This is a genomic window from Roseovarius autotrophicus, assembly GCF_018069895.1.
GTDB classification, from domain to species: Bacteria; Pseudomonadota; Alphaproteobacteria; order Rhodobacterales; family Rhodobacteraceae; genus Roseovarius; species Roseovarius autotrophicus.
Genome location: NZ_JAGQDH010000001.1, coordinates 56,401 through 111,203, shown reverse-complemented (window position 1 = coordinate 111,203; position 54,803 = coordinate 56,401). Strand labels below are relative to the sequence as shown.

Below are 54,803 nucleotides of genomic sequence, written 5' to 3'. Positions count from 1 at the left end.
CCTGATAGACGCCCTGTTCCTTGAGCGCGTCGATGACCTCGCGGGGCATGTAGGTCTCGTCATGCTTGGCAAGGATTTCGGTGGCGACGAACACCCCGTCGCGGTAGCTGCCGGTGCCGACCATCCCCTCGTTCTCGGAGAAGAGATCAGGCAGGATGCCGCGATACACGACCGGCACCGAAGCCCCGCCATCGGTCACCATGAAGCGCACCTCCTCGCCCTGCCCGCGCACAATGCTGCCCGTCTCGACCAGCCCGCCGATACGGAACACCTCGGTGGGTGCGGGCGGCTCTGCCATGATCTGCGAGGGCGAGCGGAAGAAGTTGATCCCGTCGCGCATTCCGTAGCCGATCAGCGCGGTCGCCGAGATGAGCGCAATGGCGGCGATGGCGATGATCTGAACGCGGCGTTTTTTCTTGAGAGTTTTCATTGGTCTGCCTCGCAAAGCTCAGGGAAAGACGGGTGCGAGCATCAGCCCCGTCACCTCTGGTTCAGATAACATCAGATTGGCGTTTTGCAACGCCTGCCCGCTGCTGCCTTTTGTCAGGTTGTCGAGGGCTGCGATAACGATGGCGCGGCCCTCGCGCCGGTCGGCCACCACGCCGATATGACAAAAATTGCTGCCGCGAATGTGGCGCGTGCTCGGGGTCTCGCCCATGGGCAAGGTGATCAGGAACGGCTCATCGGCATAGGCCGCAACAAGCGTGTCGTGGATCCGGCCCGCGTCCCCCCGCACATAGGCGGTGGCAAGGATGCCGCGATTGGCCGGAAGCAGATGGGGGGTGAACTGGATTTCCACCTTGCGACCCGCCACACGCGACAGTTCCTGATCGAACTCGCCCAGATGGCGATGCGTGCCGCCCACCGAATAGGCGTGATAGCCCTCGGACAATTCCGCATGGAGCAGGTTTTCCTTCAGGCTGCGCCCGGCGCCCGACACGCCGCATTTCAGGTCAAGGATGATCTCGTCAAGTTCGATCACCCCCGCCGCAATCAGCGGCCGCAGGATATATTGGCCGGTCGCCGCGTTGCAGCCCGTCCCCGCCACCAGTCGCGCCCCCGCGATCTCGGCGCGGTAGAACTCGGTCAACCCATAGACCGCCTCTTTCTGCAACTCGGGCGCGGCATGGGGGTTGCCATACCATTTCTGGTAATCGCCCGGATCGCGCAGGCGGAAATCGGCGGACAGGTCCACGATGCGCAGATCGCGCGGCAGGCGCGCGATCACCTCCTGGCTGGTCTTGTGCGGCAGGGCGCAGAAACACAGATCAATGCCCGAGAAATCAATATCTTCGATCGTCACCAGATCGGGCAGGTCGAGATGGCGCAGATGCGGGAACACCTGCCCCATGGATTGACCTGCCTTGGAATTGGCGGCCAGCGCCACGATGTCCAGCGATGGATGGGTGGCAATGAGGCGGGCAAGCTCGGCTCCGGTATAGCCGGAGGCCCCGAGAATGGCGATTTTATGGGTCATGCTATCCTCATGGCGGAGGGTCAGTCGGGATCAGGCAGAGCGGAACGTGATCTCTCGTCGGAGAAACTGCGTCGCGCGGGAGGAGACGCGCTTGGGATCGCCGGTAGTGAGAAACATCGCCTCGCCGCCCGTCCCCACCTTCTCAGGGCGGCGCCTGAGGTAATCGGCAAGGCTCGCCGCCACCAGCGACGGTTGCGAATAGACCGTCACATCGGGCCCGAGCGCGTCACGGAACACCTCTTCCACCAGCGGATAATGCGTGCAGCCCAGCACCGCCGCCTGCGGATGCGGCATCTTGCGCTTGAGCGCATCGACATGAGAGCGCACCAGCGCCTCGGCCAGGATCATGTCGCCCTCCTCGATGGCATCGACCACGCCGCCGCAGGCCTGCGCCTCGACATCCACGCCGATGGCGCGGAACGCCAGTTCGCGCTGGAACGCGCGGCTTGCCACGGTGGCAGGGGTGGCAAAGAGTGCCACGTTCTTGACCTCAACCTCGCGCGGGGGGGAATTGTCGCCCCATTGCCGCTCGGTCAGCGCCTCGATCAACGGCACGAACACGCCCAGAACACGCTTGTCGGCGGGCACCCACCGTTCCTGCATCCGGCGCAGCGCGGCGGCGCTCGCGGTGTTGCAGGCAAGAATCACCAGATCGCAGCCCGCCTCGAACAGCCGCGCCACCGAGGCCGTGGTCAGGGCGTAGATGTCATCGGCATCGCGCACGCCATAAGGCGTATGCGCATTGTCGCCCAGATAGACGAACGGCACCTCGGGCAGGCGCTTGTGCACCGCGTCCCAGACCGTCAGGCCGCCCAGCCCGCTATCGAAAATCCCTACCGCCATGAGGCCACCCGCGAGAAATCAGTCGAACTCGAACCCGATCTCGGAGGCCGCGACCGGATTTGGCGACAATTCATAGGTCTTTTGGCGCAGGAACGCCATGAGCGATTTGGTATCGCCCGCATAGGGCGCAAGGACGGCGCGCGGGATCGGCGCACCGATGACGACGCCAACGGGCGTATCCACCCGCTTGCGGAATTCCTTGATCAAAAGCCCCATGCGCAGCGTCATATGCAAGTGGCTGGCAAGCTGAAACAGGCGGCTCGTGTGCCCGTCGAAATAGACAGGCACCACCGTGGCATCGGACTTGGCGATCATGCGCGCGGTAAAGCCGCGCCAGCCGGGATCGAGCGGGCGCGAGAACGGTCGCGCCGCCGTGCTGACCGTGCCGCCGGGAAAGATGCCGATGGCCCCGCCCTGCCCGAGATACGACAGCGCCACCTTGCGCGTTTCCAGATTGAGCGCGACGGCCTCCTTGGTCTCGTCGAAACTGATCGGCAGGACGATGCGTTCGAGATCGGGCGCCTTGCGGAATATCTGATGGGCGAGAATGCGGAAATCACCCCGCGCGCGGCTCAGGATCAATCCCATCATCAGCCCGTCCAGAATGCCGTAGGGGTGATTGGCAATCAGCACCAGAGGCCCCTCGCGCGGGATGAGGTCAAGACTGCCGCCCAGCACCTCCAGGCCGATGCCGTAACGCTCCGAGATCACCTCCCAGAAATCACGGCCCCGCGCCACCTCGTGCTCATAGCCCGCCGCGCGCTTGATCAGGCCGATCCGTCCAGTGAGGTTCTCCATGGTGCGAATCAAGGCCCGCCCGCCCCTGGTCTGGGCAGACCAGGAATAGCTGATGTCGCGAGCGATCTGGCGTTCGGGGCGCATAGGCCGTCCCTGGATTGAGTCTCTGACCCCTCAGATCTATGCGACAGGCGCGACCAGATCACATGACATTTTGATGACGGTCATTCTGCCGCACGCGCAATCTCCGGTCCGCCTGCGCGGATCACGGCCAGCAACTCCTCGCGCCGTTTCGCGGCCTTTTGCTCATTGGCCTGTTTCACCGGACCGAAACCCTTGATCTGCATGGGCAGTTCCGCCAGCGCAATCACCGCGTCGCGGGTGCGCGCATCGAGTTTGGGCAGCACTTCGGCCATGTCGGCCTCGTATTGCTTGATCAATGCGCGCTCCATCCGGCGCTCGGGATTGCGAGCGAACGGATCGAGCGGCGTGTCGCGCAAGGCTTTCAGCCGCGCCAGAAGGCGGAAACCGCGCACCATGCCGGGGCCGTATTCGCGCTTTTGCGGGCGACCATCGGGGCCGGTTTTCGACAGAACCGGCGGGGCGAGGTGGAATTTCATCTTGAAATCGCCCCCGAACTCGGCGCGCGCCTTCGCTTCCGTCGCCAGATGCAGACGCGCCACCTCGTATTCGTCCTTGTAGGCAAGCAGCTTGTGATAGCCCTTGGCTACCGCCTCCTTCACGTCCCCATCGGCCACGCTGTCCACCAGCTTGCGATAGCGCCGCGCCAGCCGCTTGCCCTGATAGGCGACAAGGTGATCGGCACGGAAGGCGATCCGTTCCTCCAGCGTCCTCGGTTTCTCCACCAGTCTGGGCGTCGCCAGGCGCGCCGCCGCCTCCGGGTCATGCGCCGCCCATCGGCCCACCTCGAAGGCGCGCAGATTGGCCTCCACCGCCGCGCCGTTGAGGCGGATCGCCTCTACGATTGCCTCTTGGCTGAGCGGCACAAGTCCCCGCTGCCAGGCCGCGCCGAACACCATCATGTTGGAATAGATCGAATCACCCATGGCGACGCGCGCCAGTTCCGAGGCATCGAGAAGCTGCACATCCTCGCGCAGCCGCGCCTGAAGCGCCAGCGCCAGCCGCTCGGCAGGCAGGCGGAACTCGGTGTCGCGGGTAAATTCGCCGGTGATGATCTCGTGGCTGTTGACCACCGCGCCCGTGCGCCCCGCCCGCGTGAGGCCAAGCGTCTTGGCCCCCGCGCTCACCACCAGATCGCCGCCGATCAGCGCGTCCGCCTCTCCGGTGGCCACGCGGATGGCGCTGATATCCTCGGGGCGATTGGCCAGGCGGCAATGAATATGCACCGCGCCGCCCTTCTGCGCGAGGCCCGCCATTTCCATCATGCCTGCGCCCTTGCCGTCGATCTGCGCCGCCTGTGCAAGGATCGCGCCGATGGTGACAACGCCGGTGCCGCCCACCCCGGTGATGACCACGTTATGCGTGCCCCGGATCTCGGGCAGGTTTGGCAGGGGCAGGTCCGGCAGCGCCAGATCGGCGCTTGCTTCCTTGCGGATCTTCGCCCCTTCCAGCGTCACGAAAGAGGGGCAGAACCCCTTGAGGCACGAAAAGTCCTTGTTGCAGCTCGATTGGTCGATCGCGCGCTTGCGACCAAGCTCCGTCTCAACCGGCACGATCGAGACGCAATTCGACTGCACCCCGCAATCGCCGCAGCCCTCGCACACGTCCGTGTTGATGAATACGCGGCGGTCGGGGTCAGGGAACTTGCCCCGCTTACGGCGGCGGCGCTTCTCGGCGGCGCAGGTCTGGACATAGAGGATGACGCTCACGCCCTCGATTTCGGTGCAGCGGTCCTGTACACGCGGCAGATCGGCGCGCAGGTGAAATTCGAGGCCCGAGGGAAAGCCCTCGCGCGCCACCTGCTCCTTTTCATCCTGTACCACGAAAATGGTCTTCACCCCCATGGCGCGCAATTCCTGCGCGATGCGCTGCGGGCTCAGGCCACCCTCGTTGGGCTGCCCGCCGGTCATGGCGACGGCATCGTTATAGAGGATCTTGTAGGTGATCGTCGTGTTCGCCGCGAGGGCGGCACGAATCGCAAGGATACCCGAGTGGTTGTAGGTTCCGTCGCCGAGGTTCTGGAACACATGCTTGCGTTTGGAAAACGGTGCCTCGCCGATCCAGTTGGCGCCCTCGCCACCCATGTGGGTGTAACCGCTGGTACCTCGATCCATCCACAGCGCCATGATATGACAGCCGATGCCCGCGTAGGCGCGGCTGCCCTCGGGCAGTTTGGTGGAGGTGTTGTGCGGACAGCCCGAGCAGAAATAGGGCAGACGGCTGGCGATTTCCTCGGCATTGTCGCCCTTCTTGGCCTCCGCGATCTCGGCCATCCCGGCCTTGATCCGGTCGGTGCCGCGCCCCTCCTCGATCAGGATTTCCCCCAGCTTTTCCGCGATCCACACCGGATCGAGCGCAAAGCGCGTCGGAAAAAGCTCCTCGCGGTGCATCCCGCCGGCCCCGCCTTTATACCAGCCATAGACGCGCCTGCCCCGCCGGTCGTCGAAAATCGCCTCCTTGATCTGCACCTCGATGAGCTTGCGCTTTTCTTCCACCACCACAATCAGGTCGAGTCCCTCGGCCCAGTCGTGAAACCCCTTCATGTCCATGGGGAAGGTCTGGCCCACCTTGTAGGTGGTGATCCCCAGCCGCGCACATTCCGCCTCGTCGATGCCCAGAAGCGACATCGCATGGACGAGGTCCAGCCAGTTCTTGCCCGCCGCCACGAACCCTATCTTCGCCCCCGCCTTGCCGTGCATCCGCCGGTCCATCCGGTTGGCGTGGGAAAACGCCTCTGCGGCAAAACGCTTGTGGTCGATCATCCGCGCCTCTTGCGCGATCCAGTGATCGTTGAGCCGGATATTGAGGCCCCCCTCGGGCATGTCGATCTGTGGCATGACAAACTGCATCCGGTCCGGGCGGCCATCGACAACGCTTGTCACCTCCACCGTGTCCTTCATCGTCTTGAGACCGGCCCAGACCCCCGCGAACCGGCTGAGCGCAAAACCATAGAGCCCGAAATCAAGGATCTCCTGCACACCCGCAGGCGACAGCACCGGCATATAGGCATCGACCAACGCCCAGTCGGATTGGTGGCACACGGTCGAGGATTCGCCAGTGTGGTCATCCCCCATGGCCATCAGAACCCCGCCATGGGGCGAGGTGCCCGCCATGTTGGCATGGCGCATCACATCGCCCGAGCGGTCCACCCCCGGCCCCTTGCCATACCAAAGACCAAAGACGCCGTCATGCGTGCCCTCGCCGCGCAACTCCGCCTGCTGCGTGCCCCAGAGCGCTGTGGCGGCCAGATCCTCGTTCAGCCCCTCCTGAAACCGGATGTCGGACGCTGTGAGCACCTTTTCGGCGCGGCGCATCTGCAAATCCACCGCCCCCAGAGGCGAGCCGCGATAGCCGGTGACATAGCCTGCGGTATTGAGCCCCGCGGCACAGTCGCGCGCCTTCTGCATCAGCATCAGCCGCACCAGCGCCTGCGTGCCGTTAAGCAGCACCGGCGATTTCTCCAGATCAAACCGATCGTTCAGCGAAACCTTCTGCGTTCCCATGTCGTGCCTCCCTGTTCTGAGACCCACGCCTCAATATAGGACGATAATAGGTCATAATTTGTGACCTACAAAGCGCATTTTCATAAAAACATCGTGCTCTTGCTATCGCTTTGGGTGTCTTTCCTGCTATTGCGTCCCCGGTGGCGACGCTTTTCAGGTATTAGGCTCATGGACTGGGACAAGCTCAGAATCTTTCACGCGGTCGCGGATGCAGGTAGTCTTACCCATGCCGGTGATGCGCTGCACCTCTCGCAATCGGCGGTCTCGCGCCAGATTCGCGCGCTCGAGGAATCGCTCAACACCACGCTGTTTCATCGCCATGCGCGGGGGCTGATTCTCACCGAACAGGGCGAATTGCTGTTTGACGCCACCCGCGCCATGGTCAAACGCCTCGACGCCGCCACCGCGCGTATCCGAGACAGCGAAGAAGAAGTGTTCGGCGAATTGCGCGTGACCACCACCACCGGATTCGGCACGCTGTGGCTGGTGCCGCGCCTGCCAAAACTCTACGCGAAATATCCCGATCTCAAGATAGACCTGATGCTTGAGGAACGCGTGCTTGATCTGCCCATGCGCGAGGCGGATGTGGCCATCCGCATGAAGGAGCCGTCGCAGGCCGACCTCATCCGCAAACGGTTGATGAGCGTGCACATGTGCCTCTTCGCGAGCCAGACCTATATCGAGAAATACGGCGCGCCAGAAACTGCCGAGGCGCTCTCGGCGCATCGCCTGATCTGCCAGAACCCACGCTCGGCCCAGGTCGGCGCGGGGGCCATGCTTGTAAGCGAGTTGATGACCAACGACATTTCCTCGCTGCTGACCGTCAACAACTATTTTGGTGTGCTTCAGGGCGCTCTGCACGATCTCGGCATCGGTGTGCTGCCCAATTATCTCAGCAACGATTTCCCGCAGCTTGTGCGCGTGCTGCCCGATGTCGCCTCGACCGAGGTGCCGGTATTTCTCGCCTATCCCGAGGAATTGCGCCAATCCAAGCGCGTTTCGGTTTTCCGCGACTTCGTGCAGGAAGAAATCGTGGCCTATCGCCGGACCTCGCGGCACTGACCCACCACCACAGGGTGGTTCATGCCCGCCATGCCTCGGCGCGTGCTGCGCACGGTCAGGCCTGGGACAGGTATCTCCAGTTCAACGCGACACGCGCTAGCCTTGCCCGCCCTCGCCGCGCGTGAAAAGCCCGGTGAGAGCACGCCGCACCACCCCTGTGACCGAAGGTGTCCGGGTGGCAATGCGTGGCATGGGGCGGCACAACTCGATCGCCGCAAGCCCCACCCGGGCCGTCAGGGCGCCGTTCACCACCCCCTCGCCAAAGCGGCGCGACAGCTTGGACACAAGCCCGCCCCCCGCCACGCTGCCAATGAGGTCATCCCCCACGGCCACAGCACCCGTGGCCACCAGATGAGCCATCACCGCCCGCGCCAGCCGCCAGTTGCCAAGCGTGCCGGTGCGCCCGCCATAGATCGTGGCCACCGCCCGGATCATCCGCAGATTGACCACAAGTGCGCCCACTACATCGGCAAGCGCAAGCGGCACCAATGCCGTGATCGCGGCCACCTGCCGCGCCGCGCCCTCCACCTCGCGCAGCGCGACGGCATCAAGCGGGGCAAGCAATTCGGCCTCTGCCAGCGCCAGAGCCGCATCGGCGTCAAAGACATCGCCCGTCCGCTCGTCCAGCCGCGCCAGCCCCCAGGCCGCTTCCGCACGCCCCTTGTAGAGCGCGCGCAGCCGCGCCAGCACCGCGCGCGCCGCCCCCAGATCGCCCGCCTCGCGCGCCGCCTCGGCCTGCGTGCGCAGCGCGTCAAGCCGCCCAAGGCGCGCAAACCCCGCCACCTCGCGCAAGCCGATGAGCAGCGCCACCACCAACAGCGCCGCGCCGATCAGCGCAACCGCCCAGCCCAGCACAGGCGCACGCGCCAGAAGGTCCGCCACAAAATCCCAGGCCGCCACCGAGACCGCCGCACCCAGAAGCGCCAGCGCCAGGCCCCAGAAGGCACGCCCCAGCATCGACGGTCGCCGCGCCATGCCCGCCATCGCCGCACGCATGGCCTGGCCCTCGGGCGCGGCCTCGGGCACCGGCGGCGCGCGGTCAGGCGCCGCCGCGGGCGCCTCGTCAAGATCGATCAGCACCGGGCCCCGGGTCATGCCGCCTTCCTTTCACGCCAGATCATCAGGATATCCGGCAGCCCCTCGTCATTACCGCCACCTTTTGCATAGGTGGCTTCGACGAAACCCTGCGCGATGTAGAACCCGCGCGCGGGTGCATTCGCCACCAGCACCCAGAGATCGAGCGCCTCCGCCGCCTTGGCCTCGGCCAGAAGGGCGCGGCCTACCCCCTGCCCGCGCGTGCGCGGCGCGACATAGAGCGCGTGAATGCGACTGCCGTCGCGCACCAGAAACCCCGCCACCCGGCCCCGTACATGCGCCACCCGCACCCAGCCACGCCGCACCACGGTCGCAAGCACCCAAAGGTCCGCGCCCCGGCTTCGCGCGCGCGGCAGCCACGGCGTCTCGCGCGTGAACGCCCAGAGGATCGCCGCCAACCGAGGCACCTGCCAGATATGCGCGCGCGCAAGCCTCACAGCCGGTCACCGATCAGAAACTCCGCCGCGCGATCAAGCCGGATATGCGGCGGCCCTTCGCCGGGGCGCAGGCTGAGTCGCGCGGGCGCAAACCGCATCGCGCCAAAGCCCTCGCCCAGCCACGCCTCGGCCCCAGACCGCGCGGGCGACAGTAGCACGGCAGGATCCTCGGGCAACTCGCCGGGGTGAAACGCCGCCTGTCGCCCGGTTTCCAGAAGCTGCCCGCGCACCATGTTGAACACCTTGCCGCCATGGGCGCGTTCCTCCTCTACCGTGGCGCGCAGCGCGGCGATGGCCATGGCACGGGTCTCTGCCCCGGCAAAGGCCGCCCGGTCGCGCGCCTCGCGCAAGAGCGCCTCCATGATCGCGGCAAGCCGCGCGTGCTGCACATGGTGCAGGTGATCGGCCTTGGTGGCGGCAAACAGCAGGCGCTCCACCCTCCGGCCGCGCAACAACTGCGTCAGCAACGCGTTGCGCCCCGGTCGGAACGCCCCAAGGATCGCGGCCATGGCACGGCGCGTCTCGTCCAGCGCCTGCGGTCCCTTGTGGATCGCTTCAAGCGCATCCACCAGCACGACCTGCCGGTCAATCTGCGCAAAATGGGCGCGAAAGAACGGGCGCACCACCTCGCGCTTGTAGCCATCGAACCGGCGCGTCATTTCGGCGGCAAGGCTCTTGCGCCCCGCCCCCGGCGCCTCGGGCAGCGGCGCGAATGTCACCACCGGCGCACCCGCCAGATCCCCCGGCAAAAGAAATCGCCCCGGCGTGCAATCGGCCAGCCCCGCCGTTCGTGCGGCCCCCAGCCAGGCGGTATAGGCCCGCGCCAGCCGTTGTGCCTCGGCCTCGTCATGGGGGGCAGCGGGATCAGTGGCGGCCAGCGCCGCGCGCCATTCGGCGGCCTCCGCCCGCCCTCTGGCGCGGGCAAGTGCCGCGCGTGACCACTGCGCATAGCTTAGGTCCAGCAGCGCCAGATCAAGCAGCCATTCGCCCGGATAATCGACGATATCGAGATGCACCGTGCGCGGCCCCGCCAGCCCTGAAAGCATCCCCGAGGGCCGCACCCGAAGCGAAATCCGCAATTCCGACACCGCCCGCGTGCTTTCGGGCCAATGCGGTTCGGGTCCGGTCAGCGCCGCCAGATGCGTCTCGAACTCGAAGCGCGGCAAGGTCACGTCGGGCTGCGGTTGCAGATAGGCGGCAAGGATGCGCCCCTCACCCGCCGCGCGCAGCCCCCCCATCCGCGCGCGGTCGAGCAGGTTGGCCACCAGCGCGGTGATGAACACGGTCTTGCCCGCCCGCGCAAGACCGGTGACGCCCAGCCGGATCACCGGCTCGAACAAGGCACCCGAAACCCGGTCGCCCAGATCCTCGATGCCCCGTGTCAGCCCCTCGGCCAATCCCGCAATCGCCACGTCCCGCCCCTTTTTCGGTTGCTCCCAAGATAGAGAGCGGTACCGCACCTTGCCAGAGGCCATTTCCCGCGATGAGTGGTCAAGCCCCATTTTCCCCGCTAAGAGAACGGCGACATTCCAAGGAGTTCGCGCCATGGCCGAGACGGAACAGCCGCAGATCTACCTCATCACCCCGCCCGCTTTCGAGGCAGAGGTCTTTGCAGAGCGCCTTGCCGCCGTGCTCGACGCGCATGAGGTGGCTTGCGTGCGCCTCGCGCTGGCCGGCACGGACGAGGACGCCGTGGCGCGCGCGGCGGATGCCTGCCGTGAGGTGACGCACGCACGCGACGTGGCGCTGGTGATCGAGCGTCACGTCGGGATGGTGGAACGGCTCGGTCTGGACGGGGTCCACCTGAGCGACGGCGCGCGCTCGGTGCGCGCCGCGCGCAAGGCGCTTGGCCCCGATGCCATTGTCGGCGCGTTCTGTGGCACGTCACGCCATGACGGGATGAGCGCCGGAGAGGCAGGGGCGGATTACATCGCCTTCGGACCGGCAGGCGCCACGGGGCTTGGCAGCGGCGAGCGCGCGGAGCGCGAACTGTTCGAATGGTGGTCCGAGATGATCGAGCTTCCGGTCGTCGCCGAGGGGACGCTCGATGCCGCCACCGTGGCCAGCCTCTCCCCCGTCACGGATTTCCTTGCCTTCGGCGAGGAAATCTGGCGCGAGCCTGATGCCGGCGCGGCGCTCGGGCGGCTTCTAGCGGCAATCGCATAACTCAGAAGATCCCGAGCCATTGCGCCGCAAGATCAGCGCGGGGGAGGGCGTTGCCGCCAGGATCACACCACCCCTGACGCAGGCTGCGCGCCCATCCCTGCCCGCACCGCGCGCTCGCAGGCCAGGGCCAGGGCCTTGCGGTCGGGGAAATCGGATACGGCAAGAGGTGCGTGGCAGACGACCCTTACCCGTCCCTGCCGCCGGGCACCCAGCACCTGGCTCAGATGCGCGCCAAGCTCCATGTCGCCCCACCAGCCGTAGAACCGTGCGTCCTGGCCCTCGGGTGCCTCATAGAGCAGTGTTACCGGCTGCACACGCACCCCCCCCTCACCCAGCCCGTGCAGCGCCTGAAACAGCGTTGTCTTGAATGGCAGAACGCGCAGGCCGTCGGTGCTGCTGCCCTCGGGAAAGAACAGCAGCCGATGCCCCACCCCGAGCCGCCCCGCCAGCATCGCGGTCTGCGCGCGTGCCTCGCGCGGGTCGCGCCGGATAAAGACCGTGCCGACGAGACGCGCCAGCAACCCGATCCCAGGCCAGCCCGCCACCTCTGCCTTGGCCACGAAATACACCCGTTTGCGCGCATTGAGCGCGAAGATGTCAAGCCAGGAGACATGATTGGCGACCACCGCGCCGGGACCATCGAGGGGCGTGCCCTCCAGATCATACGCGATGCCGAGTATCGCGAATACGCGACCGCAGGCCCAGACGGTTATGGGCTGGGTCCAGGGCCGCGCCAACCCGTGCAGGCGCCGCTCGACCGGTCGCACGAAAAGCGTCGCGAACACACCCGCACCGATCACCGCCACGATGCGCCCGCCGCGCCAGAGCACGCGCACCCAATGGCCTGGCGCCCGCGTCACGACCGGCGGCGGCGCGTCCGAGTGCCAGGTCATGCTCACCGCGTGCCCTCGCCCGAATAAATCGCCTTGTGCCGGTCGCTGAGGCGCTCTGTATCCATGATCAGGCACACGTCGATGGTGTTGAAGGCGTGATCGACAAAGGCCCCCTCGCCCACATATCCGCCAAGACGCAGATACGCCTTGATGAGCGCGGGCACGGCACGCATGGCCGCCACGCGGTCGATTTCCGCCTCGGGAATCAGGTCCATCGGCTGAAAATGCGCCTCGCGCGCGCGCACCCGCAGCTCTGGCGGCGCAAGGTGGCGGTGATGCAGAAGCGACAGCGGTTGCGCCAGCGCCTGCGCGTCCGTGCCGTGAAAGCTGGCCACGCCGAAAAGCACCTCGATGCCATGCGCCTCGACATAACGCGCAAGCCCTTGCCAGAGATGGTAAAGCCCCGGACCGCCGCGATAGTCCCGCGCCACACAAGAGCGCCCCAGTTCCAGCAACGGTCGCCCGCTCGCCTTGAGCGGCGCAAGGTCGTATTCATCCTCGGAATAGAACTGCCCTGCACGCGCCGCCGCCTCTTGCCGCAAGAGGCGATAGACCCCCACCACCCTGCCGCCCCGCGTCTCGTCGCGCAGAAGCAGGTGTTCGAAGAACGGATCGAAGCGGTCGCGTTCCAGCCGGGCCTCATGATCGACCAGCGGACCGTCGCCGCCGAGTTCCTCGACGAACACCTCGTAACGCAGGTGCTGCGCGGCGCGGATATCCGCCTCGGTGCGGGCAAGGTCTACATGGAATCTGGGCGCTGCGGTCATCGGCCTCGTCTTTCTGCGATCCTGCGGCTTTTACGCAGGACCGGGGGGGCATGCAACGCGGCGTTGGCGCATGGCACCGGCGCGTGTTAACCTCTCGCTAACCAGTTTCAGCCATCAAGGACAGGCACAAGGTCCACATGGCTGCCGTGAATGACCACCTTGCCCTCCTCGCGAAAGTTTACCGTGATGCGTCCGGCCACGTTCGATTGCACCTGCCCCACGCCCCAATCGGGGCGTGCGGGGTTGGTAACCAGCATCCCCGGCTCCAGCAGCGCGTTCATCTCGCTCACATCTTTTCCCCGCACCCGGTCCCGTCATGCCCGAAGATAGTCACGCTCTCGCGCCCCTCCTAGGCTCGCGCATCTGTCATGATCTCGCAAGCCCTCTTGGTGCGCTCATGGCCGGGCTTGACCTGATGGACCTGGCCGGCAAGCCGACACCGGAAATGACGCTCATGCGCGAGAGTGTCGAGGGGGCATGCGCCATGCTCGAGTTCATGCGGCTTGCCTTCGGGCACGCGGGCGCGGGAGAGACGTGCGACGGCGCGCGCCTGCACGCCCTGCTTGGCGCCCATATCGCCACGCGCCCGCGTCTCGCGCTCGACTGGGCGGTTGAGGGCGCTCTGACCCGCGTTGCGGCGCAACAGCTTGCGCTCGCGCTGCTCTGCGCGCTCCACGCCCTGCCGCGCGGCGGCACGCTGCGGGTGGCGCGAGAGGGACCGCTGCTCAGGCTTGCCGCGACGGGCCAGATCGCCACCGATCCCGCGCTCTGGGACGGGCTCGCGGGCCGCGCGCCACCGCCGGCGCCAGACCCGCGCCGGATCGAGTTTGCGCTGCTGTCCCGCGCGCTTGCCGGGCACGACTGCCCGATCTCTGTCACACTCGGACCAGACATGCTCTTGCTCACTTTGCCACAGGGCAAGGACGATTGATCTTTGACGAGATTCCCCGATAGTTAGGACATGACCCGTCCCGAACGCCCCCCGCACGCTCCCGTGCCCACGCCGGACCCCGCGCCCGATTTCCGGCGCATCCGCACCGCCGCGCAGGTGATCATCGCCTTCGCCGTGGTGCTTTTCCTGCTGGTTCAGGCGCGATTCATGCTGATTTCGCTGGCTACGGCGATCATCCTGTTCAGCCTGACGGCGGATGCGATCAATTCCATCGCGCGCGTGCGGATCGGCCCGGCGGGAATTCCCAACTGGCTGGCCAGCATCGTTGCGCTCGCGCTGATCTCGACGGTGCTGCTCAGCCTGTCGGCGGTGATTCTGTCACAGGCCAACACGGTGCTTTCGACCACGCTCGCCTATACCGACCGCGCGCCCGAGGCGATCGCCGCCACCGTCGCCTGGCTCGGCCCCGATGCCGAGACGGCGGTGCGCAACGCGGTCGCCACTTTCGATGTGGCGGGGTGGCTGCGCACGCTGGCGGGACAGGCGGGCAGCCTGATGCAGGGCGCCGTTCTGGTGATTCTCTTCGTGGGCTTTCTCTTTGCCGAGCGGGTCTGGTTCGACACCAAACTCGAAAGCCTTCTTGGCGACGCCACGCAAGCCGCCAAGGCGGGACGCATCATCTCCTCGATCATCCACCGGGTGAACTATTACCTGCTGGTCAAGACAGCGGTCAGCGCGATCACCGGCCTCATGGTCTATGGCGTGGCGCGCGCCTTCGGGCTCGATCTGGCGGGGCCTCTGGGGATTCTCACCTTTGTGCTCAACTACATTCCCGCCATAGGCTCGATCATCGCGACGGTGCTGGTGGCGCTGGTGGCCTTCGTGCAACTGGCCGACGGGCCGCTGACACTGGCCATATTCGCCATCACCGGCGCGATCCAGTTTCTCAACGGCAACATCATCGACCCGATGCTGATGGGGCGCGCACTGCGCGTGTCCTCCTTCGGCATCATGATCAGCCTTGCCTTCTGGGGCGCGGTCTGGGGCATACCGGGAATGTTTCTTGCGGTGCCGATCATGGTGGGGATCATGATCGTATGCAGCCATGTGCCGGGACTCCGCTCGGTCGCGGTGCTGCTCTCGCGCGAGGGCCTGCCGGAGAGCGAATCGGATCTTGACCGTCGACGCTGACGGTCAGTCGTCCAGATGCAGATAGACCCGCCGATTCTGACGACCCTTCTTCTCGACCTTGCCAAGCCGAAGCGCACCGATCTCGCCGGTGCGTGCCACATGGGTGCCGCCACATGGTTGCAGATCGACCTGATCTTCACCCTCTCCGATACGGATCAGACGCACCCGCCCCGACCCACGCGGCGGCGCGACGGACATGGTCTTGACCAACCCCGGATTGGCCGCAAGCGCGTCATCGGTGATCCACTCCTCACGCACGGGCAGGTCGCGCTCCACCAACATGTCGAGATGTGTCTGGAGCGTCGCGAGATCGTCGGGGGCCTCGGGCATGTCGAAATCAAGCCGCGAGCGCGTCTCGCCCACCTGTCCGCCGGTCACGGGCAGAGGGATCACCACGGACAGAAGATGCAGCGCCGTATGCATCCGCATGTGACGGTGACGGCGTGTCCAGTCGATATGCTGCGTGACCGGTGTGCCCACGGGTGGCAGCGGATGCGGCGCGGCCGGCACAAGCGCGACGCCCGTCTCTGTCTTGATCGCCGTCGCGACCTCCATCGCGCCGCCCGGCCACACAAGCCGCCCGCAATCGCCTGGTTGCCCGCCCCCTGTCGCATAGAACAGGCATTGGTCAAGAACCACACCGCCTTCGGGCGTATGCGCGATCACCCTCGAGAACGCCTCGGCCAGATAGGGATCCCTCAGGTAAAGCAGCGCGCTCACCGACCGTCCCCGTCGCCATCCGGCCCGTCGAAATCGGACTCGACCAGTTCCGTTGGCTCCTGTGACGTGCTTGCCTCGGGCGGCTCCGCGCCATCGTTACCGGCCTCTGCCACGGCCATGGCACGGGCCCCGGTCAGGGTTTCGGGATTGCGCAGCCAGATATCCTGCTGCGGGAACGGAATTTCGATCCCCTCCTCGACAAAGCGCCGCGCGATTTCGTGGTTCATGTCGGACTTGACCGACATCACCCAGTTCACATCACGCAGGATGGCACGGATCTCGAAATCAAGCGAGCTTGCCCCGAACCCGTGGAAGACAACGTTCGGCTTGGGGTTCATCAACACCATCGGATGCGCCTCGGCCACCTCGCGCAGGATCGCCTCGACGCGGCGCGTGTCGGTGCCATAGGCCACACCCACCGGCACGATCACCCGGCCTACGGTGTTGCCGCGCGTATAGTTCGTCACGGTGCCGCTGACGAAATCGGCATTGGGCACGATCACATCTGTCCGGTCGAAGGTTTCGATCCGGGTCGAGCGCACCGAGATCGCGCGCACATAGCCGTGCTGCCCGCCGACTTCGATCCAGTCGCCTTCGGAAATCGGCCGCTCGATCAGCAGGATGATGCCTGCGACAAAGTTTGAGACGATGTTCTGAAGGCCAAAACCGATGCCAACGGAAAGTGCGCCCGCGACGATGGCAAGCGAACTGAGGTCGATACCCGCACTCGTGATCGCGATAAGCGCGGCGAGGAAGATCCCGACATAGCCCACGCCCGAAACGACGGCATTGCGCCCGCCGGCATCCATCCTGGTCTTGGGCAGGATCGTGTTCTTGAGAGCGCCCTGCAACAACCGCGTCGCCACATAGCCCGCGCCGAACACCACCACGAAGGTGAAGAACACCATAGGCGACAGCTTTATGCCGCCAAGGCTGACGCCCTCGGTCAGTCGAATCCAGAATTCCTCGAGTTGTGCCGGGCGCGCGCCCCAGATCAGTGCGAAAAACGGCAGCGACACGATGATCAGGGAAAACCCCGCCATCACCGGCACCAGAGATTCATTGGCTCCGGCCCGGTTGCCGGTGATCATCACGTAAAGCTCGGTGATGAAGCGTTGCAAGATCAGCAACGCCGCAAGCAGCAACAGCGACATCGCCATGGGCAGCATGAGCGCCTGCGCCGCCTTGACATACCCGACCGCCGCCAGAAGCGGCCCGATGAAGGCCACCGCCACGATGATCTGCGACACCGCCCGTGTGATCCGGTCAGCAAAGCCCGTCTCGCTCTCGGGGTCTTCCTCGCAGGCGCGATGATGCAAGCGCAACAGCGCCGCCAGACGCCACAGAAGCAACCCGGTCAGCACCTGAATCGGGAAGATCATGACATTGTTGGCGGCTTCGCTCCAATTCGCCTCTTGCGCCACCGCCTGCACGAAATAGAAGGCCGCCACCACAAGGCCCAGAAGCGCGCCGTAAAGCCGCCCCAGATAGCGGCAGCGCTCGTCAAGCCGCAGCACCGGACCACGCGGCTCGTGTCGTGGAAAGACACGCTGCGACAACCAGCGCGCGAGAAGGAAGATGAAGGCCGCAGGCAGAACCTCATCGAGAACGATCTGTCCCGTCGGCCCGATCATCCCCGAGGCCGAGATCGCCTGCACCAGCGCGTAAACGCCTGCATAGGGCAGGAACCATTCCCCGAGCGACACACCAAAACTCGAGATCCAGCGTCCCGCGCTCGGCTCGTCCTGGGACAGCTGCCGCATGAGCCGCACCGACCACAACCGCCCCCGCGCGATCAGCACCAGCCCGAACATGGTCCAGACGAAGATCACCGGCAGGTTGTCGTTGAGGATGACGCGCCCCAGCGGGCTGCGCCAGGCTTGCACCAACTCGCCCCGTATCCCGTCGAGCAGGCCAAACACGCTCTTGGCCGCCTCGGGCCAGTGCAACGGATTGACCGGCATCGGCCCCAAGCGAAGGAGTTCAGCGGTCTGGCGGTCGCGGATCGTCTCGTCGATGCCGGAGATCAGCCCGTCGGCGCGGCTGCGCGCAAGATCTGCGGTGCGCACCGGCCCTTCCAGCCGCGTCAGCCGCCGGTTCAACTCCTCGCGCTGCGCGGCGATGTCGTCGGGTTCCAGCCCATCCTCGGGCTTCGGGCCGATCGCTTCGATCTGCTCGCGCACGGTGCGGATGGTGGTGGCGTTGGTGCTTTGCGCCTCGACAAATTGCTGGCGGAACTCAACAAGCTTGCGGCGCAACCGCTCAAGTTCGAAGGTTTCGGCCTCGTCCGTTTCCAGCGCCGTCTCGACCTCGGTAGCCAGGGTCTCCCATTCGGCATAGTCCGGCCCGTTCAACACCTGCTGTGCCTGCGCGACCGAGATCAGAGGCACCTGCCCCGCGACGCCGATCAGAGCCGTAGCCAAAGCAAGCCAGAGTGCGGCCAACAGATATCTCAAGATTCAAACACTCCGGGGATCGAGCGTGGGGCCGCGTCAAGCCACGAAGGCGTCGGCAGGCCCTTTTCGCGCAGGAAGTCGGGATTGTAGAGCTTGGACTGATAGCGGTTGCCGAAATCGCACAGGATCGTGACGATGGTGTGCCCCGGCCCCATCTCGCGCGCCATGCGGATCGCGCCCGCGATGTTGATGCCGGTCGAGCCGCCCATGCACAGCCCTTCCTCGGTCAGAAGGTCGAATACGATCGGCAGTGCCTCGGCGTCGGGGATGTTGTAGCTGAAATCCGGGGTGAAGCCTTCGAGATTGGCGGTGACACGCCCCTGCCCGATGCCTTCGGTGATGGATGAGCCCTCGGCCTTCAACTCCCCGGTGGTGTAATAGCTGTGCAGTGCCGCGCCATCAGGGTCGGCCAGCCCGATCTTGACCCCCTTGTCCTGAAGCGCCATCGCCACGCCCGCCAGCGTGCCGCCCGACCCGACCGCGCAGATGAAACCATCGACCTTGCCGCCAGTCTGCTCCCATATCTCGGGGCCGGTCGATTCCACATGCGCCTGACGGTTGGCGACGTTGTCGAACTGATTGGCCCAGACTGCGCCGTTGGGCTCGGTGCGTGCCAGTTCCTCGGCCAGACGCCCCGAATAGCGCACATAGTTGTTGGGGTTCTTGTAGGGCGCGGCGGGCACCTGCACGAGATCGGCCCCCGCCAGCCGCAGCATGTCCTTCTTTTCCTGACTCTGCGTCTCGGGAATGACGATCACCGTCTTGAACCCCATCGACGCACCCACAAGCGCAAGACCGATGCCGGTATTACCCGCTGTGCCCTCGACGATCGTGCCACCCGGGGCAAGCAGCCCCTTTTCCACCGCGTCACGGATGATGTAGAGCGCGGCACGGTCCTTGACCGATTGACCGGGGTTGAGAAACTCGGCCTTGCCGAGGATCTCGCAGCCGGTCTCTTCGCTCGCGCGCCGCAGCCGGATAAGGGGCGTGTTGCCCACGGCCTCGGCCAGATCCCGTGCAATGCGCATGTTCGTCGCTCCTGTCCTGTCTCGGGTCTCAGGTTTATGGCTTGCGCGCGCGGAACTCAACCCGCCGCCCGGAGCCGCGCGCGCTCGCGCTCAAGCCACAGAAGGCTGAGGACCAGCGGCCCGTTATTGGCCTCGCCCGAGCGCAAAAGCTCCATGGCGCGCGCGAAACCGACTACATGGGTGCGGATGTCCTCGTGCTCGGTTTTCAGCCCGCCGCGCCCCTGCGTCATCTCGGGCAGATCGCAAATTCCCACGAAAAGATGAAAAAACTCCGTCGAATAACCGGGCGTGCAATAATGGCTGGAAATCTTCTCCAGCCAGCGCAAGTCAAGCCCCGCCTCTTCGCGGCATTCGCGCCGCGCGGTCTCCTCCGGCGTCTCGTCACCATCGACGCGCCCTGCCACCGGCTCGAGCATGAAGGGGCGCGGATCGCCGCGCCCATAGGGGCCCATGCGAAACTGTTCCACCAGCAGCAGGCGGTCGCGCACCGGATCGTAAGGCAAAACCAGCGCGGCATCAGTGGCCACGAAGACCTCGCGCGCCAGCACCTCACTGCGCCCGCCATCGAAAAGAGGCGCGCGCAGGTGATACCGACGGGTGAGAAAAAACCCGTCATGGGTGATTTCGACGGCGGCTTCCGTCACCGATTCACGCGGGGCGCTGCTGCGCATTTTCGCCGGCACGGGATGCGCCCGCGCAGCCAGCCTTGACGCGGCGCGCGACAGGATCATCTGCCGCCGAGCGGCCATCTCTGCGACGTTCACACCCTGTTCATATCCGCGCAGCACTTCTGCCAAGGCCTCGTCGCGCAGCGCCTCGCTCACCCCCTCACCCAGAACCGCCTCGAGATAGGCCGCCTCGCCCGCGTTCAGGACCACCGCCGCGCCACCCATTCGCTGATCACACCCACCAGAAAGCCACCGGCGAGAAGCACGCCAATCAGCGTGCCGTCGAGCATGGTCACTACATAATCGGCACCCAGTTCGAACATCTTGGTCAGGCCGGTCATAAGCCCTGTGATCCGCCGGTCAAGCGCAAGGCGCAGCATCTCGTTCAGGCTCTGAAAGAACAGCGCCCAGAACACCAGCGCCGCCACCCCCGTCAGTCCCGCGCTGATCCCCGTCGCATAACCATGGCCCAGCCGCCGCCCGGTCACCCGCCAGCCACAGAGGGCCCCGAGACCGAGATTCACATAATTGAACCAGCCGAAATTCGTGTCAGGGGGCATGAGCGGGCGAAACAGTTCCGATCCGATCCAGCCCACGATCCCGAGACCGATTGCCGCGGCAATCTTGCCGGCGGTTGGCATCTCATCGGTAAGTGGCATCTATCCGGGCCTTGCGATGGTGATCTGCGTCACATCGCAACTACCCCCTTTGAACGCCGCCGCGCAAGAGGTGAGGTAGAAATTCCACATCCGCCGGAACCGCGCGTCAAAGCCCATGGCCGCGATTTCGGGCCATGTCTCGTTGAACGTGGCGTGCCAGCGGCGGAGCGTTTCCGAATAGCTCTGGCCGAACTCGACCGAACCAACCTCCTGCAAACCCGCCCGCGCCACCTGTTGCCGCAGCACCGAAGGCCCCGGCAGCATCCCGCCCGGAAATATGTATTTCTGAATGAAGTCAATATCCTTGCGATAGCTCTTGAAGCGGCGGTCCTCGACCGTGATGATCTGTAGCGTGGCGCGCGCCCCCGGTTTGAGCCGCGCGCGCAAGGTGTCAAAAAACACCGGCCAATATTGCTCGCCCACCGCCTCGAACATCTCGATACTGGCCACGCCGTCGTATTGGCCGGTCTCGTCACGGTAATCCTGCAACTTCAGGGTGACTTGATCCGTCAGGCCCGCAACCGACATGCGTTTTTGAGCATACTCCAACTGCGACGGGCTGATCGTCAGACCCGTGACACGCAGCCCCCGCTCCCTGGCGGCATATTCGGCAAAGCCCCCCCAGCCACAGCCGATCTCAAGCACATGATCGCCGGGGCGCACGCCCATCGCATCGACCATGCGGCGGTATTTCTCGCGCTGCGCGTCCTCGAAGCGTTCGGTTCCGGTCTCGAAGATCGCGCTCGAATAGGTCATCGTGTCATCGAGCCAGAGCGCGTAGAACTCGTTACCAAGGTCGTAATGGTGTTCGATGTTGCGCCGCGCCTGCTCTTTGGAATTGCGCTTGAACCAGAAGCGCAGCCGCTCATAGAGCTGCGCGATCTTCTGCCCCGGATAACCGCAATAGATGGCGTCATTGTCGTCGCTCAGCAGATCGAGAAAGGCTTGCAGGTCCGGCGTGGACCACCCGCCGTCAAGATAGGCCTCGCAGAATCCCAGGTAGCCCTCGCGCACCAGCCGCGCGAAGACCTCCGTGTCATGGATATGCAATTCGGCCTCGATGCCCGCCTCGCGCCCTTCGGCGCGGAACACCCGGCCATCGGGCAGCCGGATATCAAGCCGCCCCGCCCGCATTTCCCCCGCCACCGCAAAGCAGCGTGCAAAATAACGCGGCAGACGTGGCGCGCCCTGCGTTGACGTCAGCACCGCACCTCTGGCGGCCATATCCACTGCCGTGTCTTTCATGCCCGGACCTCCCTTTGTTCATAGGCCGCAAGGGCCCGCTTGCGCCCTTCGGTCAGCCCGATCAGCGGCGCAGGGTATGGATCTTCGGGGCGTAGCCCCCAACTCTCTGGAATGGCGTCAAAATAGCTCAGTGCCGTTTTGGATGGCCACGCCTGCCCCTCTGCGATCCACGCCCGCGCATAGGCCCCTTCGGGGTCGAATTTCGCAAGCTGCGTCTCGGGGTTGAAGATGCGGAAATAGGGCGCAGCATCCGGGCCCGATCCGGCGGCCCATTGCCAGCCCATCGCGTTCGACGCCGGATCCCAGTCGGTCAGGCAGTCGGCAAACCAGTCAAGCCCCACCTTCCAATGCACCATCATGTGCTTGGTCAGATAAGACGCCACGTTCATCCGCGCCCGGTTGTGCATCTTTCCCGTCACATACATCTCGCGCATGGCCGCATCGACAAACACAATCCCCGTGCGCCCCTGCTTCCAGCGCAAAACCTCCGCCTCGTGCCCCTGCGTCCATGCAAACGCGTCCCACTCCCGCCGCCAGTTCCGCGTCAGGATCTCGGGTGTGTGATACATCAGGTGATAGGCGAACTCGCGCCAGACCAGCTCTTTCAACCAATGCTCGGCCCCTTGCGCCCCCTCGTGCAGCGCGCGGCGGCCCGCGTGCCAGCACTGGCGCGGCGAAATCTCGCCATAGGTCAGATTTTCCGACAGGCCCGAGGTGCCGTTGATGCCGGGATTGTTGCGCGCGTCCTTGTAGGGGCCGATGGCTCCGCCGACGAATTCGTCAAGCCGGTCCTGCGCCGCCGCCTCGCCCACGCATTGATGCACCAGACAGACCGCAGCACCCCGCCGCATTGCAGCCCCCATCTGCCAGTCATCCAGACGCGCGCTCTCGGGCCAGACCTCCGGCGCGGGGATGCGCGAGGGCGCGGCCATCGGCGCGGGCACGTCGCGGTCCTTCACCGCGCGCCACATCGGGCTGTAGACGCGGTAGAACCCGCCCGTGCCGGTCTTGACCGTCCATGGCTCGAACAGCAGATGCGAATTGTGGCTTTCGGCCCCGATGGCGTGCGCCTTCAGCGCCGCCTTGACCTCGGTATCGCGCGCAATGGATTCCGGGTCATAGAGCCGCGACCAATGCACCGCCCCCGCGCCCACCTCCCCGGCCAGCGCCGGAATTACCTCGCGCGCCGCGCCGCGCCGCAGGATCAGACGGCTGCCCCGAGCCTCAAGATCGCGCGCAAGTGATGCCAGCGAGAGGCCGAGCCGCCATTTCGCCGCCGCGCCAAGCGCGCTGACGCTTTCATCATGGATAAACACCGGGATCAGCGGGCCGCCGCCCGCACAGGCCGCCAGCAGCGCCGGGTGATCGCTCAGCCGCAGATCGCGCCGCAACCAAAGTATCGCCGGTTTGCCCTGTGCCATGCCCGCCCCTTATCTACCTTTTGTTACGCAAGGCGCGCCGGGACGGATCAAAGAATGTCGTCAAGCGCAGCCATCAGTTGCTCGATTTCGGCGGGGCTGGTGTAATGCACGAAACTCAGGCGCAGCACGCCGCGGCCCGGGTCCACCCCCATCGCCTCAAGCGGGCGCACCGCGTAGAAATCGCCACCCCCCGCCATGATGCCATGCGCCGCCAGCGCCGCCGCCGCCTCGGCCCCCGGTCGGCTCAGCGCCACGGCGACCGTTGGCGCCTTCTGTGCGGCCTCGGCCGGCCCGATCAGGCGCACGGAATTGCGAGCCTTCAGGTAATCCAGCAGCGGTTGCAAAAGCGCGGTTTCGTGCGCGCGCTTCAGGTCATGCACACCCGCATTTCGCGTGGCGGCATCACCCTTGATGCCGTGATGCGCGGCCAGCGCGTCGATATAATCCGCCATGCCCGCGCAGGCCGCCACCTGCGCATGATCCGGGCCCGCAGGGGTAAAGCGTTTATAGAGCGTATCGGCGTTGAAATAATGCGCCTGATTGGGCAGGAGATGGCCCAGTTCGCGCCGGATCACCATGATGCCCTGATGCGGGCCATAGGTCTTGTAGGCCGAGAAAAGGTAGATATCCGGCCCCATCCCGCCCACATCGGGCAGGCCATGGGGCGCATAGCTGACCCCATCGACACAGACAAAGGCCCCGGCGGCATGGGCCAGCGCCGTAATCTCGACCACCGGGTTGATCGCGCCCACCACGTTCGAGCAATGCGGGAAACACACCAGCCGCACCCGCTCGTCCAGAAGGTTTTCCAGATCCGCCGGATCGAGCAAGCCGCTCTCGGGGTTTATCTTCCACTCGCGCACATCAAAGCCTTCGTCGGCCAGCCGCCGCCATGGCCCGGAATTGGCCTCGTGATCCTGATTGGTGACGACGATGGCATCGCCCGGGTCCATCCACCGCCGGAAGGCCTGTGCCAGAACATAGGTGTTCTGCGTCGTCGAGGGACCGAAACTCAGCTCATCGGCAGCCACGCCCATCAGCGCGGCCAGACGCGCGCGCGCCTCGTCCATCTCCTCGCCCGCAAGGCGGCTTGCCTCGTAAGGCCCGTAGGGCTGCACCTTGCGTTGCCGGTAATAGCGCTCCAGCCGCGTGATCACCGGCGCACAGGTATACGACCCCCCGGCATTCTCGAAGAACGCCTGTCCCGCCAGCGACGGCTCGGCGAAAGCCGGAAACTGCGCACGCACGAAGTCCAGATCAAGCCCCATCCCCATTCCCCCTTTGTTTTTCGTCAAAAGACACCAAAGCCCCCCGGCGCGCAAGCACCGGAGGACCAGGTCAAGACTCCGACCGGACGCAGGCCCACTTTTCCGACATCAGCCCTTGGCGATGCGGCGGCAGACGATGAGCGTGATCGCCGCGAACGCCAGGCCCCGGCATGGCGAAAGGCGACATGGGCGCGATCAGGTCGAATCGTTCGCGCCTGCCCGCGCGCGGTAATATGCAAGCACATGGAGCCGGATGGCGGAGGCAAGCCCGGTTTCGGGATCGCGCGCGGCGTCGATCTCGGCAGCGAGCGCGTTGAGCGCACGTCCCTCTTCGCGGGCGATCTCGCGGAACGCCAGCCAGAACGCGTCCTCAAGCGACACGCTGGTGCGGTGCCCTTGCAGCGTCAGCGAGCGTTTGACGGGCCGTGCGCTCATGGCTGGCCGTTCAGGGGGGCGCTGCCCCCATCGCCGCAAGCGGCGATTCCCCCGGGATATTTGAAGCCAGAAGAAGCCCGCATCACTCTTCCTCGCGGCGATGTGCGTCCAGATAGGCGCGAGCGCGGGCGCGGGCGGCCTCCTCTTCGACCTTCTGCGCCTTCGTGCGCCCGAACCGCGCCGCGTTCTCATCGGCGCGGGATTTCCTGGCATCCCGCGCCTTTTGCTTGCGCACCCGGTTCAGGTTGACCGGGACATCGTTCATTTCGGGCCGATCATGTCTTCGGGGCGCACGACGCGGTCAAAGGTCTCGCCATCGACAAGGCCAAGCGCGATCGCCTCTTCCCGCAGGGTGGTGCCGTTCTTGTGCGCGGTCTTGGCGACCTTGGTGGCATTGTCATAACCGATGGTGGGCGCAAGCGCCGTCACCAGCATCAGGCTTTCCTTCATCAGCTTGTCGATGCGCGGGCCGTTGGCCTCGATGCCCAACAGCATCCGCTCGGTGAAGCTGTCGGCGGCGTCTCCCAAAAGCTGCACGGATTGCAAGAGGTTATAGGCCATCATCGGGTTGTAAACATTCAATTCGAAATGCCCTTGAGAGCCTGCGAATTTGATGGCCGCATCATTACCCATCACATGCGCCGCGACCTGCGTCAGCGCCTCGGCCTGGGTCGGGTTGACCTTGCCGGGCATGATCGACGATCCCGGCTCGTTCTCGGGCAGGATCAACTCGCCAAGGCCAGAGCGCGGGCCGGAGCCGAGGAAACGGATGTCATTGGCAATCTTGTAGCAAGAGCCCGCCACGGTCGCGAGCGCGCCCGACATGAACACCATCGCATCATGCGCCGCCAGCGCCTCGAACTTGTTCGGCGCGGTGACAAAGGGCAGGCCGGTGATCGCCGCCATATGCGCCGCCACGGTCGTATCCCAGCCCTTGGCGGTGTTGAGGCCGGTGCCCACGGCGGTGCCGCCCTGCGCCAGCTCGTAAATGCCGGGCAGGCAGAGATTTACCCGCGCAATGCCCTGCCGGATCTGATGGGCATAGCCGGAAAACTCCTGTCCCAACGTGAGCGGTGTTGCGTCCTGCGTATGGGTGCGGCCGATCTTGATGATGTCCTTGAACGCGTCCGCCTTGGCCTCGAGCCCCGCCAAGAGCTTGTGCAGCCCCGGCAAGAGCACGTCGCGCGCTGTCATGGCCGCGGCGATATGCATGGCCGTGGGGAAGGTGTCGTTCGAGGATTGCCCCATGTTCACATGGTCATTGGGATGCACCGGATCCTTGGACCCGATCACGCCACCCAGAATTTCAATCGCCCGATTGGCGATGACCTCATTGGCGTTCATGTTGGATTGCGTGCCCGATCCGGTCTGCCAGACCACGAGCGGGAAATTGTCATCGAACTTGCCCGCGATCACCTCACCGGCCGCCTGGATGATCGCATCCGCGCGGCGCGCATCGAGCGCGCCACTGGCCTTGTTGGCCTGCGCGCAGGCCTGCTTGATCACACCAAGCGCGCGCACGATGGCCACGGGCTGTTTCTCCCAGCCGATGGGGAAATTCAGGATCGAGCGTTGCGTCTGCGCCCCCCAATATTTATGGCTGGGCACCTCAAGGGGGCCAAAACTGTCGGTTTCGGTGCGGGTGGCGGTCATTGCGGGATCTCCTTGACGGTTTGCCCGTTCATACCGCAGCCGCGGAAAAGATCAATGCTGTATACGATGGCATACCAAACCCTATTTGCGGAACTTGTCGAGGCTCACCACCTCGCCGCCGTCATGCGGGTCGGGATCGGGCAGGTCGCCGTCTTCGTCTTCGTCCCCGTCACCGTCCTCGTCGTCGCTTTCCTGCGTCTCGAAGCGCAGACCGAATTCCACCGAGGGGTCCACAAAGGTGCGGATCGCGTCATAGGGGATATAGAGCCGCTCTGGCGCGTCGCCGAAATTGAGCGTGATACCAAAACCGTCGCTTCCCACCTCAAGCCCCTCATACCAGTGCTGCATGACCACCGTCATCTCCGCAGGATACCGGTCGCGCAACCAGCCCGCCAGTTCCGCGCCAGGATGGGTAGTTTCGAAGGTGATGAAGAAATGATGCGCCCCCGGAAGCCCGTTCTCGGCCACATCGGCCAGCACCTCCTGAATGAGGCCGCGCATTGCGCGATGCATCAGGTTTCCGTAATCGATGGAGCGCGTCATTCCTTACCTCAAGGCAATTGCAGGATCAGCATAGGGGATTCGGATCAAAACAAAAGTCCAACACGCATCCCTCACAGCACAAGATGCCACCCCCCCGCAAGCCCTGCCATGACCGTCAGAACCCACCCCATCGACAGCCGTGCCCCGACCAGCAACGCCACCGCCAGCGCGGTAAAGCCGGCACCCGGCCATGAAAACGACGCCCAGACAGGCACCGGCAAGAGCGCGTCGTCACGGATCTCGATGAAGACCACATGAAGCGCAAACCAGACCGAAAGGTTGAGGATCACCCCCACCACCGCCGCCGACACGCCCGCCAGCGCCCCCTTGAGGCGGGGTCGCGCAAGAATGTGCTCGACATAGGGCGCACCGGTGAAGATCCACAGGAAACAGGGCACGAAGGTCACCCAGAGCGTCAGCAGCGCCGCCGTGATACCAAGCACCACACCACCCTGAACATAGCCCGCCAGAAGTCCCACGAACTGCGTGACAAGGATGAGCGGACCCGGCGTCGTCTCGGCCAGCCCGAGCGCGTCGATCATCTGCGCGGTCGTGAGCCAGCCCTTCGTGCCCACCACCGTGTCGGTCATGTAGGCCAGCACGGCATAGGCGCCGCCAAAGGTCACGACCGCCAGCTTCGAGAAAAAGAGCGCCAGATCGATAAGGAAGCTGGCCCCCATGGCCCAGGCAACGACGACGGGCGCGGCCCAGAGCGCGGCCCAGATCAGCGCGGTGCGCAGCGTCTCGGCAGGCCGCACGGTGAGCGCGTCTGGCATCGGCCCTGCCTCTGCCCACCGGCTTTGCCACCAGCCCCAAAGCGCGGCGGTGGCAATGATCGCCGGGAATGGCACGGAAAACACGAACATCGCCACGAAAGCCAGACCTGCCAGAACCCAATGTGCCGGACTTGACAGCGCCTTTTTCGCCAGCTTCAGGAGCGCCTGGATAACGATGGCCACCACCGCGGCCTTGATGCCCAGAAACACCGCCTGCACCAGCGGCACCCCGCCCCAGACAGCATAGCCAAGCCCCAGTCCGAGAATCACCGAGGCCCCCGGCACCACAAAGAGAAGCCCCGCCACAATCCCCCCCGCGACTCCCCGCAGCCTCCAGCCCGCATAGGTGGCAAGCTGCATCGCCTCGGGCCCCGGCAGAAGCATGCAGAACGACAGCGCGCCCAGGAATTTCGGCTCGCTCAGCCAGCCGCGCCGCGTCACCAACTCGTCGTGCATGACCGATATCTGGGCCGCCGGCCCGCCAAAACTCAGCAGGCCGATTCGCGCGAAGCTGCGGAAAAAATCGGAAAAGGCGGGCGCGTCCATATCTCCTTGTGGCGCGCGAATACGCGCGGGACAAGCGGCTTGATGCACTGCGTTACCGGCCCCGGACCCGGCGAAAGCACAGGATGCGCCCGCGCGACGGCCCCGGATCATAGGTCAGGCCGGAGTCGGACATGCAATCGACGATGCGCTTGATCACCGCGTCGGGATAGCGGCCCGGATGCAGTTCCATCATGACGTGCAACACATGTTCGGGCCATGGGGCGTTGAAAAGATGTGCCTCGGCGCCCTCGATATCCATGATCACCACATGCGGGCGCATGCGTGCCATGAGAGCGCCAAGGCCCAGATGCGGCACCTCGACAAGCGTCTCCGGGCTGGCCCCCTCCTCGACGATGCGCGCGGCCCAGAAGCTTCGCGCGGCATCAAAGGCAAGCGGCGCGTCACCCCCCGCCATGCCGCCAACCGCGCCATGCACAAGCGTCACTGCGCCAAATCCGTTGTGCGCCAGATTGGCGCGAATGACGGGCAGCAGTGCGGGGTTTGCCTCGACCGTGGTGACGTTCTCGGGGCCCACGATGCGCGCGCAGACCGAGGCGACATAGCCGATCCCCGCGCCCAGTTCGAGCACCCTGTGGCCCGGCTTCAGCCGCATGGCGGCGGCCTGCGCCTCATGCGCCTCATATTCGCCCGAACAAAGCTTGGCGCGGATGCGGTCGTTGAGCAGCGCCTCGGGCACCTCAAGGCGCAGCCCGTCGATCTGGTATTCCGCCATGCCCTGCCCCTTGCCGTTGATTCCGCGCGGCCAAACCCCTAGACCATCCACATCAAAGAACGGGGACGCGGGCAATGCAACTCTTTGTCGGGCTTGGCAATCCGGGCGCGAAATATGCGGGCAACCGCCACAATATCGGCTTCATGGCGGTGGACCGGATCGCCGGGGCGCATGGCTTTGGCCCGTGGCGGGCAAAGTTTCAGGGGCGTGTTTGCGAGGGCACATTGGGCGGGGAAAAGGTGATCCTGCTCAAACCCGAGACCTTCATGAACCTTTCCGGACAATCGGTGGGCGAGGCTGTGCGTTTTTACAAGATCGCGCCCGAGGCGGTGACCGTCTTTCACGACGAGATTGACCTCGGCCCCGGCAAGCTGCGCGTCAAGCGCGGCGGCGGGCACGCGGGCCATAACGGGCTGCGCTCGATCACCGCCCATATCGGGGCCGAGTTCCAGCGCGTGCGCCTTGGCATCGGCCATCCGGGCCACAAGGACCGGGTGGCGAGCTATGTGTTGCAGGACTTCGCCAAGGCGGATACGGACTGGCTCGACGACCTGATGCGCGGCATCGCCGACGGCGCGCCATGGCTGGCCGAGGGCAAGCCCGACCGTTTTCAGACCGCCGTGGCACAGCGCATGGCCCCCGCACGGCCCGCGCCCGACAAGACGGCTGCGAAACCGGCGGCCCCGCCGGAAGATCCAGCCGCGCCGGACACCCGCAACCCACTGCAGAAACTGGTGGACCGGTTTCGCTAGGCGGCTTGGCGATCCGAAAGCGTTTGGCTGGCCCATCGACGCATCGGAGCGCGCATCGCTGGGCCCATCCCGACGCCCGCCCGAACCCAGCCGCGCCCCTCTCTCGGGCTTGATCTCCGGGGCAGTATCGGCTGCGCTTGCGGCGCGCGCCATGGCGAAATCCGGATCGCTGCAGCGCCCCGGGACCGCGCTTGCCCCGGCCACGCGCCGCCTTATAGTGTTTTCGGACATCAGGGAGGCCAGAGCCATGAGCGTGAGGATGGAGCCATCGGAAAACGTGCTGGGTGGCACGCTTGCAGCCTGCTCAGCCGACCCGCTCACCGGGTTCTTCCGCGACGGGCAGTGCAACACCTGCACCGAAGATCACGGAAGCCACACCATCTGCGCGGTGATGACCGCCGAATTCCTCGCCTATTCCAAATATGTCGGCAATGACCTGAGCACGCCGCGCCCTGACTTCCACTTTCCCGGGCTGAAACCGGGGGATCGCTGGTGCCTCTGTGCGGGTCGCTTTCTTCAGGCGCATGACGAGGGATGCGCGCCGCGCGTCGATCTTGCGGCCACCCATGTGCGCGCTCTCGACATCGTGCCTCTGGCGGTCTTGCGCGCGCACGCGGCGGAGGGCTGAGAAATGGCCACGCTGCCGCTTCTGTCGGACGAGGAAATGAACCCTGAGGCGCGCGCCGTGCTAGACGATATCCGCGCCACGCGCGGCTCGGATTTCATCAACAATTTCTGGCGTGCGCTGGCCCATGATCCGGCGCTTCTGCGCGCCACATGGGAGCGGCTGAAGGTCGTGATGGCCCCCGGCACGCTCGACCCGCTGACCAAGGAGATGCTTTATATCGCCGTCTCTGTGGCCAATGGCTGCGAATACTGCGTCCATTCCCACACGGCAGCGGCGCGCGCCAAGGGCATGACTCCCGCTCAGCATGGCGAGCTTTTGGCCGTGATCGGCATGGCCGCGCAGACCAACGCGCTTGCCAGCGCCCTTCAGGTGCCGGTGGACGAGGTGTTCACGGCCTGATCCCGGCTCAGCTTCCGGTATTGATCTCGACGCCAAGATGTTTTGCGACGGTGAAGATGTCCTTGTCGCCGCGCCCGCACATGTTCATGACAAGCAGGTGATCGCGCGGCAGGTCGGGCGCGATCTTGGCGACATGGGCAAGCGCGTGGGATGGCTCAAGCGCGGGAATGATGCCTTCCGTCTCGCAGCACAACTGGAACGCCGCCAGCGCCTCCTTGTCGGTGATCGAGACATATTTCGCGCGGCCCGTCTCGTGCAGCCAGCTATGCTCGGGGCCAATGCCGGGATAGTCGAGACCGGCGGAAATCGAATGACCTTCGAGGATCTGCCCGTCATCGTCCTGAAGCAGGTAGGTGCGATTGCCATGGAGCACGCCAGGCCGCCCGCCGGTCAGCGAGGCGCAATGCTCCATCCGCTCGTCAACTCCGTGGCCGCCCGCCTCGACGCCGATGATCCCCACCTCCTTGTCATCAAGGAAGGGATAGAAAAGACCCATCGCATTCGACCCGCCGCCGATGGCCGCCACCAGCGTATCTGGCAGGCGGCCCTCCGCCTCCATCATCTGTTCGCGCGTCTCGCGGCCGATGATCGACTGAAAATCGCGCACCATCGCCGGATAGGGGTGCGGCCCCGCCACCGTGCCGATGCAATAGAACGTGTCGCGCACATTGGTCACCCAGTCGCGCAGCGCGTCGTTCATCGCATCCTTGAGCGTGCCCCGCCCCGATGTGACCGGCACCACCTCCGCCCCCAGAAGGCGCATCCGGAACACGTTGGGCGCCTGCCGCTCGACATCATGCGCGCCCATATAGACCACGCATTGCAGCCCGAACTTGGCACAGACCGTGGCCGTGGCTACGCCATGCTGGCCCGCGCCGGTCTCGGCGATGATGCGCTTCTTGCCCATGCGGCGGGCCAGGATGATCTGACCCAGCACGTTGTTGATCTTGTGCGCGCCGGTATGATTCAGTTCGTCGCGCTTCATGTAGACCCTGGCACCGCCCAGCCGCTCGGTCAGCCGCTCGGCGAAATAGAGCGGCGAGGGACGGCCCACATAATGCTTCCAAAGATAATCCATCTCGGCCCAGAACGCAGGATCGGTCTTGGCGTGCTCGTATCGCTCTTCCAGTTCAAGGATAAGTGGCATCAGCGTTTCCGATACGAAGCGCCCGCCGAAATCACCGAAACGCCCCTTTTCGTCGGGGCCGGTCATGAAGGAGTTGAAAAGATCGTTGGCCATGGAACGCGCCCCCTGCTTGGTTCTCTCCGTCCTAGTGCGCGATCCGCCCGAGGGCAAGGCGGCCCGGATGGCGAAAGCGGTGGAAGCGGCGCGAAAATCGGCTAGGGTCGCGCCATGGCCACGCCGCTTCTGATTGTCGAGGACGACCCCGAGATCACCTCTGCCCTCGTGCGGGGGCTGCGGCTGCACGGTTATGAGGCCGAGGCCGAGAACCGCGCGGCGCGCGCGCTCGACCGGCTCTGTTCGGGCAGGTTCGCCTGCGCCATCGTCGATGTGATGCTGGGGGCCGACAGCGGGCTTGATCTGGTGCGCGCCGCGCGTGCGCGTGGCGTCGCCCTGCCGATTCTCATGCTTTCGGCGCTTGCCGATGTGGAGCATCGCGCGGCAGGGCTGGAGGCGGGGGCGGATGATTATGTGGTCAAGCCCTTCTCGCTTGACGAACTGGTGGCGCGGCTTCGTGTGCAGGAGAAGCGCGCCGATCGGCAGCGCCCCGCGCATCTCTCGCCTCACCGAACGCTCATGCGCGGCGGCGCGGCGGTGGTGCTGACCGAGCGCGAATACGCGCTCTTGCGGCTGCTCCTGGCGCACCGTGAGGCCCCCCTGCCCCGCCATGCGATCTTTGACGCGCTCTGGGCGACAGAAGGTTCGGCCAGCGAGAACGTCGTCGATGTCTATATCGGCTATCTACGCAAGAAACTGGCCGAGGGTGATTTCGGCTTTGAAATACGCACCATCCGCAATCAGGGCTTTGTCATCGAGGGGTTGGCCCCACAGCCCGCCGCATCCTGATCCCGACCAAAGTCTGTGTCCGTCTTATAAATTAAGAGTCGCCCAATCGAATTTGATGTGGCAGTTTTGACTTGTCCGACAAGCACATCTTGAGGAGGGATATTGTCATGGCATGGACCAAACCGACCATCCGCGAACTGGAATGCGGCATGGAAATCAACATGTATGGGCCCGGCGCGGAAGACGACGGCGTCCTGTTCTGAGACCTTGAGCGCGCGGGGTGACAAATGACAGTCCGCGCGCGCATACTCGGGGCGGCCGCCGGGGGCGGTTTGCCGCAATGGAACTGCGGTTGCAACAATTGCAATCTCGCGCGTTCCGGTGTTATTCCTAGATTGACACAGTCGTCGCTCGCCATTTCGGGCGCGGATGGGTCATGGGCAATTCTCAATGCCTCTCCCGACATAAGGGAGCAACTCACGCAGGCCCGGTCTCTCCATCCTTCGGGGCTGCGTGAGTTGCCTTTGTCGGCAGTGGTGGTGACCAATGGCGATATCGACCATGTGGCTGGGTTGCTCACGCTGCGGGAATCGCAGCCCTTCACTCTTTTTGCCACGCCCGGCATTCACGCGGTGCTCGATGCCAACCCGATCTTTGACGCGGTCAACCGCGATCTGGTGCCACGCCGCGCGATCGCGCTGGAAGAGGCGTTCGATCTGGTGCCCGGCATCGCGGCGAGGCTTTTTGCCGTGCCGGGCAAGGTGCCGCTCTACATGGAGGCGGGCGAGGTGGTGACGGACCTCATGGGCGAACAGACCGTGGGGGTAGAGATCGAGGCCGCAGGCAAGCGCATCTATTACATCCCCGGCTGCGCGCGCCTCAGCGACGATCTGGCCGCGCGTATCCGCGGCGCGAACCTTCTGTTTTTCGACGGCACGCTCTGGCGCGATGACGAGATGATCCGCGAAGGCCTGGGACACAAGACCGGCGCGCGCATGGGCCATATGTCGATGAGCGGCCCCGACGGCTCCATCGCCGCCATGGCGGGTTTGGGCATCGCGCAAAAGGTTTTCGTGCACATGAACAATACCAACCCGGTGCACCGCCCCGACGCGCCCGAGCGCGCCCTGGCAGAGGCCGCGGGCTGGACCATCGGACAGGACGGAATGGAGATCACACCATGACCGCATCACGCGAGGCCTTCGAGGCACGACTGCGCCAGATCGGGGCGGATCGCTATCACGATCGCCACCCGTTCCACAAGCTTTTGCACGGTGGCGGCTGCACCCCTGATCAGGTACGCGCCTGGGTGATCAACCGCTATTACTATCAGCACACGATCCCCATGAAGGACGCGGCCTTCATGAGCCGGGTGGAAGACCCAGAGTTGCGCCGCATCTGGCGCTCGCGGATCGAGGATCACGACGGCACCGCCGAGAACGAGGGCGGCATCCGCCGCTGGCTGCGGCTGGCAGAGGCAGTGGGGCTGGACCCGGATTATGTCGCCTCGCGCCGGGGCGTGCTGCCCGCCACGCGCTTTGCCTGTGACGCCTATCTGCGCTTCGTGCGCGAGCGCCCCCTGCTCGAGGCCGTCGCCGCCTCGCTCACTGAGCTTTTCGCGCCGAAAATCCATGCCGAGCGGATCGAGGGTCTGCTGGCCAATTACGCCTTCGCCGATGACGCGGCGCTGTCCTATTTCCGCAAGCGGCTGACCGAGGCCCCCAAGGACGTGGCCTTTGGCCTTGCCTGGGTTCTCGACCATGCCGACAGTGCCGAGAAACAGGACGCCGCCGCCGCCGCGCTTGAATTCAAGACCGATGTGCTCTGGGCGCAGCTTGACGCGCTGCATCACGCCTATGTCACCCCCGCCGAAATCCCGCCCGGTGCCTGGCAGCCGGATGAGGGGCTATTGGCCGGGAGGGCCGCGTGATGACCCCCGAGGATATCCCCACCCTGCCGCGCGGCGTGCGGCTGCATTTCGACCGTGTGCGCGAGGCCTGGGTGCTGCTCGCGCCCGAACGCGCGATCACGCTTGACGCCACCGGCCACGCGATCCTGAGCGAGGTGGACGGCGCGCGCAGTTTCGGCGAGATCACGCAAACGCTGGCCGAACGCTACAACACGCCGCCCGAACAGATCGCCACCGACAGCGCGGGCTTTCTTGACGCGCTGCGCGCGCGCCGCTTTCTCGACGTGCGCCCATGAGCACGGTGCGCCCCCCCATCGCCATGCTCGCCGAGGTCACGCATCGTTGCCCGCTGGCCTGTCCCTATTGCTCGAACCCGCTGGAACTGACCCGTCAGGAGCGCGAGCTTGACACCGCCACCTGGGCCGACATCTTCCGGCAGGCCGCCGATCTGGGAGTGTTGCAACTGCATCTTTCCGGGGGCGAGCCTGCCTCGCGCCGCGATCTGGTCGAACTGGTGGCGGCGGCGCGGGAGGCGGGGCTTTATGTCAACCTGATCACCTCCGGGATCGGCCTGACCGAGCGGCGCCTGCGCGAGTTGGACGCGGCCGGTCTCGATCATGTGCAACTGTCGCTTCAGGGCACCGATCCGGCCACCGCCGACGAAATCGGCGGCTATCGCGGCGGCTTTGCGCGCAAGATGCAGGTGGCGGGCTGGGTGGCCGAGGTGGGCTTTCCGCTGACGCTCAACGCCGTGCTGCACCGGCGCAACCTGCACCAGTTGCCCCGTGCCATCGACATGGCGCTGGAGATGGGCGCGCGGCGAATGGAGGTGGCCACGGTGCAATTCCACGGCTGGGCGATCGAGAACCGTGCCGCGCTCATGCCGACGCTCGATCAGGCGCGCGAAGCGACGCGGATCGTCGCCGAGGCCCGCGCGCGCCTCAAGGGGCGGCTGGTGATCGACTATGTGCCTGCGGACTATCACGAAGACCTGCCCAAGCGTTGCATGGGCGGATGGGGCACGACCGGGCTGAACATCACGCCCGAAGGTTTGGTGCTGCCCTGCCACGCGGCGCAGACCATCCCGCATCTCACGTTCGACCGCGTGACCGAGCGGCCCCTGCGCGAGATCTGGTATGACGGCGCGGCCTTCAACGCCTATCGCGGCACGGAATGGATGCAGGAGCCGTGCCAGAGTTGCGACCGCCGCGAGGTGGATTTCGGCGGCTGCCGCTGTCAGGCGATGGCGCTTGTGGGCGATGCGGCGGCGACCGATCCGGTCTGTGGCAAATCTCCCCATCATGCGCGCATCCGCGCGCAGGCGGTGGACTATGCCGCCGATGTGGAGGCGCCTCTGGTCTATCGCCGGATGCCCGAGCGCGAAGGTGTAGAGTAGCGTCACCCCTCCGGCCAAAGTACCGTAATGCACAGCCCCGGCGCATCCCCGAGCGCGTCATCCTTCGGCACGGGGCTTGTCAGCCGCATCTCGCCGCCCTCCGCCTCGACCACCCAACGCGCCAGCGCCAGCCCGATGCCAAATCCCTCGGCGCGCCCACGTTCCCCCCGCGCGAACCGCTCAAGAACGCGCGCCTGATCCTGCGCCGCGATGCCGGGGCCATTGTCGATCACGGACAGCCCCGCCCTGCCCTCCGAGACGACCGCGCGCAGCGCCAGACGCCCGCCGCTGCGCGCATGGGTAATGGCGTTGCGCATCAGCCCCGCAACCACCTGTCGCGCCCAGTTCGGATCACAGATCACCGCGCCCTCGGGCACCGCGCCTGTCTCCAGCACCAGCCCCGCCGTGTCGATTTCGGCGCGCATTTCGGCCACCGCCTCCTTGGCGATCCGCGCAAGCGGCATCCTGACCGGATCAAGCGCCAACTGCCCGCTGTCAGAGCGCGCAACGCGCAGCAGATCGTCGATCCGCCGGTTGAGCCGTGCCGCGCGCCCCTCGATGGTGGCAAAGGCGGTGCGCGTGTCCCCCGTGCTTGCCTGCTGGCCGATCTGCGCCTCGGTCAGGATCACGGTGAGCGGCGTGCGCAATTCATGGCTGATATCGGCAAAGAAACGACGGCGGTTGTCGTCCACCTCTTCGAGCCGCGTGTTGGCGGCGCGCAGATCCTCGGTGCGCGCGGCGATGGTCTCGTTGAGGCGCGCCCATTCGGCGCGCACCTCCTCGCGCCTTTGGGCCAGCGCGCGCGCCATGCGGCCCGTTTCGGTATAGAGCCGCCCGATCTCGTCATCCTCGCCTTCGGGCAGGACCACGGCGAAATTCTCCTGCCCGATCTCGCGCGCGGCCTCGTGCAGACGGTCGAGGCGGCGGAATTGCGGGTGGATGACCAGGAGATAAAAGCCCGCGACCAGCGGCAGGCTCAACCCGCCGATGATCACCGCCGTCAGGCTCAGCCCGCGCCGAAGCGCGTCGATGCCCGCCAGCGCCTCGTTGCGGAAAAGCACCTCGGTCTGCACCGCCTGATTGAGCAGCGGATCGAAGCGGCCCGCGAAAGTGTCGAGATGGGCGCGCAGGACCGCAGGGTCGTCCTCGTCCGAGCGCAGCGCGCCAAGCGTGCTATGCAAAAGCGCCTCCATCCGCGCAAGGCCCAGCGATTGCGTCGCCTGTCGCGATTGCGCGTCCAGCCCGTCGGCGGCGGCCACTCCCCGCTCCAGATCGCCGCGCAGGCGGGTAAAGGTCTGCGCGAGCGCGCCCGCCACCGGCTCTAGCCGCTCGGCGCGCACTGGTGGCGGCTGCCCCGATTGCACCGTCTCGGTCGCGATCACGAGCAAGGTCGAGACCTCGCGCGAGAGGGTCGAGTAACGCGCCAGCCGCGCCTCGGTGCCGAGCGCCGCGTCGAGCCGATCAGCCACGCGCATGAGGCCGATATAGAAGATCGCGGCGGCCAGAAGCGTCAGCCCCCCGAGGATCGCCGCCCCGATCCCGAGCCGCGCCTTGAGCGAGGTGGCGCGCCCCCTCATGACCGCCTGCGACATTGGCGCGCAGGGGGTGACAAGGACCGCGAACGCGATAAACTCAACGCAGTTTTTAACGGATTTACACCAATGGTCGAATTACTCTTTCTCACCTGCCTTATCGCCACACCCACCGACTGCCAGGAACGCCGTCTGGTCCTCGGCCACATGACCCCCGCGCGCTGCATAGCCGCGGCGCAGCCCGAATTGGCGCGGTGGAGCGAGTTGCACCCGCAGTTACGCATCACCCACTGGCACTGCCGGATAATGTCCTGAGCCACCGCCCCTACCCCTTGCGCCGCATGAGCGCACGGCCCGGATCATAGGCCCAGATCGCCAGCACGCCGAGTGCTGCGGCCCAGACTAGGACCCAGAAAAACGCGCCCCAATTGAGTTGCAGATGGGCCGCGAAGCGGATGAGTTCTACCGCGTGGGTGAACGGGTTGGCGGCGCTTATGTCGTGCAGAAGCCTGGAACTTTCTGCCATGCGCCAGAGCGGATAGAGCGCCGAGGAGAGAAAGAACATCGGGAAGATGACGAAATTCATGACGCCCGCGAAATTCTCCAACTGCTTGATGAAACTTGACAGAACCAGCCCAAGCGCCCCCAGCATCAGCCCTGCGGGAATGAGCGCGGGCAAGACCGCGACATAGCCCCATCCCGGCAGCACCACGCCGAAAAGCGCTGCTGCGCCCAGAAACGCATAGACCTGCAAGACCGAAATCAGTGTCGCCCCGAGCAGGCGGCAAAACAGCAGCCAGCCGCGCGGGAAGGGACTCGTGAGCAGCAGGCGCATGGACCCCATCTCGCGGTCATAGACCAGGCTGAGCGAGCTTTGCATTCCGTTGAACAAAAGCACCATCGCGCAAAGCCCCGGCACGATATAGGTCTCGTAGGTGATATAGGTCTGGTAGGGCGGGATGATCGACAGGCCGAGCGCCGCGCGAAACCCGGCGGCAAAGACCACAAGCCAGACCAGCGGGCGCACGAGCGCCGCCAGAAACCGCTCACGCTGATGCACGAAGCGCAGGAATTCGCGCGCCATGATGGCGCGCATGACGCCCAGATATGCGCTCATGCGACCGCCTCCGTATGGGCAAGGAACCACTCGGCCAGCGGCTGCGCGCCGCGCACCTCCCGCGTGATTCCATCGGCCAGGATGCGCCCCTGATGCAGCACCAAAAGGCGGTCGCTGTCGCGCACCTCGTCGGTCAGATGCGTGGTCCAGAGCACCGACAGCCCCTCATCGGCCAGATCGTGCACCTGCGCCACGATCGAGGCGCGCGCGGCGGCGTCAAGCCCCACGGTCGGTTCATCCAGAAGCAACACGCGCGGCTCGTGCAGAAGCGCACGCGCCAGTTCCATCCGCCGCCGGTGCCCGCCATTGAGCGCGCCCACCTTCTCGCCCGCGCGTTCGGCCATCGACAGCCGCGCAAGCGCCGCGTCGATGCGCGCAGCCAGCCCCTTGCGCGGCAGGCCGTGAAGGGCGGCGAAATAGGCCATGTTCTGCCGCACGGTCAGGCTCAGATCGAGGGTCGGCTGCTGAAACACCACGCCGAGCGCGCCAAGCGCGCGGCGCGGCGCGGATCGCAGATCGTGCCCGGCAAGGACAATCCGCCCCTCGGGTGCCACCAGAAGCCGCGTGAGCAGCGAAACCAGCGTCGATTTGCCCGCGCCATTAGGGCCGAGAAGCGCGCAGAACGTCCCGCGCGGAATGGCAAAGGACACCTCCTCCAGCGCGCGTTTCGCGCCGTAGCGATAGCTCAGCCCGCTGACCTCAAGCTCGGCCATGCCCCTCTCCCTTATCATCCGCCCCACCCTGCCCCGGCGCGGCGTCCTCGGCAAGGGTCGCAGGCCGCCCCGTGAGGCGCAAGATGCGCGTGGCCAGCCGCGCGGCCTCGGCCTCTGCATGGGTGACGAGAAGCGTGGCAGGCCGCGCCTCGGCAATCAGGCTCTCGGTGAGCATCAACATGGTCTCGGCGGTTTCGGGATCGAGCGAGACGAACGGCTCGTCGAGGATCAGCAACTCGGGCCGCCCCGCAAAGGCGCGCGCCAGAGCCAGCCGCCGTTGCTGCCCAAGCGAGAGCTGCCCCGGAAAGGCCGCACCCTTATCCCCGAGGCCCACGCGGTCAAGTGCGGCGCGCGCAGCACTCTGGCTCAATCCGGGATGCACCAGACGCAGGTTGTCGAGCGCCGAGCGCCAGGGCAACAGCACCGGCTCCTGAAACACCATGGCAAGGCGGTCGGGGCGGGTCACGCGCCCCTCAAAGTCCCGGTCGATCCCGGCCACAATCCGCAAAAGTGTGGATTTGCCGATACCGGAGGGGCCGAGAATGGCCAGCACATCCCCCGCCGCGATGGAAAACGCCACCGGCCCCAGCACAGGGGTGCCGCCAAACGCCTTGGCGCGGATCGCCACCTCGGTCATGCCGCCCGCCAGCGCCGCACGCGCCGCTCCCAGGGTTGCAGGATGCGCCATTCCACCACCAGCATCACCGCGATGAACGACAGCGCATAGACCAGCACCATCGCCACATCGAACAACTGGAAATACATGTGGATCTGAAAGCCGATGCCGTTGGAGCGGCCCAGAAACTCCACCACCAGAACGATCTTCCAGATCAGCGCCACGCCCGAGCGCGCAGCACCTGCGATATAGGGCGCAAGCTGCGGCAGGATGACATGGCGCAGCCGGGTGCGCGCGGGCATCGCGTAAACCCGCGCCATGGCGTCAAGATCGGGGCTGAGCGCGCGCGCGCCCTCACGCAGGACCGTGGCGACATTGGGGATCTTGTTGAGGCTGACGGCGAGGATGGCCGCCACCTCGGTCAGGCCGATCCAGAGATAACACAGCACAATCACCACCAGCGCAGGCAGATTGAGAAACACCACCAGCCACGGATCGAGCCAGCGATCGGCCCGCGCCGAGCGGCCCATGACAAGGCCAAGCGCCACCCCGATGCTCATGGCCAGCAGGAAAGCCGCGATGACCCGCCCCAGCGTCGCGCCAAGATGGCGGGGCAATTCGCCGCTGCGCACCTCTTGCAGGAGGGGCGCAACCAATTCCCAGGGCGCGGGCAGGATCATCGCATCGCCGGTCAGAAGCGCCGCGACGGCCCACAGACCCAGAAGCGCCGCGAGCGAGAGCGCCCCCGTGCCGCGCGCCTCAGGTGACATCGGCGAAAAGCCCCTCGGGCAGGTCGCGCACCGGCCCCATCAGCGCCTCACCACCCAAATCCGCCATGAGCGCCAGCATCGCGCGCGCGCCTGCGGGATCGACCGGGCCGCGCCGCGGGACACCATCGAGCCAGCCTTCGCGCAGGGCGGCAAATTCGGCGTCATCCGTGGCGCCCATCAGCGGGCGCAGCGCCTCCCAGGCAGCCTCCGAGCGGGCCATGATCTCCTTGGCCTCGCGGCTCGCATTATAGAACGCCTGCGCCAGACCGGGATGGGCGGCAAGGAACCTTTTCTTGAGGTAATAACCGATCAGCGGCGTCTCCGGGTCAAGACCAAGCACGCCCGCCGCCTGCGCCACGGAAACCAGATCGCGCATTCCGCCCGCGCGCATCCGCGCAAGGAAATGCCAGAAATTCACCACCCCCCCATAGCCGCCGCGCAGGGCGGATTTGTAGATCAGCGGCGGCGCGCCATAGACTTGGCTTGTCTCGGCGGCCAGATCCATGCCGTGTTGCGCCCGCGCATAGGCCCGCAGGATCAGCCAGGATTTGTCAAGCGGCCCGCCCGCAATCCCGATCTTGCCGCCGCGCAGGTCCGCCAGCGTCCGCGCCGTGCTCTCGCCCGGCACGACCACGCCCCCCACCGCGCGCGAATAGGGGATCATCACATAATCGCGCCCCGCCATCCGCTGCCGCGCGAGCCAGATCATGTCGCTCACCGCCAGATCCGCCGTGCCCCCTTCGACCGCCAGATGCGCGGCGGTGCCATCGGCATAGCCCTGCACCGTCAGGCGAAAGCCGTGCTTTTCGTCCAGCCCCTCGCGCAGGATGGTCTGCAATTCCCAGTTCACCGTGCCGATGCGCAAGACGGCGGCGCGGATCACCGGAACGCCCTGCGCCAGCGCGGGCCAGCCCAGGATCAGCGGCAGGCCCAGAAACAGGCGGCGGGAGGGCAGCGCCCCCCCGGCCCGCACAGCTATGGCGTCATTCCTCACGCTGTTCGATCACCTCGAAATTGACGTTGAGTTTGATGTCATACTGCTTGCCGCCCTTGCAGATCACATCGTCAAGATCATAGACGCCGTCCTCAAACTCGATATCGTCGGGGTCCATCTGACAGTCCATATCGGCCAGCAGCGCCTCGACCCTGGCGATGGTTTCGGCGTCTGGGTGGTCGTCATCATGGGCCGCGAACGCGGGCATGGCCAGAAGCCCGGCAAGGGCAAGCGACATCAGGTGCTTCATGGGAACTCCTTATGGTTACTGAATGGTAAAGGTGACTTGCTGGCTCTCGCCGGTGGAGCCGGGAATGCGCAGCACATGACGGCCCGGCTTGATGGCGATGAAGGACAGTTCCACCGTGCCCGCCCGGTCGAACTCGATCGAATCGATCGCCATCGGGCGGATTTCGATATCGTTGATGACGATCTCGTTCATCCAGATCGCACGAAAGAAATCGGGCCCGGAAATGGCCAGCTCCGCCGAGCCGTCGGCGGTGATCTCCAGCTTGTAATAGGCCCCCGATTCAAGCGTGTGATCCTCGCCCAGAGGCTGCCCAGAGGCCAGCGTCAGATGGATCGTCTCGCCCCGGTTGCACTTGGCCAAAAGCCCGGCAAAGCCCAGGTTGTCGCAAAGCGGCGCGGCATGGGCGGGCGCGGGGACCAGGGTGGTCACGGGTGCGGCCAGCAGGGCCAGCGCGCAGGCGGTCAGAACTTTCTTCATCTTTCGTCTCCCTGTCTTCGGTTGGCGGTCAGTCGATGGTCACGACGCCCCAGGGCGCCTGACCCACGGCGATCGAACGGACGGCCTTTTCAGCGGCCACGTCGATCACGGTGATGTCGTTGGAATTGCCGTTGGTGCTGAGCAGGTATTTCTGGTCGGGGGTGAAATCGAGCTGCCAGACGCGCTGCCCCACGAGGATGTAATCAAGCACCTCAAGGCTTTGGCCATCGACCACCGCGACGCGGTTGGCGGGCCCGAGCGCGACAAAGACGCGGCTGCCGTCCTCTGTCACCTTCACCCCCACCGGCTGCAGCCATTCTGGCTGCACGCCGGGCACCTCGAATGTGATCTTGTGCACGACCGTGGGCGCGCCGTCCTCGGCGATGTCCATCACCGTCACCGTGCCGCCGATCTCGGACGAGACATAGAGCCGCGTGCCATCGGCAGTGTATTGCGCATAGCGCGGGCGCTGATCCACCAGCACGTTGTATTTGATCTCGTAATCCTCGGTCGAGATGAAATGCGCCATGTTCGTCGTCTCAGAGGTGTTGACGACGAATTTGCCATCGGGGCTGATGCCCATGCCCTCGGGTTCTACCCCCACGGGAATTTCGGCAAGTATGGTGCGCGTTTCGGTATCTGTTACGGTCACGAGGTTGTCGTCCTCATTGGCGATGAAAAGCCGCTTGCCGCTTTGCTCGAGCACGAAAAGCTCCGGATCGGGCCCCGAGGGCAGGCTCGGCAATTCCTCATAGGTTTCGGTATCGAATACCCGCACGAGATCGTCATCAGAGGCGCAGACATAAAGTTTCTTGCCATCGGGACTCACGGTGATGCCGCGCGGACGGTTACCACCCGCAAACTCGGTGATGACCTCCCATGTGTCGGTGTCGATCACGGTAATGGTGTTGCCGCGCTCGTTCGACACAAACGCCTTGCCGGCCAGCGCCGGGGAAAGGCCAAGCGCCACGAGGGCGGTGCTGAGAAGCAGGGTTTTCATGCGCATCTCCGTCAGTTGAAAGCGGTGCAGGCGGATTCGGGACGATCAAGCCCCAGCGTGTCGAGCGGCGAGATCTGGTGCAGAAAGCCCTCCTGCGGGCTGACGCTGACCGTGGTCCAGCCGTCATAGAGAAGGACCGGCTGGCGCAACTGGCCGTTCCAGTCGCGGAACGTGACCTTCTGCCCCTTGAAGGCGGCCAGATCGAAGCTGTCCGACAGCGCATAGGCGCGGATCGCGTCCGGCTCTGCCGACCCGGTGCGCGTCACCGTCTCGCCGATCACCCGCAGCGCCAGCCAGACGTTGTAATCCTCGGGTGCCACGCGGCGTTGCGTCAGCTTCTCGAAGCGGGTCTGGAACTGCGTCGCGCCCCAGGCTTCGTGCGTGGCGTTCATGGTCACGGGACGCAGCCCGCCCGAGCCCATCACCGGGCGCGGCGTCCACAGGTGATAAGGCAGGTAGCCGGCGAAATAATCGGTGGCATCGGCGGCGATCACCACATCATGTGCGCGCGCACCCTGCATGAACACGGGCAATTGCCGCTGAATGAGTACATGGCCGGAATCAGTGCGCCGACTGCCGCCGGTATCCTCGAAGATGCGCGTCTCCACCAGCTTCGCGCCGAACTTGGCCGCTGCGCGGCGAAATGCCTGGCCGAGGGCCTGGTCAGCGGGATTGGAGCCTTCGACAAGGAACCAGTTGCGCCATTGCTTCCACACCGCGAACTGCGCCACGGCATCGGCCAGCATCTGGTTGGACGGCGCGACATGCAGCAGGTTGGCGCGGCACTCGGCATCGCGCAATTCGATGTCGGGCGCGGATGCGTTGAAGACAAGCGCACCCGCTGCCCCCGCCCGATCGGTGAGGCGCAAGAGATCCTCGGCCTCGGCCTGCACCACGATCAGGCGCACGCCATCGGCAAGGATCGCGTCTAGCGCAGCATCGGCCTCTTCGGGCGTGGCGGCGTGTGTCGTGGTCTGATAGGTGTGACCCAGAAACCGGCCCGTTGTGCCGTTGTCCTCATCCGCCAGCGCCGCGCCCGCGAATCCGATATCCCCGGCGCGCAGATCGTGGCGCGAGACCGGCAGCAGGCGCGGGTAATCCACCCGCAGCACCGCCGCGCGCACCTCCACCGCCTGGGCCACTTGCCCCGAGAAAAAGATCATCGTCAGCGCGCAAAGCGCCTGTCGCCAGCCTGACATTCTTCCCTCCCTTGCCCGAGTCACGAGCCTCCCCGGACCATAGGCCGCGCGCCCTTCACAAGGCACCCGCTACCTTTGGCCGGGTTGTCAGACTCACCTTATCAAGCCGACACTGAAGCTCGATTCTTATTTTATAAGAGTGCGTCAAGAGACTGATAAAAATGGTCTTTTCGGCGCCCCTTTGAGTTGTTCGCACCTTTGTGAGCAAGGCATATTCGGAGGATCAAATCGGCGGCATCGCCGGGAAAGGGAGGACAGATGAAAAGACGCACACTCATGCTTGCCGGGGCATTGATGCTCTTACCGGGGCTGGCGCTCGCCCATGGACCGACACGGCAGAAGGTGACGGTGACAACCGAGCTGGCCGCCGAACCGGCCGAGGTCTGGGCCGCGATCGGCAATTTTCAGGACATGGGCTGGCACCCGGCGGTGCATTCCTCGACCGGAGAACGTGGCAACGAGATAGACGCCACGCGGCGGCTGGTTCTGGGCGGTGAGGACGGCCCGACCATCGACGAAGAGCTGTACAAATACGACGCCGATCAGATGACCTATTCCTACCGCATCACCGATGTGGATGTGGCGGTGCTGCCGGTGACGAATTATTCCTCGCATCTCACGGTGAAGCCGCGCGAGGGCGGTGGCTCTGTCGTGGAGTGGCGCGGCGCGTTCTATCGCGGCTATCCCAACAACGACCCACCGGCCGAGTTGAACGACGAGGCCGCCATCGCCGCCGTCACCGGTGTCTATGAGGCCGGGATGCAGGCGTTGGTGGCGCGGTTCGGTGCGCCGGGGATCTGAGGCGCTCGCGCTTGCGCTGCTCGCCGCCCCGGCGGTGGCAGACTTGGCCTATGTCACCTGCCAGAGTGGCGAGGAGGTCTCGGTGATCGACCTCGCCACGCTCAGCGAGGTGGCCCGTTGGCCGCTGCCGGGCAAGCCTGCGGGCGTGGCGGTGGTGGCGGGCGCAGTCTATACCGTCGCCGCAGAGACCAAGACCGTGCGCCGTCACGCGCCCTCGGGCGCGCTGATGGCCGAGGCCGTGCTTGACGGTGGCCCCATCGGCATTGCGGTGGACGCGGTGCGCGGGCGGGTCTTTGTCTCGGACTGGTATGAGGCGCGGGTGCGGGTGCTCGATGCCGCGACACTCATGCCGCTTGCCGATCTCGCCACCGCCGCCGCCCCGGCGGGCCTCGATCTGTCGCCCGACGGTCGGTTTCTGGCCGCTGCCGAACGCGATGCCGACCGGGTCTCGGTGTTTGACGCAGCCACGCTTGCGCCGCTCTGGCAGGCCCCGGTCGGCATCCGGCCTTTCGGGCTGCGCTTTGCCCCCGACGGACGGCTTTTCGTGGCAAATGTGGGCAGCGACGACGTAACCGTTCTGGACACCGGGACCGGCGCGGCCCTCGCAACCATCAAGGTCGGCGCGCGGCCCTATGGGGTGGGCTTCGCGGGGGGGCGGGCCTTTGTCACCAACCAGTATGCCGAGACGATCAGCGTCATCGCGCTCAACACGCTGGCGGTGGTGGCTACGCTCGACGTGGGCGAGTATCCCGAGGGGGTGGACAGCACCAGAGATGGCCTTATCGCCGTTGCCAACTGGTTCTCCAACACACTGAGTGTGATCGACGCCGAAACCCTTGAGACCATAGCCGAGATCGAGACCTGCGACGGGCCGCGCGCCTTTGGTGCCTTTGTCGCGCCCGCTCAGTAGCCCGGTTCGGCGGCCACCATCCCGAGCGGATAGCCCGCCCTGGCCCAACCGTCGGTGCCCTCGGGCAGCCAATGCACAGCCGTATACCCATATTCCAAAGCGCGTTTGGCGGCGTTCCAGGACATCCAGCACTCGGCAAGGCAGAAGATCACGAGCGGTTTTGCCATGTTGCCACCGGTCGCCTGTTCCAGCCCGGCCTTGAAATACGCCTCCGTCACCTCGGCAATCGCGCCATAACCCACATTCGGCAGCCAGCGCGCGCCAGGGATCGAGGCCCGCGGCTGTTCGCGCCAGATCGTGCCGGCGGGCAGGTTGGCGGGCCTGGGCGGGCGTGGCAGCACGTCGACAAAGGCCGCACCCGCGCCCCAAAGCGCATGCGCCTCTTCGACCGACAGAACCCGTGCGCCCGGTAGAGTGTCGGGCACCGGCGCGCGGTAATTGTCCATCCGGTAGCCCTCGGGCCCTCGCACACCCTGCGCCACAGCCGTCACCGAGAGCGCGAGAAGCGCGGCGAGAAAGGCCGCGTGTCTCATGGACCCGGCACGACAAGCGCCGTGCCCATGTCATTGGCCAAGGGTACGCCCGCCTCGTGCAACAGCGCGTCGATCTCGCCCTGGTGGCGGCGGATGAGGGAATTGAGCTTGCGCTGCCAGACCTTCTCACCCTGCCGCACGCCCATCGTGATGCGGTAGAATAGGCGCGGCGCGCCCTCTTCGCGCACCATCGGAATGACCTTGAGGCCGGGATGCGCGCGCTTGACCAACGGCCCGCCCAAAGGCCCCCACAGGATCGCCGCGTCGATCTCGCCCGCCTCCAGATCGGCCAGCATGTCCTGCGCCGGGCTTTGATGGCGGCGGTCCACGATGAGCGGGTAGCCTCTGGAGCGCGCGATCAGCCCGTGCCGCGCCAGATGGGCACCGGGCGGCGTGCCCGCGACAATGCCGATGCGCCGCCCCTTGAGGCGCGGATCGGCGAGTGTTTCCACCTCCGCCAGATCGCCACCCGCAGGCACGATCAGCGTATAGACCGAGGTCATGTAATGATTGGTGTTGAGCACCAGTTCGTGCCCCTGCGCGTAACCGATCACGACATCGCATTTCTTGTCGCGCAGCGTGTTGCGGATAAAGCCGGTGGACATCGGATACCACTCGTAAGTGACCGACACGCCCAGCTTTTCGGCGATCAGTTCGGCAAGCACGTTCTCATATCCGCTGCCATCCTCCGACGACATGGGCGCATTCGCGGGGTCGGCGCAGACGCGCAGCGCATCCACCGCCACCAGATCCGAGGTCTGCGCCAGAGCGCCCGCCGCAAGCCCCGCGCCAAGCGCGAGACCTGCCGCCGCACGGCGCAATCCCTCAGCCCATGCAGGCAAGTTCGGCCTCCGCGATCTCATCGGATTTGGCATCCTTCTTCGCGGGGCGGCCCCGCGCCACGCCTTCGACACCGCGCGCCTTGAGATAGACGTAGATATCGTCAAGGTAGCACATGACGTTCAGGTTATCGCCGAAATGCGGCATGACCGAAGTGCCGTTCACACGGCCGTTCACGACGACATCGACGAAATCGTAGTAATCCATGTTCAGCGCCGATTTCTTCAGCGCCGGCGCATAGGTCGAGCCTTCGCCGTCGGGGCCGTGGCAGACATGGCATTCCGAATGGTAGCGGCGGAAACCCGAGAAGGTCAGCCAGTCGACCGTGCCATCCTCGGCCACATTGAAGGTCGGGATGTCGTCCTCAGTGTAGTAGCGCCCGCCCTCGTCATAGGCGGCGGTGATGTTGTCTTGCGCGGCGGCGGCGGTGGCGAGACCGGCGGCCAGCCCGGTGGCGAGAAGCCGTGGAATGAAGGTCATGCTGTCCTCTGTCTGGTCTTGGGGGACCGGCACGGGGGCATCCTGGCCCGCGCGCCGGTCCGGTGTCAGGCCCGATCAGTCAGGCAAGGCAAAAACGGTGAGTTGGCCGCCCAGTGCGGTATAGTCGCTGAGCGCGGCATAGCCGCCCACAGCACCCAGACCGTCATTGGGATTGGTCAGACCCGCCGCAAGGCCGATCCCGGCCCAGCCGCCCACACCCGACAGGATGCCGACATACTGCTTGCCGTCTTGCTCGTAGGTCATCACGTTGCCGATGATGCCCGAGGGGGTCTTGAAGCGGTAAAGCTCGTCTCCCGTCTCGGCGTGCACAGCCTTGAGATGGCCTTCGAGCGTGCCGTAGAACACCACGTCGCCCGCGGTGGCCAGAGCACCCGACCAGACCGAGAACTTCTCGGAGATCGACCACTTGATCTTGCCCTCGATATTGTCCCAGGCGATGAAGTTGCCCATGCCGCCATGGCTGTCGGGCGCAGGATACATCGCCAGCGTCGCGCCCACATAGGGCTGACCGGCGGTATAGCTCACGCGGAACGGCTCGTAATCCATGCAGACATGATTGGTCGGGACATAGAAGATCCCCGTCTTGGGCGAATAGGCTGCTGGCTGCTGATCCTTGGTGCCAAGCGCCGCCGGGCAGATGCCGGTTGTGTTGACGTCCTCGCCGTTCTGCGCGGTCGAATACTGCGCCACCACCGCCGGACGCCCGTAGCTGGACGAGTTGGGATCCATATCGACGCCCGTGGTCCAGTTCACCGCCGGGTCGAATTTTTCGGCCACGAGCAGCTCGCCGGTCACCCGGTCCATGGTATAGGCCAGACCGTTGCGGTCGAAATGGGTGAGCAGCTTGCGCGTCTCGCCGTTCACCTCCTGCTCGGTCAGAATCATCTCGTTGACGCCGTCGTAATCCCATTCGTCATGGGGCGTCATCTGATAGACCCACTTGGCCACGCCGGTATCGATGTCACGCGCAAAGATGGTCATCGACCACTTGTTGTCGCCCGGACGCTGCGCCGGGTTCCAGGTCGAGGGATTGCCCGAGCCATAATAGAACAGGTTCTCCTCGAGATCGGCCGAATACCAGCCCCAGGTTGTGCCGCCGCCGATTTTCCACTGATCGCCTTCCCAACTGTTGAGCGAGCTGTCAGGCCCGACCGGCTTGCCAAGCGCGGTGGTCTTTTCGGGATCGAACAGGAGTTGATCGTCGGGGCCGACCGAGTAGGCACGCCACAGGCGCTCGCCGGTGACAAGGTCATAGGCGGTCACATGGCCCTGAACACCGAACTCGCCGCCCGAGATACCCACGATCACCTTGTCCTTGACCGGCAGCACAGTGGCGGTGTTGGTCTCGCCGATGGCGGGATCGCCATTGACGGCCTCCCACTCGACCTGGCCGGTATCGGCGTTGAGCGCGACGATCTTGGTATCGGCCTGGTGCAGGATGATCTTGCCATCGGCATAGGCGACGCCGCGGTTGACAGTGTCACAGCACATCACCGGGATCACATCGGGGTCCTGGCGCGGCTCGTATTTCCAGATGATCTTGCCTTCGTCGGCCAGATCGAGTGCGTAGACGATATTCGGGAATGGCGTATGCACATACATCGTGTTGCCGATCACCAGCGGCGAACCCTCGTGCCCACGCAGCACGCCGGTCGAGAAGGTCCAGGCAACCTGAAGCTTGCCCACGTTGTCGGCGTTGATCTGGTCCAGTTCCGAATAACGCTGGTTCTTGTAATCGCCGGTCTGAATAACCCATTGCTTGGGGTCATTCATCTTGGCGACGAGATCATCGTTTGCCATGGCCATGCTGGCCGTGCAAAGCGCGATCCCGGAGGTCAAAAGCGTCAGCTTTCTCATTCCTGCTCCTCCCTGAGCTGCGGCACGGGGGCCGCGGTTTGTGACGACCGTTTCCAGTGGAAACGGTCGTCCTTCGCTTGCCGCTTCGGGCCGGTCTCTCCAACGGCCCGTAACAGCAATTCCGGTGCGACCTACTCCGAGAAGGTCGCGAGATAGGCGATCACGTCGGCGCGCTCTTCCTCCTTGCGCAGCCCCGGAAACGCCATCTTGGTGCCTTTCGCAAAGTCGCGTGGCTTCTCGAGGAAGGCGGCAAGCACGTCCTCGGACCAGACCGCGCCAGACGCGCCCATCTCCTTGAGTGTGTCGGAATAGGCGAACCCTTCGACCGCGCCGACCGCGCGGCCCACGATCCCGTTGAGTTCCGGCCCGACCCGGTTCTTGGCATCGTCGCCGACCATGTGGCAGGCCTTGCACTTGTTGAACACCTTTTCACCGTTGGCGGCATCGCCTTCCGCCGCGGCCATGACTGGCAGGGCAGCAAGGCAGATACTGGCGAACGTCAATCGTTTCATTCGGTTACTCCCTTAGGTTGTCTTGCTTTCAGGCGCTCAGCATGCCACGTGACATGGTCGCCGGCAAATGAACTTACGAAGAAGTAAGAGTGATCATATCCCGGCTGAAGCCGGAACTGACCGGGGATGCGTTTGCGCGCCATTGCCGCAGCCAGCGACTCGGGCATGAGAAGATCAATGAAATTGTCATCAACTCCCTGATCTACAAGAATATCCCCGATCCAGCCCCGCTCTTCCAGAAGCAACACCGAATCGTATCCGACCCAGGCGCTCTCGTCCTCGCCAAGATAGGCGCCAAGCTGCTTGCGTCCCCAGTCCGAACGGGTGGGATGCGCGATCGGCGCGAAGGCCGAGAGGGATAAAAACATCTCTGGGTTGTTCATCGCCAGTGTCAGCGCACCATGCCCACCCATGGAATGACCGGTGATGCCATGCCGATCAGCCAGCGGAAACGCACCCATGACCAGCCCGCGCAACTCTGTCAGCACATAGTCATACATGCGGAAATGCGGGGCCCAGGGCGCGCGGGTGGCGTTCACGTAGAACCCCGCCCCCTGGCCCAGGTCATAGGCGCCGTCATCGGCCACGCCCTCGCCCCGGGGCGAGGTGTCGGGAAAGATCACCGCCAGACCATGCCGCGCGGCGTGTTCCTGAAACCCGCCCTTGACCATGGCATTCTCATGGGTGCAGGTCAGCCCCGAGAGATACCACAGCACCGGGACCGGTCCGGCCCCTGCCTGTGGGGGCAGGTAGAGGCCAAAGGTCATATCGCAGGCGCAGGCGGTCGAGCGGTGCCGATAGACACCCTGTACGCCGCCGAAGCTGCGGTTTTCCGAAACGGTCTCCACCATCAATACTCCACAACCGCGCGGATCGACTCGCCCCGGTGCATCAGGTCAAAGCCGTGATTGATCTCGTCGAGCGTCAGCTTGTGGGTGATCATCGGATCGATCTCGATCATCCCGTTCATGTACATATCGACGATCTTCGGCACATCGGTGCGGCCCCGCGCGCCGCCAAAGGCCGTGCCGCGCCAGACCCGGCCAGTGACAAGCTGGAAGGGGCGCGTGCTGATCTCGGCCCCCGCAGGCGCCACACCGATGATGACGCTCTCGCCCCAACCCTTGTGCGCGGCCTCAAGTGCCGTGCGCATGACATTGACGTTGCCCGTGGCGTCGAAGGTGTAATCCGCCCCGCCGCCGGTCAGTTCGACCAGATGCGCCACCAGATCGCCCGAGACATCCTTGGGATTGACGAAATCGGTCATGCCGAAATGCGTCGCCATCTCGACCTTGCCGGGGTTGAGATCGACCCCGACGATCTGCGCCGCGCCCGCCAGCCGCAGACCCTGAATGACGTTCAATCCGATGCCGCCGAGGCCAAAGACGATCGCGCGGCTGCCCAGTTCCACCTTGGCGGTGTTGATCACCGCGCCGATACCCGTGGTCACACCGCAACCGATATAGCAGATCTTGTCGAATGGCGCGTCCTTGCGCACCTTGGCCAGCGCGATTTCAGGGACCACGGTGTGATTGGCGAAGGTCGAGCAGCCCATGTAGTGATGAATGGGTGTGCCATCGAGCATGGAAAACCGCGTGGTGCCATCGGGCAGAAGGCCCTGACCCTGCGTCGAGCGGATCGACTGGCACAGATTGGTCTTTGGGTTGAGACAGTATTCGCATTCGCGGCATTCCGGCGTGTAGAGCGGGATGACGTGATCGCCCACTTCAAGGCTCGTCACCCCCTCGCCGACCTCGATCACCACACCCGCACCTTCATGGCCCAGAATGGCCGGAAAAATCCCCTCGGGGTCATCACCCGAACGGGTGAATTCATCGGTATGGCACAGACCAGTGGCCTTGATCTCGACCAGAACCTCGCCTGCCTTGGGGCCGTCGAGATTCACTTCCATGATCTCCAGAGGCTTGCCCGCCTCTACTGCAACTGCCGCTCTCGTACGCATGAAATCCTCTTTGATTTGGTGTCTGACAACGTCGAGATGATGACGCGACAGACCATCACTGTCCACGCCAGTATGCGAGCGCGTCCGCACGCCGAACAATTGCGACATTGGTGGGTATTGGGTCCGGTGGACAGGACGGGCATGCTTCACCATAGTCGAAACGAAGGAGGTGCCGCGATGATCCATGGCCCAAGGCCCGCCCCGCTTGGCCACCTTGCCGCGCTCGTTCTGGCGGGTTTCGTGTTGTCTGCCGGACCGGGACTGGCCGCTGATTACGCCGATCCCACATGGCCCTGCATCCAGCGCAAGGTGGCGGTGCTGTCAATCGGGCTGATGTGGCCCCACCCGATCCCGGAAGGCGCCCCTGAAGACGCCGCGCTGGCCGCAGAGATCAGGGATCTCGCCGCGCGCCTTGCGCTGCGCCGTCTTGCCCCGGAGGAATTACGCCCTGAGATCAGTGCCTTTGCCGCCCGCCACGATGGTGCCCCCGACATTCTCGGGCGTGTTGTCGCGCAAACCTTCGAGGTGCTGTCCGCGCGGCGCACACAGGTCATTGGCGGGATCGAGACCTTCTCTCTCAGCCAGATCGCGCTTGCCGAGCGGATCAAGGCGGCACGCACCGAGATGACCCGGCTCATGCAGACCGATACCCCCGATTTCGACAAGGTCGATGGGCTTGAGGAACAGATCGACTGGGATCAGACGATCCATGCCGACCGCCAGACCACGATCACCTATCTGTGCGAGACGCCGGTGCTGATCGAACAGCGCCTTTTTGCGCTGGCGCGGATGTTGCAGGAGGGCATCCGCTTGCCGCAATGACGGGTGCCTAGTCCCATTCTAGTTCGGTAAAGGCCACCGTGGCGTTGCGCGCATTATAGGCCTCGAAAAGTGTCCACGCCCCCGCCTCTCCGACCGCGATCCGCGTCACCGCCTCGCCAAGCCGCACGCCTTCGGCAATCGCCGCGCGCGTGTCGCGCTCCAGCACCGAAAGATAGCGCGCCGTGGCCGCGCCGCCCTCTGGCCAGTCGAGCGACGGCCCGCCATGTCCCGGCACGACGCGGGAAAACGCGCGCCCCTGCAACCCGGCCAGAACCGCACGCCAGCCGCGCAGGCTGCCATCCAGGGCGGGCACATGGGTGTCAAAGACCAGATCGCCCGCGAAAAGCGTATCACTTGACAGGTCGTGCACCGTCAGATCGGTGCCGGTATGCGCCATCGGCCAGGCTTCCAGCACCAGCACCCGACCCCCAAGGTCGATTTCGGCGCGATGCACCACCGGATCCGAGACCACGGGCACCTGCGCATCGACCATCGCACGCGGCCCGATCTCTCGGTTGAGACTCTCAAGGTAGTTCCCGGCCCGGTCCGCCAGCGCCCGGTTGAACCTCTCATGCCCCCAGACCCGCGCGCCCGCCGTTACGAAGGGCGCAGTTCCCAGAATGTGATCGGGGTGGATATGGGTCACGATCACATGGGACACCGGCAGATCAGTGCGCGCCCGCACAGCGCGCCAGAGCGCCTCGCCCATCCACGGGGCCGTGCCGGTATCGATCACCGCCACGCCCGCGTGACCCACGACAAAGGCCAGATTGGCGGCGTCGCCCCGGTTCGCCGCATCGGGCTCGGCGATCTTCCCGAGATGGACGAACACCCCCGGCGCGATCTCCTCCACGGCAAGGGCCTCGCCCAGCGGGACGCAGCGCGCCTCTGCCGCCGTCGCGGGCGGGCGCGCCACAAGCGCCGCCTCACAACCCGCGCGCGTCGCCGCCTCGTAACCCGGCAACAGCACGTCGCGGCAGGGGTCGT

Annotated in this window: 61 protein-coding genes (2 of these 61 only partly in view); 17 read left to right on the top strand and 44 right to left on the bottom strand. The window is 65.4% G+C overall.

Going from position 1 to position 54,803, the window contains the following annotated elements; all coding sequences use genetic code 11:
- The 5 genes from ccmE to KAK09_RS00550 form a co-directional block, all read right to left on the bottom strand.
- Positions 1-430 carry the 5' portion of a cytochrome c maturation protein CcmE gene (gene ccmE, locus KAK09_RS00570; RefSeq protein ID WP_210876888.1) on the bottom strand. Its footprint begins 17 nt before the window's first position, so 430 of the gene's 447 nt are visible here — the first part of the coding sequence; its start codon is at positions 428-430; its stop codon lies off the left edge, out of view.
- Positions 431-448: 18 nt separating this feature from the next.
- On the bottom strand, positions 449-1,477 hold the full coding sequence (gene argC, locus KAK09_RS00565) for an N-acetyl-gamma-glutamyl-phosphate reductase (RefSeq protein ID WP_210876887.1): 1,029 nt from the start codon (positions 1,475-1,477) through the stop codon (positions 449-451).
- Positions 1,478-1,507: 30 nt separating this feature from the next.
- Positions 1,508-2,320 (bottom strand): glutamate racemase, encoded by an 813-nt coding sequence (locus tag KAK09_RS00560; protein ID WP_210876886.1) that lies wholly within the window; start codon positions 2,318-2,320, stop codon positions 1,508-1,510.
- A gap of 18 nt (positions 2,321-2,338) precedes the next feature.
- Entirely contained in the window at positions 2,339-3,202 is an 864-nt protein-coding gene (locus tag KAK09_RS00555) for a lysophospholipid acyltransferase family protein (RefSeq protein ID WP_210876885.1), read from the bottom strand.
- Between the two features lie 80 nt (positions 3,203-3,282).
- On the bottom strand, positions 3,283-6,702 hold the full coding sequence (locus tag KAK09_RS00550; RefSeq protein ID WP_210876884.1) for an indolepyruvate ferredoxin oxidoreductase family protein: 3,420 nt from the start codon (positions 6,700-6,702) through the stop codon (positions 3,283-3,285).
- A 168-nt stretch (positions 6,703-6,870) separates the two neighbouring features.
- Here KAK09_RS00550 and KAK09_RS00545 point away from each other — a divergent pair, with 168 nt between their 5' ends.
- Entirely contained in the window at positions 6,871-7,764 is an 894-nt protein-coding gene (locus KAK09_RS00545; protein WP_210876883.1) for a LysR family transcriptional regulator, read from the top strand.
- A 96-nt stretch (positions 7,765-7,860) separates the two neighbouring features.
- On the opposite strand, the gene KAK09_RS00540 is transcribed toward KAK09_RS00545, so the two are convergent.
- From KAK09_RS00540 to KAK09_RS00530, 3 genes are read right to left on the bottom strand one after another with little or no spacing between them, the layout of a single operon-like run.
- On the bottom strand, positions 7,861-8,859 hold the full coding sequence (locus tag KAK09_RS00540) for a YcjF family protein (RefSeq protein WP_210876882.1): 999 nt from the start codon (positions 8,857-8,859) through the stop codon (positions 7,861-7,863).
- Entirely contained in the window at positions 8,856-9,296 is a 441-nt protein-coding gene (locus KAK09_RS00535; RefSeq protein ID WP_210876881.1) for a GNAT family N-acetyltransferase, read from the bottom strand. The genes KAK09_RS00540 and KAK09_RS00535 overlap by 4 nt, the downstream gene beginning before the upstream one ends.
- Entirely contained in the window at positions 9,293-10,708 is a 1,416-nt protein-coding gene (locus KAK09_RS00530; RefSeq protein ID WP_210876880.1) for a YcjX family GTP-binding protein, read from the bottom strand. Before KAK09_RS00530 ends, KAK09_RS00535 begins: the two co-directional genes overlap by 4 nt.
- A 133-nt stretch (positions 10,709-10,841) precedes the next feature.
- Between KAK09_RS00530 and KAK09_RS00525 the strand changes: the two genes are divergently transcribed.
- Complete coding sequence (locus KAK09_RS00525; protein WP_210876879.1) at positions 10,842-11,462, top strand: thiamine phosphate synthase; 621 nt, start codon at positions 10,842-10,844, stop codon at positions 11,460-11,462.
- A 62-nt stretch (positions 11,463-11,524) separates the two neighbouring features.
- Here the strand turns inward: KAK09_RS00525 and olsA are convergent, their stop codons facing one another.
- The 3 genes from olsA to KAK09_RS00510 all read right to left on the bottom strand — a co-directional run bounded on the left by olsA (position 11,525) and on the right by KAK09_RS00510 (position 13,412).
- Positions 11,525-12,355, bottom strand: coding sequence for a lyso-ornithine lipid O-acyltransferase (gene olsA, locus KAK09_RS00520; protein ID WP_210876878.1), 831 nt, complete (start codon positions 12,353-12,355; stop codon positions 11,525-11,527).
- A 2-nt stretch (positions 12,356-12,357) separates the two neighbouring features.
- The gene (gene olsB / locus KAK09_RS00515; protein WP_210876877.1) at positions 12,358-13,122 is read right to left on the bottom strand and encodes an L-ornithine N(alpha)-acyltransferase; all 765 of its coding nucleotides are present in this window, start codon (positions 13,120-13,122) and stop codon (positions 12,358-12,360) included.
- A gap of 107 nt (positions 13,123-13,229) precedes the next feature.
- Positions 13,230-13,412 (bottom strand): DUF3553 domain-containing protein, encoded by a 183-nt coding sequence (locus KAK09_RS00510; protein WP_210876876.1) that lies wholly within the window; start codon positions 13,410-13,412, stop codon positions 13,230-13,232.
- Between the two features lie 26 nt (positions 13,413-13,438).
- On the opposite strand from KAK09_RS00510, the gene KAK09_RS00505 reads away from it, so the two are divergent.
- Both KAK09_RS00505 and KAK09_RS00500 read left to right on the top strand, forming a co-directional pair.
- Complete coding sequence (locus KAK09_RS00505; RefSeq protein ID WP_210876875.1) at positions 13,439-14,053, top strand: histidine phosphotransferase family protein; 615 nt, start codon at positions 13,439-13,441, stop codon at positions 14,051-14,053.
- Between the two features lie 30 nt (positions 14,054-14,083).
- Entirely contained in the window at positions 14,084-15,205 is a 1,122-nt protein-coding gene (locus tag KAK09_RS00500; protein WP_210876874.1) for an AI-2E family transporter, read from the top strand.
- 3 nt (positions 15,206-15,208) lie between these two features.
- On the opposite strand, the gene KAK09_RS00495 is transcribed toward KAK09_RS00500, so the two are convergent.
- The 14 genes from KAK09_RS00495 to KAK09_RS00430 form a co-directional block, all read right to left on the bottom strand.
- Positions 15,209-15,925: an alanyl-tRNA editing protein gene (locus KAK09_RS00495; RefSeq protein ID WP_210876873.1), complete on the bottom strand. Its 717-nt coding sequence runs from the start codon at positions 15,923-15,925 to the stop codon at positions 15,209-15,211.
- Positions 15,922-18,381 carry a DUF3772 domain-containing protein gene (locus KAK09_RS00490; RefSeq protein ID WP_247650987.1) on the bottom strand — a complete coding sequence of 820 codons (2,460 nt, stop codon included), beginning with the start codon at positions 18,379-18,381 and terminating at the stop codon, positions 15,922-15,924. Before KAK09_RS00490 ends, KAK09_RS00495 begins: the two co-directional genes overlap by 4 nt.
- A complete protein-coding gene (locus KAK09_RS00485) occupies positions 18,378-19,409 on the bottom strand; it encodes a cysteine synthase A (protein ID WP_210876872.1) in 1,032 nt (343 codons plus the stop codon). The genes KAK09_RS00490 and KAK09_RS00485 overlap by 4 nt, the downstream gene beginning before the upstream one ends.
- A 56-nt stretch (positions 19,410-19,465) precedes the next feature.
- Complete coding sequence (locus tag KAK09_RS00480; RefSeq protein WP_210876871.1) at positions 19,466-20,302, bottom strand: NUDIX domain-containing protein; 837 nt, start codon at positions 20,300-20,302, stop codon at positions 19,466-19,468.
- Positions 20,278-20,736: a TrgA family protein gene (locus tag KAK09_RS00475; protein WP_210876870.1), complete on the bottom strand. Its 459-nt coding sequence runs from the start codon at positions 20,734-20,736 to the stop codon at positions 20,278-20,280. Before KAK09_RS00475 ends, KAK09_RS00480 begins: the two co-directional genes overlap by 25 nt.
- Complete coding sequence (locus KAK09_RS00470; protein WP_247650986.1) at positions 20,737-21,981, bottom strand: SAM-dependent methyltransferase; 1,245 nt, start codon at positions 21,979-21,981, stop codon at positions 20,737-20,739.
- Complete coding sequence (locus tag KAK09_RS00465) at positions 21,978-23,402, bottom strand: cryptochrome/photolyase family protein (protein ID WP_210876869.1); 1,425 nt, start codon at positions 23,400-23,402, stop codon at positions 21,978-21,980. Before KAK09_RS00465 ends, KAK09_RS00470 begins: the two co-directional genes overlap by 4 nt.
- A 47-nt stretch (positions 23,403-23,449) precedes the next feature.
- Complete coding sequence (locus KAK09_RS00460) at positions 23,450-24,670, bottom strand: aminotransferase class V-fold PLP-dependent enzyme (RefSeq protein ID WP_210876868.1); 1,221 nt, start codon at positions 24,668-24,670, stop codon at positions 23,450-23,452.
- Positions 24,671-24,865: 195 nt separating this feature from the next.
- Positions 24,866-25,105 (bottom strand): ribbon-helix-helix domain-containing protein, encoded by a 240-nt coding sequence (locus KAK09_RS00455; protein ID WP_210876867.1) that lies wholly within the window; start codon positions 25,103-25,105, stop codon positions 24,866-24,868.
- 82 nt (positions 25,106-25,187) lie between these two features.
- On the bottom strand, positions 25,188-25,370 hold the full coding sequence (locus tag KAK09_RS00450) for a DUF4169 family protein (RefSeq protein WP_210876866.1): 183 nt from the start codon (positions 25,368-25,370) through the stop codon (positions 25,188-25,190).
- Positions 25,367-26,758, bottom strand: a complete 1,392-nt coding sequence (gene fumC / locus KAK09_RS00445; RefSeq protein ID WP_210876865.1) for a class II fumarate hydratase — start codon at positions 26,756-26,758, stop codon at positions 25,367-25,369. Before fumC ends, KAK09_RS00450 begins: the two co-directional genes overlap by 4 nt.
- Positions 26,759-26,839: 81 nt before the next feature.
- Positions 26,840-27,301 (bottom strand): SspB family protein, encoded by a 462-nt coding sequence (locus tag KAK09_RS00440; RefSeq protein ID WP_210876864.1) that lies wholly within the window; start codon positions 27,299-27,301, stop codon positions 26,840-26,842.
- Positions 27,302-27,372: 71 nt separating this feature from the next.
- Entirely contained in the window at positions 27,373-28,623 is a 1,251-nt protein-coding gene (gene chrA, locus KAK09_RS00435) for a chromate efflux transporter (protein ID WP_210876863.1), read from the bottom strand.
- Positions 28,624-28,675: 52 nt separating this feature from the next.
- Positions 28,676-29,356 carry an FkbM family methyltransferase gene (locus KAK09_RS00430; protein WP_210876862.1) on the bottom strand — a complete coding sequence of 227 codons (681 nt, stop codon included), beginning with the start codon at positions 29,354-29,356 and terminating at the stop codon, positions 28,676-28,678.
- Positions 29,357-29,430: 74 nt separating this feature from the next.
- On the opposite strand from KAK09_RS00430, the gene pth reads away from it, so the two are divergent.
- The 3 genes from pth (at position 29,431) to KAK09_RS00415 (ending at position 31,135) form a co-directional block, all read left to right on the top strand.
- Entirely contained in the window at positions 29,431-30,108 is a 678-nt protein-coding gene (pth, locus tag KAK09_RS00425) for an aminoacyl-tRNA hydrolase (protein WP_210876861.1), read from the top strand.
- Between the two features lie 247 nt (positions 30,109-30,355).
- Positions 30,356-30,736, top strand: coding sequence for a DUF2237 family protein (locus KAK09_RS00420; RefSeq protein WP_210876860.1), 381 nt, complete (start codon positions 30,356-30,358; stop codon positions 30,734-30,736).
- A 3-nt stretch (positions 30,737-30,739) separates the two neighbouring features.
- Complete coding sequence (locus tag KAK09_RS00415) at positions 30,740-31,135, top strand: carboxymuconolactone decarboxylase family protein (RefSeq protein ID WP_210876859.1); 396 nt, start codon at positions 30,740-30,742, stop codon at positions 31,133-31,135.
- A 7-nt stretch (positions 31,136-31,142) separates the two neighbouring features.
- Here KAK09_RS00415 and trpB read toward each other — a convergent pair whose 3' ends face one another.
- On the bottom strand, positions 31,143-32,375 hold the full coding sequence (gene trpB / locus KAK09_RS00410; protein WP_210876858.1) for a tryptophan synthase subunit beta: 1,233 nt from the start codon (positions 32,373-32,375) through the stop codon (positions 31,143-31,145).
- Between the two features lie 114 nt (positions 32,376-32,489).
- On the opposite strand from trpB, the gene KAK09_RS00405 reads away from it, so the two are divergent.
- The 6 genes from KAK09_RS00405 to pqqE all read left to right on the top strand — a co-directional run bounded on the left by KAK09_RS00405 (position 32,490) and on the right by pqqE (position 36,409).
- Positions 32,490-33,164: a response regulator transcription factor gene (locus KAK09_RS00405; RefSeq protein ID WP_210876857.1), complete on the top strand. Its 675-nt coding sequence runs from the start codon at positions 32,490-32,492 to the stop codon at positions 33,162-33,164.
- Between the two features lie 107 nt (positions 33,165-33,271).
- On the top strand, positions 33,272-33,367 hold the full coding sequence (gene pqqA, locus KAK09_RS00400; protein ID WP_210876856.1) for a pyrroloquinoline quinone precursor peptide PqqA: 96 nt from the start codon (positions 33,272-33,274) through the stop codon (positions 33,365-33,367).
- Positions 33,368-33,391: 24 nt separating this feature from the next.
- Positions 33,392-34,288, top strand: coding sequence for a pyrroloquinoline quinone biosynthesis protein PqqB (gene pqqB, locus KAK09_RS00395; protein ID WP_210876855.1), 897 nt, complete (start codon positions 33,392-33,394; stop codon positions 34,286-34,288).
- Positions 34,285-35,034 carry a pyrroloquinoline-quinone synthase PqqC gene (pqqC, locus tag KAK09_RS00390; protein WP_210876854.1) on the top strand — a complete coding sequence of 250 codons (750 nt, stop codon included), beginning with the start codon at positions 34,285-34,287 and terminating at the stop codon, positions 35,032-35,034. The genes pqqB and pqqC overlap by 4 nt, the downstream gene beginning before the upstream one ends.
- Positions 35,034-35,309: a pyrroloquinoline quinone biosynthesis peptide chaperone PqqD gene (gene pqqD, locus KAK09_RS00385; RefSeq protein ID WP_210877341.1), complete on the top strand. Its 276-nt coding sequence runs from the start codon at positions 35,034-35,036 to the stop codon at positions 35,307-35,309. Before pqqC ends, pqqD begins: the two co-directional genes overlap by 1 nt.
- Complete coding sequence (gene pqqE, locus KAK09_RS00380; protein WP_210876853.1) at positions 35,306-36,409, top strand: pyrroloquinoline quinone biosynthesis protein PqqE; 1,104 nt, start codon at positions 35,306-35,308, stop codon at positions 36,407-36,409. Before pqqD ends, pqqE begins: the two co-directional genes overlap by 4 nt.
- 2 nt (positions 36,410-36,411) lie before the next feature.
- Here pqqE and KAK09_RS00375 read toward each other — a convergent pair whose 3' ends face one another.
- The gene (locus tag KAK09_RS00375) at positions 36,412-37,986 is read right to left on the bottom strand and encodes a sensor histidine kinase (RefSeq protein ID WP_247650985.1); all 1,575 of its coding nucleotides are present in this window, start codon (positions 37,984-37,986) and stop codon (positions 36,412-36,414) included.
- Positions 37,987-38,070: 84 nt separating this feature from the next.
- On the opposite strand from KAK09_RS00375, the gene KAK09_RS00370 reads away from it, so the two are divergent.
- Entirely contained in the window at positions 38,071-38,256 is a 186-nt protein-coding gene (locus KAK09_RS00370; RefSeq protein WP_210876851.1) for a hypothetical protein, read from the top strand.
- Between the two features lie 10 nt (positions 38,257-38,266).
- On the opposite strand, the gene KAK09_RS00365 is transcribed toward KAK09_RS00370, so the two are convergent.
- From KAK09_RS00365 to KAK09_RS00325, 9 genes are read right to left on the bottom strand one after another with little or no spacing between them, the layout of a single operon-like run.
- Positions 38,267-39,058 carry an ABC transporter permease gene (locus KAK09_RS00365; protein WP_210876850.1) on the bottom strand — a complete coding sequence of 264 codons (792 nt, stop codon included), beginning with the start codon at positions 39,056-39,058 and terminating at the stop codon, positions 38,267-38,269.
- On the bottom strand, positions 39,055-39,771 hold the full coding sequence (locus KAK09_RS00360) for an ABC transporter ATP-binding protein (protein ID WP_210876849.1): 717 nt from the start codon (positions 39,769-39,771) through the stop codon (positions 39,055-39,057). Before KAK09_RS00360 ends, KAK09_RS00365 begins: the two co-directional genes overlap by 4 nt.
- Positions 39,758-40,408 (bottom strand): ABC transporter ATP-binding protein, encoded by a 651-nt coding sequence (locus tag KAK09_RS00355; protein WP_210877340.1) that lies wholly within the window; start codon positions 40,406-40,408, stop codon positions 39,758-39,760. Before KAK09_RS00355 ends, KAK09_RS00360 begins: the two co-directional genes overlap by 14 nt.
- Positions 40,405-41,157: an ABC transporter permease gene (locus KAK09_RS00350; RefSeq protein WP_210876848.1), complete on the bottom strand. Its 753-nt coding sequence runs from the start codon at positions 41,155-41,157 to the stop codon at positions 40,405-40,407. Before KAK09_RS00350 ends, KAK09_RS00355 begins: the two co-directional genes overlap by 4 nt.
- Entirely contained in the window at positions 41,147-42,112 is a 966-nt protein-coding gene (locus KAK09_RS00345; protein ID WP_210877339.1) for an ABC transporter substrate-binding protein, read from the bottom strand. The genes KAK09_RS00350 and KAK09_RS00345 overlap by 11 nt, the downstream gene beginning before the upstream one ends.
- Before the next feature lie 28 nt (positions 42,113-42,140).
- Complete coding sequence (locus KAK09_RS00340) at positions 42,141-42,401, bottom strand: PepSY domain-containing protein (protein WP_210876847.1); 261 nt, start codon at positions 42,399-42,401, stop codon at positions 42,141-42,143.
- A gap of 15 nt (positions 42,402-42,416) precedes the next feature.
- A complete protein-coding gene (locus tag KAK09_RS00335; RefSeq protein WP_210876846.1) occupies positions 42,417-42,878 on the bottom strand; it encodes a cupredoxin domain-containing protein in 462 nt (153 codons plus the stop codon).
- A 28-nt stretch (positions 42,879-42,906) separates the two neighbouring features.
- Positions 42,907-43,878, bottom strand: a complete 972-nt coding sequence (locus tag KAK09_RS00330) for a YVTN family beta-propeller repeat protein (RefSeq protein ID WP_210876845.1) — start codon at positions 43,876-43,878, stop codon at positions 42,907-42,909.
- Between the two features lie 11 nt (positions 43,879-43,889).
- On the bottom strand, positions 43,890-45,077 hold the full coding sequence (locus KAK09_RS00325; protein WP_210876844.1) for an ABC transporter substrate-binding protein: 1,188 nt from the start codon (positions 45,075-45,077) through the stop codon (positions 43,890-43,892).
- Positions 45,078-45,335: 258 nt separating this feature from the next.
- On the opposite strand from KAK09_RS00325, the gene KAK09_RS00320 reads away from it, so the two are divergent.
- Entirely contained in the window at positions 45,336-45,878 is a 543-nt protein-coding gene (locus KAK09_RS00320; protein ID WP_210876843.1) for an SRPBCC family protein, read from the top strand.
- Positions 45,862-46,788 (top strand): YncE family protein, encoded by a 927-nt coding sequence (locus KAK09_RS00315; protein WP_336244400.1) that lies wholly within the window; start codon positions 45,862-45,864, stop codon positions 46,786-46,788. The genes KAK09_RS00320 and KAK09_RS00315 overlap by 17 nt, the downstream gene beginning before the upstream one ends.
- Here the strand turns inward: KAK09_RS00315 and KAK09_RS00310 are convergent.
- From KAK09_RS00310 to KAK09_RS00280, 7 genes are all read right to left on the bottom strand, one after another.
- A complete protein-coding gene (locus KAK09_RS00310) occupies positions 46,782-47,321 on the bottom strand; it encodes a PQQ-dependent catabolism-associated CXXCW motif protein (protein ID WP_210876841.1) in 540 nt (179 codons plus the stop codon). The two genes, KAK09_RS00315 and KAK09_RS00310, sit on opposite strands and share 7 nt — an antisense overlap.
- Entirely contained in the window at positions 47,318-48,163 is an 846-nt protein-coding gene (locus KAK09_RS00305; protein WP_247650983.1) for a substrate-binding domain-containing protein, read from the bottom strand. The genes KAK09_RS00310 and KAK09_RS00305 overlap by 4 nt, the downstream gene beginning before the upstream one ends.
- Entirely contained in the window at positions 48,147-48,641 is a 495-nt protein-coding gene (locus tag KAK09_RS00300; protein ID WP_210876839.1) for a c-type cytochrome, methanol metabolism-related, read from the bottom strand. The genes KAK09_RS00305 and KAK09_RS00300 overlap by 17 nt, the downstream gene beginning before the upstream one ends.
- Positions 48,642-48,716: 75 nt before the next feature.
- On the bottom strand, positions 48,717-50,519 hold the full coding sequence (xoxF5, locus tag KAK09_RS00295; RefSeq protein ID WP_210876838.1) for a lanthanide-dependent methanol dehydrogenase XoxF5: 1,803 nt from the start codon (positions 50,517-50,519) through the stop codon (positions 48,717-48,719).
- A gap of 131 nt (positions 50,520-50,650) precedes the next feature.
- The gene (locus tag KAK09_RS00290) at positions 50,651-51,031 is read right to left on the bottom strand and encodes a c-type cytochrome (protein ID WP_210876837.1); all 381 of its coding nucleotides are present in this window, start codon (positions 51,029-51,031) and stop codon (positions 50,651-50,653) included.
- Positions 51,028-51,882 (bottom strand): S-formylglutathione hydrolase, encoded by an 855-nt coding sequence (gene fghA, locus KAK09_RS00285; protein WP_247650982.1) that lies wholly within the window; start codon positions 51,880-51,882, stop codon positions 51,028-51,030. Before fghA ends, KAK09_RS00290 begins: the two co-directional genes overlap by 4 nt.
- The gene (locus KAK09_RS00280; RefSeq protein ID WP_210876836.1) at positions 51,882-52,994 is read right to left on the bottom strand and encodes an S-(hydroxymethyl)glutathione dehydrogenase/class III alcohol dehydrogenase; all 1,113 of its coding nucleotides are present in this window, start codon (positions 52,992-52,994) and stop codon (positions 51,882-51,884) included. Before KAK09_RS00280 ends, fghA begins: the two co-directional genes overlap by 1 nt.
- 177 nt (positions 52,995-53,171) lie before the next feature.
- Between KAK09_RS00280 and KAK09_RS00275 the strand changes: the two genes are divergently transcribed.
- Positions 53,172-53,816, top strand: coding sequence for a hypothetical protein (locus KAK09_RS00275; RefSeq protein ID WP_247650981.1), 645 nt, complete (start codon positions 53,172-53,174; stop codon positions 53,814-53,816).
- 7 nt (positions 53,817-53,823) lie between these two features.
- On the opposite strand, the gene KAK09_RS00270 is transcribed toward KAK09_RS00275, so the two are convergent.
- Positions 53,824-54,803 carry the 3' portion of a quinoprotein relay system zinc metallohydrolase 2 gene (locus KAK09_RS00270; RefSeq protein WP_210876835.1) on the bottom strand. It continues 40 nt past the right edge of the window, so the window shows 980 of its 1,020 coding nt (coding positions 41-1,020); its start codon lies off the right edge, out of view; its stop codon occupies positions 53,824-53,826.

Bases quoted from the DNA above. Each gene is read 5' to 3' on its own strand.
- argC (WP_210876887.1), bottom strand. From the start codon at position 1,477: ATGACCCATAAAATCGCCATTCTCGGGGCCTCCGGCTATACCGGAGCC.
- KAK09_RS00560 (WP_210876886.1), bottom strand. From the start codon at position 2,320: ATGGCGGTAGGGATTTTCGATAGCGGGCTGGGCGGCCTGACGGTCTGG.
- KAK09_RS00555 (WP_210876885.1), bottom strand. From the start codon at position 3,202: ATGCGCCCCGAACGCCAGATCGCTCGCGACATCAGCTATTCCTGGTCT.
- KAK09_RS00550 (WP_210876884.1), bottom strand. From the start codon at position 6,702: ATGGGAACGCAGAAGGTTTCGCTGAACGATCGGTTTGATCTGGAGAAA.
- KAK09_RS00545 (WP_210876883.1), top strand. From the start codon at position 6,871: ATGGACTGGGACAAGCTCAGAATCTTTCACGCGGTCGCGGATGCAGGT.
- KAK09_RS00540 (WP_210876882.1), bottom strand. From the start codon at position 8,859: ATGACCCGGGGCCCGGTGCTGATCGATCTTGACGAGGCGCCCGCGGCG.
- KAK09_RS00525 (WP_210876879.1), top strand. From the start codon at position 10,842: ATGGCCGAGACGGAACAGCCGCAGATCTACCTCATCACCCCGCCCGCT.
- olsA (WP_210876878.1), bottom strand. From the start codon at position 12,355: ATGACCTGGCACTCGGACGCGCCGCCGCCGGTCGTGACGCGGGCGCCA.
- olsB (WP_210876877.1), bottom strand. From the start codon at position 13,122: ATGACCGCAGCGCCCAGATTCCATGTAGACCTTGCCCGCACCGAGGCG.
- KAK09_RS00505 (WP_210876875.1), top strand. From the start codon at position 13,439: ATGCCCGAAGATAGTCACGCTCTCGCGCCCCTCCTAGGCTCGCGCATC.
- KAK09_RS00500 (WP_210876874.1), top strand. From the start codon at position 14,084: ATGACCCGTCCCGAACGCCCCCCGCACGCTCCCGTGCCCACGCCGGAC.
- KAK09_RS00485 (WP_210876872.1), bottom strand. From the start codon at position 19,409: ATGCGCATTGCACGGGATCTGGCCGAGGCCGTGGGCAACACGCCCCTT.
- KAK09_RS00480 (WP_210876871.1), bottom strand. From the start codon at position 20,302: ATGGGTGGCGCGGCGGTGGTCCTGAACGCGGGCGAGGCGGCCTATCTC.
- KAK09_RS00475 (WP_210876870.1), bottom strand. From the start codon at position 20,736: ATGCCACTTACCGATGAGATGCCAACCGCCGGCAAGATTGCCGCGGCA.
- KAK09_RS00470 (WP_247650986.1), bottom strand. From the start codon at position 21,981: ATGAAAGACACGGCAGTGGATATGGCCGCCAGAGGTGCGGTGCTGACG.
- KAK09_RS00465 (WP_210876869.1), bottom strand. From the start codon at position 23,402: ATGGCACAGGGCAAACCGGCGATACTTTGGTTGCGGCGCGATCTGCGG.
- KAK09_RS00460 (WP_210876868.1), bottom strand. From the start codon at position 24,670: ATGGGGCTTGATCTGGACTTCGTGCGTGCGCAGTTTCCGGCTTTCGCC.
- KAK09_RS00455 (WP_210876867.1), bottom strand. From the start codon at position 25,105: ATGAGCGCACGGCCCGTCAAACGCTCGCTGACGCTGCAAGGGCACCGC.
- KAK09_RS00450 (WP_210876866.1), bottom strand. From the start codon at position 25,370: ATGAACGATGTCCCGGTCAACCTGAACCGGGTGCGCAAGCAAAAGGCG.
- fumC (WP_210876865.1), bottom strand. From the start codon at position 26,758: ATGACCGCCACCCGCACCGAAACCGACAGTTTTGGCCCCCTTGAGGTG.
- KAK09_RS00440 (WP_210876864.1), bottom strand. From the start codon at position 27,301: ATGACGCGCTCCATCGATTACGGAAACCTGATGCATCGCGCAATGCGC.
- chrA (WP_210876863.1), bottom strand. From the start codon at position 28,623: ATGGACGCGCCCGCCTTTTCCGATTTTTTCCGCAGCTTCGCGCGAATC.
- KAK09_RS00430 (WP_210876862.1), bottom strand. From the start codon at position 29,356: ATGGCGGAATACCAGATCGACGGGCTGCGCCTTGAGGTGCCCGAGGCG.
- pth (WP_210876861.1), top strand. From the start codon at position 29,431: ATGCAACTCTTTGTCGGGCTTGGCAATCCGGGCGCGAAATATGCGGGC.
- KAK09_RS00420 (WP_210876860.1), top strand. From the start codon at position 30,356: ATGAGCGTGAGGATGGAGCCATCGGAAAACGTGCTGGGTGGCACGCTT.
- KAK09_RS00415 (WP_210876859.1), top strand. From the start codon at position 30,740: ATGGCCACGCTGCCGCTTCTGTCGGACGAGGAAATGAACCCTGAGGCG.
- trpB (WP_210876858.1), bottom strand. From the start codon at position 32,375: ATGGCCAACGATCTTTTCAACTCCTTCATGACCGGCCCCGACGAAAAG.
- KAK09_RS00405 (WP_210876857.1), top strand. From the start codon at position 32,490: ATGGCCACGCCGCTTCTGATTGTCGAGGACGACCCCGAGATCACCTCT.
- pqqA (WP_210876856.1), top strand. From the start codon at position 33,272: ATGGCATGGACCAAACCGACCATCCGCGAACTGGAATGCGGCATGGAA.
- pqqB (WP_210876855.1), top strand. From the start codon at position 33,392: ATGACAGTCCGCGCGCGCATACTCGGGGCGGCCGCCGGGGGCGGTTTG.
- pqqC (WP_210876854.1), top strand. From the start codon at position 34,285: ATGACCGCATCACGCGAGGCCTTCGAGGCACGACTGCGCCAGATCGGG.
- pqqD (WP_210877341.1), top strand. From the start codon at position 35,034: ATGACCCCCGAGGATATCCCCACCCTGCCGCGCGGCGTGCGGCTGCAT.
- pqqE (WP_210876853.1), top strand. From the start codon at position 35,306: ATGAGCACGGTGCGCCCCCCCATCGCCATGCTCGCCGAGGTCACGCAT.
- KAK09_RS00375 (WP_247650985.1), bottom strand. From the start codon at position 37,986: ATGAGGGGGCGCGCCACCTCGCTCAAGGCGCGGCTCGGGATCGGGGCG.
- KAK09_RS00370 (WP_210876851.1), top strand. From the start codon at position 38,071: ATGGTCGAATTACTCTTTCTCACCTGCCTTATCGCCACACCCACCGAC.
- KAK09_RS00365 (WP_210876850.1), bottom strand. From the start codon at position 39,058: ATGAGCGCATATCTGGGCGTCATGCGCGCCATCATGGCGCGCGAATTC.
- KAK09_RS00360 (WP_210876849.1), bottom strand. From the start codon at position 39,771: ATGGCCGAGCTTGAGGTCAGCGGGCTGAGCTATCGCTACGGCGCGAAA.
- KAK09_RS00355 (WP_210877340.1), bottom strand. From the start codon at position 40,408: ATGACCGAGGTGGCGATCCGCGCCAAGGCGTTTGGCGGCACCCCTGTG.
- KAK09_RS00350 (WP_210876848.1), bottom strand. From the start codon at position 41,157: ATGTCACCTGAGGCGCGCGGCACGGGGGCGCTCTCGCTCGCGGCGCTT.
- KAK09_RS00340 (WP_210876847.1), bottom strand. From the start codon at position 42,401: ATGAAGCACCTGATGTCGCTTGCCCTTGCCGGGCTTCTGGCCATGCCC.
- KAK09_RS00335 (WP_210876846.1), bottom strand. From the start codon at position 42,878: ATGAAGAAAGTTCTGACCGCCTGCGCGCTGGCCCTGCTGGCCGCACCC.
- KAK09_RS00330 (WP_210876845.1), bottom strand. From the start codon at position 43,878: ATGAAAACCCTGCTTCTCAGCACCGCCCTCGTGGCGCTTGGCCTTTCC.
- KAK09_RS00325 (WP_210876844.1), bottom strand. From the start codon at position 45,077: ATGTCAGGCTGGCGACAGGCGCTTTGCGCGCTGACGATGATCTTTTTC.
- KAK09_RS00320 (WP_210876843.1), top strand. From the start codon at position 45,336: ATGAAAAGACGCACACTCATGCTTGCCGGGGCATTGATGCTCTTACCG.
- KAK09_RS00310 (WP_210876841.1), bottom strand. From the start codon at position 47,321: ATGAGACACGCGGCCTTTCTCGCCGCGCTTCTCGCGCTCTCGGTGACG.
- KAK09_RS00300 (WP_210876839.1), bottom strand. From the start codon at position 48,641: ATGACCTTCATTCCACGGCTTCTCGCCACCGGGCTGGCCGCCGGTCTC.
- xoxF5 (WP_210876838.1), bottom strand. From the start codon at position 50,519: ATGAGAAAGCTGACGCTTTTGACCTCCGGGATCGCGCTTTGCACGGCC.
- KAK09_RS00290 (WP_210876837.1), bottom strand. From the start codon at position 51,031: ATGAAACGATTGACGTTCGCCAGTATCTGCCTTGCTGCCCTGCCAGTC.
- fghA (WP_247650982.1), bottom strand. From the start codon at position 51,882: ATGGTGGAGACCGTTTCGGAAAACCGCAGCTTCGGCGGCGTACAGGGT.
- KAK09_RS00280 (WP_210876836.1), bottom strand. From the start codon at position 52,994: ATGCGTACGAGAGCGGCAGTTGCAGTAGAGGCGGGCAAGCCTCTGGAG.
- KAK09_RS00275 (WP_247650981.1), top strand. From the start codon at position 53,172: ATGATCCATGGCCCAAGGCCCGCCCCGCTTGGCCACCTTGCCGCGCTC.